The organism is Streptomyces sp. NPDC058683, assembly GCF_042716195.1.
Taxonomy (GTDB): Bacteria; Actinomycetota; Actinomycetes; order Streptomycetales; family Streptomycetaceae; genus Streptomyces.
In genome coordinates, this window is sequence record NZ_JBHXSK010000032.1 from 57,672 (window position 1) to 112,511 (window position 54,840).

Genomic DNA, 54,840 nt, shown 5'->3' on the forward strand with positions numbered 1-54,840 from the left:
CCCCAGTCCTTGTAGAAGATGATCGTGCCGTCGGATGTGGTGACCGTGCTCATTGCTCATCCTTACGTGAGGCCGGCCGGCCTCACCGGCCGGATCGGACGGTCCCGGGCAGGCGCGGACTCCGCGGCCGAGAGGCGTTCGCCGGATTCGAGATGCGTCGGTCGCCCGCCGCCTCAGTGCAAGGACGAGGCCGCCGACTGGATCACTTTCGTCACGGCTGCCGGGTCCGACACGAGCGTGAGGTGCGAACCGCCGTTGTAGACGGTCACGTTGGACTTCGCGCGGCGCGCCATCATCTTCTCCGAGCTGGGCGTGATGATCTGGTCGCCGGTGCTGATGAAGTACCAGGAGGGGATCTTTTTCCACGCCTCGTACTTGGAGGGGGTGTTGAAGGCCACCGTGGTCGCGGCACGCTGTGTGGCCCACAGGTTGACCGCCTGGTTGTGAGGCACACTGCTCGCGAACTTCGTGACGAACACGTTCTCCTTGAGGTACAGCGCGGACGCCTTGGCCGGTGCGTTCGCGTACGGCACGGCGTCGTACAGATCGGCCGGCGCCCCCTTGGTCAGGACGGACGTCGGGCCGCTGAGCTGCGCCGTGGTCTCCCCGACCGCCGGTACGGCGGCGTCGACGTAGACGAGTGCCTTGACGTTGGCGACTCCCTGGGCGGCGTTGGTGATCACCGAGCCGCCGTAGGAGTGCCCCACCAGGACGATGGGGCCCTTGATGCTCTTGAGGAAGTACTGGACCGTCTGCGCGTCGGTCGTCAGGTTCTCCAGCGGGTTGCCGATGGCGCGCACCGTGTAGCCCGCGCGGCGCAGGAGAGTGACCTCGCCGTTCCAGCTCGACGTGTCCGCCCACGCGCCGTGCACGAGGACGATCGTGGGTTTCGTCTGCTTGCCGGCTGTGTGCCCGGTGTTCGCCGCACCGCCAGGCGGGGCCGCGGCGGCCATGCTGGTGACGGCGATCGTGACCGCCGTCAGAGTCATCGAGAGATTCCGCCGCCGTGCGGTGGACGCCATCGGAAGCCTCCTTGTTCCAGCTTCTCCGGAGGGAACGCGTCCTGACAGGAAGGAAAGGCCGGCCCGCGGGCAGAGAAGAAGCCCGCTGGACCGGTGAACACGTCCCTGGCTCTCCACACGACGGTAGCGCCATGCCGCCGCATCAGCACCTGGGCCCGGAACGGCCAGGCCGGAGCGCCGGAGAGGTCTCCTCGGACCAGCTGTCCGGAGGATGACCCCTGCGGGTCGGGCCGGCCCGGGAACGCCGTGTCACGCCGGTCCGGACGATGGCGCGTAGACCGTGCCGTCGGCCGCTCCCCGGTCAATGGCGTCGAGGATCGCCTCGGCGGTGAAGCGGGGGCCGCTGGTGTCGGCTTCCGGGATCGTGCGCGCCGGCGGCCAGGGGCGGTCGGACTCGGTGACGGCGGCGGCGACGCGGACGAGCGCGTCCGAGGGGTCGCCGGGCGGTTCCGCTGCGCCCCCGCGGCCGAACGGCTTCTCCCTCTCGCGTGGCTCGCTCAGGCGGCCCGGTCGCAGTGCCGTGCGCTCTCGCCGGCTGCCAGGCCCGCCACGAACTCCTTCAGCCATGCCGTGAACTCGGGCCCCAGATCCGGGCGTTCGCAGGCGAGCCGGACCACCGTGCGCAGATAGTCGGCCTTGTCGCCGGTGTCGTAGCGCAGTCCGTCGAAGACGACCCCGTGCACCGTGCCGCCCGCGGCCAGCTCCTGGAGTGCGTCGGTCAGCTGGATCTCGCCGCCCCGGCCGGGCGCGGTCCGCTCCAGGACGCCGAACACCTCGGGGTCGAGGACATAGCGGCCGATGACCGCGTAGTTGCTGGGCGCGTTCTCCGGGGACGGCTTCTCCACCAGACCGGTCACCCGCACCACGTCGTCCTCGCCGGTGTGCTCGACGGCGGCGCAGCCGTAGAGGTGGACCTGTGACGGATCGACCTCCATCAGCGCCACCACGCTGCCCTCGAAGCGGTCGCGGACGTCCAGCATCCGGCTGAGCAGGGTCTCGCGCGCGTCGATCAGGTCGTCACCGAGGAGCACCGCGAACGGCTGGTCGCCCACATGGTGCTTGGCGCACAGCACCGCGTGGCCGAGGCCGAGCGGGTCGCCCTGGCGGATGTGGTGGATGTCGGCGAGCCGCGCGGGATCGCGTACGGCGTCCAGGCGCACGGTGTCGCCCTTGGCGGTCAGCGCCTGCTCCAGCTCGAAGGCGTTGTCGAAGTGGTCCTCGATGGCCCGCTTGTGCCGGCCGGTGACCATGAGGATGTCGTCGAGCCCGGCCTTGGCGGCCTCCTCGACGACGTACTGGATCGCCGGCTTGTCGACGACCGGCAGCATCTCCTTCGGGGTCGCCTTGGTGGCGGGCAGGAACCGGGTGCCAAGGCCGGCGGCCGGGACGACGGCCTTGCGCACCGACCGGGGGGACGTGGGGGCGGGGGAGGTGTGGGGGGCGGTCATGCGGCACATGCTGGCCCACCGGGATGAGAGCGGGCCGAGAGAAACGTGGGAGACGGCTGTGGAAGGCCGGGTTCCGCCGCGGGGACCGTGGCCGCCCGGGAGTTGAAGGTTTCGTGTGCCACCGGGCCCGTGGCGCGCACAAGTTGAACCTGTGAACCCGCTGAATCCAATCCGGTCGGGGATACCGACGGTAACTTATCTGCATTTCCAGAACTTTGAACTTAGGTCACCCCAACTTCTTGTTTCCTGTGAGGCCCGTGTGCGAAGGTGAGCCTCCCCGCGGGAGGGCCCAGAGACCGGCATGGCCGTTAGTCCGGTCCTTATGGGCTCCAAAAGGTACGCACCAATCAGGCACTGCATTCCGTCAGGACGCCATTTCGCGTGCAGTCCTGCGGCTCGGAAGGAAATGGTTCAGTGCAATCCCCCTACCCCCCACGCCCGCCCTACCCGCCTCGTCCCGGTTCGAGCCCGGGGGAGTCCGACCGCGATCTCATCGCCCAGCTCACCGGAACCCCCGCGGCCAGGCATCATGCCGTCGCCCTGCTGCTCACCCGGCACTGGCGCGCCACCTGCGACTACGCGGTCGTCTGTCTCGCCTCCGCCACCCCCGTCGCGCAGCTGGTCGCCAGCGCCGCCTTCGAACGGGTGCTGGGCCGGCTGGCCGGCGGCGCGGTCGGCGGCGCCCTGCGTCCGCAGCTCCTCGTGGCCGTACGGGAGACGGTCCGCGCCTGGGCGGCCGACGAAGCCATTTCCGTGGTCGTACCGGAACTGCGCAAAACCACCGGCGGCCGCGGACTCAGCGCCGCGAGACCGGGCACCCCGGAAAGACGGCAACTCGCAGAACGCGCTTTCCAGGCTCTTCCCGGCGCCTCGCAATGCCTCCTCTGGCACACCGAGGCCGAAGCCGAACCCATAAACATACCCGCCGGTCTGTTGGGTGTCGACACCCCTACCGCGGCGGCCGCCCTCGACCAGGCCCGTGAACAATTCCGGGTCGGCCTGGTACGCGCCCACCGGGAACTCGCGCCTTCGAAGGAATGCCGTTTCTACAACCGTCTCCTCGACGTCCCCATTCGCCGGGGCGGTTCTCTGCTCCCCGATGTGCAACAGCACCTGACGGTGTGCCGGTTCTGTCGGCACGCCGCCGAGCAGCTCAGCCATTTCGACGGCGGCCTGGAGGTGCTGCTCGCGGAGACCGTGCTCGGCTGGGGCGCCCGCCGCTATCTCGACTCACGGCCCGGCCACGGCGCCGTCGAGGCCTGGCCGGCCACCACCGAACCCGAGCCCGCGGCGGTGCCCGGCGGCCGGCACCGCACGGTGTCCGAGTCCGGCCGGCGCAAGGCCCTGCTGGCCGGGGCCGGCCTGGTCTCCCTCGCGCTGCTCGCCACCGTGCTCGTGGCCAGGGGCTGGTCCGACGACAACGGTGTCCCGCACCCCGGCACCACCACCTGGGGCGCTCCCAGCACCAGCACCACCCAGCCGGGCCCGGACCGGAAGGCGTCCGCCGGGACCTCCCCGTCCCCGGCCTCCGCGGGCGAGCCCGTCGAGATCGCCCACGGCAGGCTGCGCAGCCTCGATGCCGGGCTCTGCCTGGACGTGCGCGGCGGCCGGCCGCGCCTGGGCGCCGAACTGCGGCTCGGCAAGTGTGCGGACGCCGGGTCCCAGCAGTGGTCGTACCAGGACGACGGCCTGCTGCGCAGCGCGCTCGACCCCAGCCTCTGCCTCGCCGCCGACCCGGGCGCGCGCAGGGTCGTGGTCTCCGGCTGCCTGGTGCACGCGGGCGAGGTGTCGTACGACCTGACGGTCCGCGGTGAGCTCCTGCTGCGCTGGGACAAGGACCTCGCATTGGCCGTGGACGGCACGAAGGTGGTCGTGGCCCGGCGTGACGGATCGTTTCGGCAGCGCTGGGAGCTGGCGTCGGGCGGCGGGGGCGAGCCGGTGACGCCGGGCGCCACGCACTCCGCGCCATCCGGACCGAAGAAGGACGAGAGGTCGGAACTCCCCGCGCCCCCGCCGGATCCGGAGGCCCCGCCGCAGGCGCCCGGGAGCCCGCAGGAGCCGTACAGCACACGGGTCGCGCAGGTCGGCACCCATGACGGTCCCGCGCCGGTCGTGCCGCCCGGGCCGCAGGGGCAGCCCGAGCCCGTCGCAACCCTCGCCGGGACGGTCGGCGACGTCCTGGAGGCCGTGCCGGCCACGGTGACGGATGTCGTGAGCGGGGTGGGAAGCCTGCTCGGCTAAGCGCTCCGCTGGAAGTGCCGCGATATGCCGTCAGTCGACTGCGGCGCCGTCGTGGCTGGTCGCTCAGTTCCTCCCCCAGCCTTCGGCCGGGGGCGCCCCCAGCGCCCCTTCAGGGCGTCGCCCAACCGGAGCGGGCTTCGCCGGACCCGCTTAGCCGGCCGGTGGAGGGCCGCACGCTGAGGCGGTGGAGGTCCGGCGTGCGGATCGGTGGAGGGCCACGGTGTGAAGTGGCCCTCCGTTTTCGGTTCTTGTCGGCTCCGGGCCGTTTTCTGTTCAGATCGTTGACACGAGTCACCACCGGATCTACGTTTCCGACGCGCCGGTGGTGCGGTTGACGGTTCGTCAAGGTCGTGTGGCGGATGGTGCGTTCACATGCCGAACGCGGTCCGGGTGCCCGGGCGCGCCTTCGCGGTCCACATCGTCGTGCCCGCACACCGAAGGAGTGACGGCTCATGTCCGAATCCGTCTCCCGACGATCCGCCCTGCGCCTGACGGCCGGTGCCGTCGCGGTCGCCGCCGCGGCCACCGGCGGACTCGTCCCGCTCACCGCCGCCGCGGCGGCCGGGGGGCCCGAGGCCGGAGCCGGCCCCCGGGTCGAGCGGCTGATCGCCAGACTCACGCTGGACGAGAAGATCTCCCTGCTGCACGGGGCCACCGACCCCGACTCGCTCGGCCAGGCCGGCTACGTGCCCGGCGTCCCCCGGCTGGACATCCCGCCCCTCAGACTCGCCGACGGCCCGGCCGGCGTCCGTATCACCGAACACGCCACCGCCCTGCCGGCCCCCGTCCTGCTCGCCTCCGCCTTCGACCCCGGGCTGGCCCGCCGCTACGGCCAGGTGATCGGCCGCGAGGGCCGCGCCCTCGGCCAGGACGTCCTGCTCTCCCCGATGGTCAACCTCATCCGCACCCCCTACGCGGGCCGCAACTTCGAGACCTTCGGCGAGGACCCGCTGCTCGCCTCCGACCTGGTCGCCGCCGAGATCGGCGGTATCCAGGGCGAGGGCCTGATCGCGACCGTCAAGCACTTCGCGCTCAACAACCAGGAGAAGGACCGCAACTCGATCGACGTGCACGCCGGCGAACAGACCGTGCACGAGATCGAGCTGCGCGGCTTCGAGGCGGCGGTGGCGGCCGGCACCGGCGCGGTCATGGGCGCCTACAACAAGGTGAACGGCACCTTCGCCTGCGAGAACAAGACCCTTCTCACCGACATCCTGCGCGACCAGTGGGGCTTCCGGGGCTGGGTGATGACCGACTGGTTCGCCGCGCACAGCACGGTCGCCGCGATCACCGCCGGCCTCGACATGGAGATGCCCGACGGGACGTACTTCGGTACGGCGCTCAAGTCCGCGGTACAGAACGGCAGCGTGGCCGAGAAGTACCTCGACCGGGCGGTACGGCGGATCCTCTCGGTGATGGACCGCTTCGGCCTCCTCGACGGCAGCGCCCCGCCGCGCCCCGGCCGCGACGCCGAGGCGGGCGCGGCCGTGGCCCTGGAGGTGGCCAAGGCGGGCGCGACCCTGCTGCGCAACGAGCGCCGCACCCTGCCCCTGGACGGCGGCGGCATCGCGGTGATCGGGCCGACCGGCAGTCTGCCCTTCGTCAGCGGCGGCGGCAGCGCCCATGTCGTCCCCGACCACGCCGGCAGCCCCCTCGACGCCATCAGGGCCCGGGCGCACGGCACGGTCACCTACACACTCGGCGAGGACCTCTTCGGCAAGGCGGTGCCCGCGACCGCCCTCAGCCCCGCCCTCGACAGCGAGGGGCAGCAGGTCGCCGCCGGGAAGACCTGGGAGTACGACGGCACGCTCACCGTGGGCGAGACCGACGAGTGGAATCTCATCCTCCATTTCTCCTCCGCGGCCACCGCCCGGCCCACGGTCCTGCTGGACGGCGCGGACCTGTTCCCCCTCGCGCCCGGATACGGCGAGTACTTCTCCGGCGGGCTCGTCGCCGTCGCCCCCGACGGCCTCGGCGTCCGCCGCGCCACCCTCCGGCTCGCCAAGGGCGTACACAAGTTGAAGATCACGGCGGCGGGCGGCGACTCCGGTCTGCTGTTCCGGCTGCGCCGGATCACCGGAGCCACCCGGGCCCAGGACGTCGCCGAGGCCGTCAGTGCGGCCCGCGCCGCACGCCATGCCGTGCTGTTCGCCTACGAGGACGCCACCGAGGGCCTCGACCGCACGACCCTCGCCCTCCCCGGCCACCAGGAGCAGCTGATCCGGGCGGTGACCGCGGCCAACCCGCGCACCACCGTCGTCCTCAACACCTCGTCGTCCACCTCGATGCCGTGGCTCGCGGACACCGGGGCCGTGCTCCAGATGTACTACCCCGGCCAGGAGGGCGCGGCCGCCACCACCGCCGTGCTCTTCGGTGACAGCGACCCCGGCGGGCGCCTCACCCAGTCCTTCCCGGTCGACGACGACCACCACCCGGTCGCCGGCGACCCGCGCCGCTACCCCGGCGTCGACGGCACCGAGGAGTACTCGGAGGGCATCCACGTCGGCTACCGCTGGTACGACGCGCAGGGCGTGCGGCCCCTCTTCCCCTTCGGGCACGGACTGTCGTACACCTCCTTCTCCTACTCCGACGCCCAGGCGCGCTGGACGCGCGGCGGTCTGGAGGTGACGTTCGGCGTGCGCAACACCGGGCGCAGGACGGGGGTCGAGGTGCCGCAGGTGTACGTCGGACCCTCGCCCGACCTCCGGCTCGACCAGGCGGTACGGGTGCTGGGCGGGTTCCGGCGGCTGGAGCTGCGGGCGGGGGAGCGGCGCCGGGTCACCGTGCGGGTCGCCGCGCGCACCCTGTCGTCGTGGGACGCCCGGCGCCATCGCTGGACGCTCGGCACCGGACGGCGCACCGTCTGGGTGGGCGCCTCGTCGGGCGACCTGCGGCTGCGCACCGGCGCACGGGTGAGCGACTGAGATCACTGAATCCGTGTCAATGGGCGGTCGGCGGGCGAAGGCTCTCCGACCGCTTTACTTCAAGGGTTTACAAGGATTTTCCCCATCGCACGTTTCATGTGAAGTAATACACTTGGCGACACGTTTTTGTCAGGCTTGGGTCAGGGTTGGTGCAGGCTTCGTGCAGGGACGAGCGCCACGCGTTTCCGGTGTGCCACGATCGAGCCAGCGGACCGAAGTCATCCGGAATTTACAGAGCTCGGCGCGGCCGCACGGGGTGTTGCGCCGGGGTGAGTGCCGGGTGAATGACCGGGGCGCTTTGACGGTCTTGTGATGGTGTGACGCCTGTGCTCCACCGGTTCGACGGCCGTTCCGGTGCAGTGGATTGCTCGGATTTTCGGCTCTTGCGGTGAATTCCCCCGACTGGCCGAATCAATACCCCCGGGCGCCATAGGGCCGTTCCGTTATTGACCCGCGAGTAATGAACTCGCTAGTTTCCGGGGGCCTCACCCCGAGCTCTCCGCCGCACACATCCCCCACCGTGCTGTCCTCCCGATTATTCGGAGCATCATGACGTCCCCTGTGCGTGCCGTCGACCTGATCATGTGCATCACCCCTTTCGGAGAACCCGACGCCCGGCTCGCCACCGCGGTCTGTGCCGCCGGCGGACTCGGTGTCCTGGACCTGGGGCGCGGTGACCGAAGAACCCGGGAGGCGCTGGCCCGGCTGAAACGGGCCGCGCCGGCACCGTACGGCGTGCGGGTAGCCCCCGGCTGCGCGCTCACCCCGCAGGACCTCGGCCCGGCACCCGACACGGTGGTCCTGGCCGCAGGCGCACCCTGGACCGTCGGCCAACTCGACCCGCACAGCCGTGTGGTGGCCGAGGTGACCGATCTGGCCGGGGCCCGCGAGGCGGTCGCGGCCGGAGCGCACGGGCTGATCGCCCGCGGTGCCGAGAGCGGCGGCCGGGTCGGCGGCCTGAGCACCTTCGTCCTGCTCCAACAGCTGCTCGACGCGCCCGAGTTGGACGTACCGGTATGGGCCTGCGGAGGCATCGGGCCGCGTACCGCGGCGGCCGCGGTGGCCGGCGGAGCGGCCGGAGTCGTCCTGGACAGCCAGCTGGCCCTGCTCGCCGAGTCCCGGCTGCCCGAGGCGACGGCCGCCGTGCTGCGCTCCCTGGACGGCTCCGAGACGGCCGTCGTGGCCGGTCACCGGGTACTGCACCGGCGCGGCCCGGACGCCGTGCGCCCGCCCGCCGACGACCCGGCCGCGGTCGCCGCGCTGCTCGGCGCCGAGGACCTGCGCACCCAGCTGCTGCCGGTGGGACAGGACGGCTTCCTCGCCGCCCGGTTCGCCGAGCGGTGGGGCGATGTACGGCGGACCGTACGGGAGTTGACGGCGGCGATCCGGGAGAGCGGCGCCGTCGCCCCGGACGCGGTGCGGCCCGCCACCTCCGCCATGAGCCGCGCCCTCGGCACCCGGCTGCCCGTCGCCCAGGGCCCGATGACCCGGGTCAGCGACCGGGCCGCCTTCGCCGCGGCCGTCGCCGACGACGGAGCACTGCCCTTCCTGGCGCTGGCCCTCGCCGACGGCGCCCGCACCCGGGAGATGCTCACCGAGGCCAAGGCCGCACTGGACGGCCGCCCCTGGGGCGTCGGCGTGCTCGGCTTCGCCCCCGAGGAACTCAGGAACGCCCAACTCGACGCCGTACGGGAACTGCGGCCCAGCCACGCGATCATCGCGGGCGGCCGCCCCGCCCAGGCGGAGGCGCTGGAGCGGGCCGGGATCAGCACCTTCCTGCATGTGCCCTCACCGGGACTGCTGCGGCAGTTCCTGGAGGCCGGGGCCCGCAGGTTCGTGTTCGAGGGCTCCGAGTGCGGCGGTCACGTCGGACCGCGCGCGAGTTTCCCGCTCTGGGAGGCCCAACTCGCCGTACTGGAGGACTTCCCGGAGGCCGAAGGCCTGGAGGTGTTCTTCGCGGGCGGCATCCACGACGAACGCTCCGCCGCGATGGTCGCCGCGCTCGCCGCGCCGCTGACCGCCCGGGGCGCGGCCGTCGGCCTGCTCATGGGCACCGCCTACCTGTTCACCGAGGAGGCCGTGGACCGCGGCGCGATCCAGCCCCTCTTCCAGCGCCAGGTCAGGGCCGCCGCCTCGACCGCCCTCCTGGAGACCGCACCCGGCCACGCCACCCGCTGCGTGCCCAGCCCCTTCACTCTCGACTACCACAAGCGCGAGGCGGAACTGCGGGCGAACGGCGTACCGGACCGGCAGCTGTGGGAGGAACTGGAGCGGCTCAACGTCGGCCGGCTGCGCATCGCCAGCAAGGGCGTCGACCGCGCGGACGGCGGCGAGCTGACGCCCGTGGACGAGCAACGGCAGCTCAACGAGGGGATGTTCATGGCCGGCGAGGTCGCCGTGCTGCGCTCGGCGACGACCACCGTGGCCGCCCTGCACCACGCCGTGACCGACGGTGCCGCCGACTTCCTGGCCCGGCGGCGGCCGGCCCCCGAACCGCACGAGGAACCGCCCGCCCCCGCCCCGCTCGACATCGCGATCGTCGGTATGGCCGGCATGTTCCCGCACGCCCCCGACCTCGCCACCTTCTGGGCGAACGTGGTCGCCGGACACGACGCCGTCACCGAGGTCCCGCCCGAACGCTGGGACCCGGCCGTCCACCACGCCGACGGCAACACCACCTCCAAATGGGGCGGCTTCCTGCCCCCCATCCCCTTCGACCCGCTGAGCTACGGCATCCCGCCCGCCTCCCTCGGCCACATCGAACCGGTCCAGCTGCTCGCCCTGGAGGCCGCCCGGCGTGCCCTGGACGACGCCGGATACGGCACCCGGGGACGGGAGTTCGACCGCTCGCGCACCTCGGTCGTCTTCGGCGCCGAGGCCGGCAGCGACCTCTCCAACGCGGCCACCCTGCGCGCCGTACTGCCCTCCTACTACGGCAAGGTCCCCGACGGACTCGAAGAGCAGCTGCCCCGGCTCACCGAGGACTCCTTCCCGGGCATGCTCGCCAACGTCATCTCCGGGCGGATCGCCAACCGCCTCGACCTGGGCGGCGCCAACTACACCGTGGACGCCGCCTGCGCCTCCTCGCTGGCCGCCGTCGACGTCGCCTGCAAGGAACTCACCGCCGGCACCAGCGACGTCGTGCTGTGCGGCGGCGCCGACCTGCACAACGGCATCAACGACTACGTCCTCTTCTCCTCGGTGCACGCCCTGTCGCCCACCGGCCGCTCCCGCGCCTTCGACGGCTCCGCCGACGGCATCGCGCTCGGCGAGGGCGTGGCCTGCGTCGTCCTCAAGCGGCTGGCCGACGCCGAACGCGACGGGGACCGCATCTACGGCGTGATCAAGGGGCTCGGCTCGTCGAGCGACGGCCGCTCCCTGGGCCTGACCGCACCGCGCCCCGAGGGGCAACGGGCCGCGCTGCTCCGCGCGTACCGCAACGCCGGTGTCTCGCCGGCGCAGGTCGGCCTGGTGGAGGCGCACGGAACCGGCACCGTCGTCGGCGACCGCACCGAACTCACCATCCTCAGCGAGGTGTTCGCGGAAGCGGGCACCGAGAACGGCGGCTGTGCGCTCGGCTCGGTCAAGTCCCAGATCGGGCACACCAAGTGCGCTGCCGGACTCGCCGGACTGATCAAGACCACCCTCGCCCTGCACACCGGCGTCAAGCCGCCCACCCTGCACCTCGACCGGCCCAATGCGGCCTGGAACGAGGAGGACAGCCCGTTCGTCTTCCACACCGAGGCCCGGCCGTGGGCCGCTCCGGCCGCCGAACGGGTCGCCGGGGTCAGCGCGTTCGGCTTCGGCGGCACCAACTTCCATGTGGTGCTGGGCGCCTACGACAGCGTCGTACCGCCGGAGCAGGGGCTGGACCTCTGGCCCGCCGAGCTGTTCCTCTTCCGCGGACGGGACGAGAAGGCCGCCCACCGGGGCGTCGAGGAGATCCTGCGGGCCGCCGAGACCGGGTCGTGGCGGCTGCGTGACCTGGCGCTCGCCGCCGCTCGCCGCTCGGACTCCTCGCACGAGCCGGTGCGGGCCGCGGTGGTGGCGCGTGACCCGGACGAGCTGACCGGGCAGCTGCGGCGGCTCCTCGCGGGGGAGCATGACGCGGCCGCCGGCCTCCATCTGGCCGATCCGCAGGCGGACACCGACGCGAAGGTCGCGTTCCTCTTCCCCGGCCAGGGCAGCCAGCGCCCCGGCATGCTCGCCGACCTCCTCGTGGCCTTCCCCGAACTGCAGCACTACCTCCAGCTCGGCCGGGCCCACGCCGGCTCCCTCTACCCGCCGACCGCCTTCGACGACGCCACCCGGGAGCGCCACCGGGCCGCCCTCACCGACACCCGGGCCGCGCAGCCCGCCCTCGGCATCACCGGCCTCGCGGCACACGCCCTGCTGACGGCGGCCGGGGTCCGCCCCGACATGGCCGCCGGACACAGCTACGGCGAACTCGTCGCCCTCACCGCGGCCGGCGCCCTCACCCCCGAGACCCTCCTGGAGCTGAGCGCCGAACGGGCCGCCGCGATCCTGGCCGCCGCGGGCGACGAACCGGGCACCATGGCCGCCGTGTCCGGCGCGGCCGAGGACGTCGAGCGCGCGCTGCGCACCGCCTCGGTCCCGGACTCGGTCGTGGTCGCCAACCACAACTCGCCCAAGCAGAGCGTGATCTCGGGTCCCACAGAAGAAGTGACCGAAGCCGTACGGCTGTTGCGCGAGGGCGGGCTCGGCGCCAAGCGGATCCCGGTGGCCTGCGCCTTCCACAGCCCGGTGGTCGCCGGCGCCGGGGACCGGTTCGCGGAGGTCCTCGCGGAGACGGCCGTACGACCGCCCGAGTTCCCGGTGTGGTCCAACCGCACGGCGGCCCCCTACCCGCCGGATCCCGGTGCCGTACGCGCCGAACTCGCCGCCCAGATCGGCTCGCCCGTCGCCTTCGCCGCCCAGATCGAGGCGATGTACGAGGCCGGAGCGCGGGTCTTCGTCGAGGCCGGGCCCGGCACCGTCCTCACCCGGCTCGTCGGGCAGATCCTCGGCGACCGCCCGCACACCACGGTGGCCTGCGAACCCCGCGCCGACAGCGGGCTGCGCGGCTGGCTCGACGCACTCGCCCGGCTGGCCGTGGCCGGGGCACCGGTACGCACCGCCTGGCTGCTGCGCGGCCGTGACGCCGTGGACGCGGTCCGCACCCCCGTGCCCAAACGGCCCGGCTGGACGGTCGACGGACAGCTCGTGCGCACCGCCGCCGGAGACCTCCTGCCCGGTGCCCTCGCACCGGCCCGACGAGTCGTGGAGACGACTGTGACGACGAACCAGCCGCACGGCGCCCCCGCCGACCGGGACGCGCTGATCTCCGAATTCCTGCGCACCAGCCGGGAGATGATCGCCGCGCAGCGCGATGTGCTGCTCACCTACTTCGGGGCCGCACCGGGGGCGGTACCCGCCGCGCCGGTGTCGCCGCAGCAGCTCGCGCCCGCCCCCGTTCTCGCACTCGCGCCCGCCGAAATCGCCGTACCCCAGCCGGAACCGGTGGCCGGGCCGGCCGCGCCCGCCGTGGCGGCGGCTGCGGAGACCGACGTCGAGCGGGTGGTCCTGGAGATCATCAGCGAGCGCACCGGCTACCCCGTCGACATGATCGAGCCCGACCTCGATCTGGAGGCGGACCTGAGCATCGACTCGATCAAACGGGCCGAGATCGCCGGGGAGCTGGCGAAGCGGCTCGGCATCGCGGGCGGGGCGGAGACCCTGGACGACGCCGAGCTGGAGGAACTGGCCAAGGCGCGGACGGCCGCGGCCGTCACCGGATGGCTGAAGGCGCGGGTCGACAGCGGCGGGCAGCAGGAGGAATCGGCCACGGCCACCACCGGCACCACCACCGACCGGACGGACGCCGCGGCCGAGCCCGCGGCAGCGGCCGCGACGGCCGAGGAGGTCCCCCCGGGCGAGGCGCCGAAGCGGTTCGAGATGCGTCCCGTCGCGCTGGCGGAGCCGGCCGCCGCGGCCGACCCGGCCGCCCTGCTGTCCGGCAGGCGGTTCGTGATCCTCGGGGACGGCGCCCAGCTGGCGGAGCGGCTCTCCGCGTACGGCGCCGAGTGCCTGACCGTCGGCCCGGACCACCGGCTCGGCGAGGCGGACGGAACCGTGGACGGGGTGCTGTACCTGGGCGCGCTGCCCGGCGGTGACACGCCCGTGCTGCCGGACGCGTTCCCCGTGCTGCGGGCGGCCCTGGCGCGCGGCCCGCGCTGGCTGCTGGCCGCCCGGCCCGCCGCGGGCGAGGACGCGGCCCGCTCGGCCGGGCTGCACGGGCTGTTCCGTACCGTCGCCCGCGAGTACCCGGAGACGGTCGCCCGCGTCGTGACCCTCGCGGACACCGCACCGGCCGCCGTCGCCGAAGCACTGCTCGCCGAACTGCTCGCACCCGAGCCGGCCCCCGTCGTCCTGCGCACCGCCGCCGGCCGGCAGGGGCTGGAGCTGACCGAGGTGCCGCTGGGCCCGCTCGGCAGCACTGGCGCCGGACCGGCCGGGGAGGGGGCCGCCGAGGCCGCCGCGCTCGGCCTCGACCGGGACTCCGTGGTGCTGCTGGTCGGCGGGGCCCGGGGCATCACCGCGAAGTTCGCGGCCGGCCTCGCCGCCGCCTGCCGGTGCCGTGTCGAACTGCTCGGCCGGACCCCCGCGCCCACCGGCCCCGAGGCCCTGGACACCGCCGCCGCGGGTACCCCCGCCGAACTCCGCGCGGCCCTCGCGGCCAGGGGCGGACTCAAGCCCGCCGAGGTCAACCGGGAGACCGAACTGGTCCTCGCCCAGCGGGAGATCACCGCCACCCTGGACGAACTCGCCGCGCTCGGCAGCGAGGCGCGCTACCGTGCCGTGGACTTCCGCGACCGGGACGCCGCGCTCCAGGCCGTCAAGGAGATCCACGCCGACCACGGCCGCCTGGACGGGGTCGTCTTCGCGGCCGGCGTGATCGAGGACCGGCTGATCGCCGAGAAGACCCCGGAGTCCTTCCAGCGGGTCTACGGCACGAAGACGGCCGGCGCGGCCACCCTGCTCGCCGCCCTCGAGGAGCTGCCCAACGGGCCCGGTTTCGCGGTGCTGTTCGGCAGCATCTCCGCCGTCCTCGGCAACCGCGGCCAGGCCGACTACGCCGCCGCCAACGACGCCCTGGAGAGCCTCGGCGCCGACTGGGCGGACCGCACCGGCAACCGGGCGCTGACCGTGCACTGGGGTCCATGGGCGCCCACCGGCGGCCACACCGGCATGGTCAGCCCGGAGCTGGGGCGCGAGTACGCCCGGCGCGGGATCAAGCTGATCGACCCCGACGAGGGCGCCGCCGCGTTGCTGCGCGAGCTGGCCTGGGGCGCGGAGTCCGTCCGGGCCGTCGTCTACACCGCGTCGGGCTGGTGACATGACCGACGACCGCCAGACACCGGTCGCGATCGTGGGCATGGCGGTGCTGCTGCCCGGCGCCGCAGGCCTCGACGCGTACTGGAGAAACCTGCGCGACGGCGTGGACGCGATCGGCGAGGTGCCCGAAGGTCGCTGGGACGCGGACTACTACCGGCCCGGCTCGGCGGCCGGGCCCGCCGTCCCCGACCAGGTGTACTGCCGGCGCGGCGGCTTCGTGGACGGCCTCGCCGAGGTGGAGGTCACCCGGTACGGCATCATGCCGAACTCCGTCGACGGCACCGAGCCCGACCAGCTGATCGCCCTCGACGTGGCCGCCGCCGCGATCGCCGACGCCGGCGGCGAGGACCGGCTGCCCGACCGGCACCGGATCGGCGTGGTCCTGGGCCGGGGCGGCTATCTCACGCCCGGTCTGGTCCGGCTCGACCAGCGGGTCCGGACGGCGGGGCAACTCGTGCGCACCCTCGGCGAGTTGGTGCCCGATCTCACCCCCGGCCAACTGGCCCGGGTGCGGGAGGCGTTCACCGAGCGGCTCGGGCCCGCCAGCCCCGAGTCGGCGATCGGCCTGGTGCCCAACCTCGCCGCATCCCGGATCGCCAACCGCCTCGACCTGCGCGGCCCCGCCTACACCGTGGACGCGGCCTGCGCCTCCTCGCTGGTCGCCGTCGACCAGGCGGTCACCGAACTCACCGCCGGGCGCTGCGACCTGATGCTCGCCGGGGGAGTGCACCACTGCCACGACATCACCCTGTGGAGCGTCTTCTCCCAGCTGCGCGCGCTCTCCCCGAGCCAGCGCATCCGCCCCTTCCACCGCGACGCCGACGGCATCCTCATCGGCGAGGGCACCGGCGTCGTCGTCCTCAAGCGGCTCGCCGACGCCGAACGCGACGGCGACCGCGTCTACGCCGTCATCCGCGGCACCGGCGTGGCCAGCGACGGCCGTACCGCCGGACTCGTCAACCCCGACCCCGGCGGCCAGGCCCACGCCGTACGCCAGGCCTGGCGGGCCGCCGGTCTCGACCCCGCCGCCCCGCGCTCCGTCGGGCTCCTGGAGGCGCACGGCACCGCGACCCCGGCCGGCGACGGGGCCGAACTCACCACCCTCGCCGAGGTGTTCGGGCCGAGCGGTGGCGACGAGCGGGCCGTGCTGGGCTCCGTGAAGTCGATGATCGGCCACACCATGCCGGCCGCCGGAATCGCCGGCCTGGTCAAGGCCGCCCTCGCCCTGCACCACACCACCCTGCTGCCCACCCTGCACTGCGACGACCCGCACCCGGCCCTCGCGGACACCCGCTTCCGCACCCTGGACCGGGCCGAGCCCTGGGAGACCAGCCCCGACCAGCCGGTGCGCCGGGCCGGGGTGAACGCCTTCGGGTTCGGCGGGATCAACGCACACGTGGTGCTGGAGGAGGCACCCGGCGAGCGTGCCGCCACCGTCGCACACGTCACGCACGTCACGTCCGTCACCGAGCCCGAGCGCATCCTCCTCCTCGCCGCCCGCACCCCCGAACAGCTCGCCGCCGCCCTCGCCGCCGACGACTCCGCCGTCCTCGTCGCCGGTCTCGCCCCCGACCGCACCCACCCGGAGGCCGGTCCGGCCCGCCTGGGCATCGTCGACCCCACCGCCAAACGGCTCGCCCTGGCCCGCCGCGCGGTCGGCAAGGGCCGGGCCTGGCAGGGCCGCAACGACGTGTGGTTCCGGCCCGCCCCGCTCCTCGACACCGGCAAGCTGGCCTTCGTCTTCCCCGGTCTGGAAGGCGAGTTCACTCCCCGCGTCGACGACATCGCCGCGCATTTCGGCCTCCCCACCGTCATCGGCCCCGCCGCTCAGGACGTCAAGGTCGGTGACGTAGGCCGTCATGGGTTCGGTGTCGTCGGCGTGGGGCGGCTCCTGGACACCGCGCTGCGCCGGATGGGCGTGGTCCCGGACGCCGTCGCCGGGCACAGCGTCGGCGAGTGGACGGCGATGGTGGCCGCCGGTCTCTACTCCGGCGACCAGGTGGACGCGTTCATGGCCGAGTTCGACCCCGACGCGGTCACCGTCCCGGGCCTCGCCTTCGCCGCCGTCGGCGCACCCGCCGAACGGGTCCTGGCCGCCCTGGACGACGACTGGGCGGACGCCGGGATCGTCCTCTCCCACGACAATGCGCCCGGCCAGTCGATGGTCTGCGGTCCGGACCGGGCCGTGGCCGACTTCGTCCGCGCCTTCCGCGCCGACGGTGTGCTGTGCCAGGTGCTGCCGTTCCGGTCCGGTTTCCACACGCCGATGCTGGAGCCGTACCTGACCCCCATCAAGGCGGCCGCCGAGCGCTTCCGGCTGCACGGGCCGACCGTCCCGGTCTGGTCCGGCACCACCGCGGCCCCCTTCCCGCAGGCCGAGGCGGAGGTACGCGAGCTGTTCGTCCGGCACCTGCTGGAGCCGGTCCGGTTCCGGCAGCTGGTCGAGGCCCTGTACGCCGCCGGGCACCGCACCTTCGTCCAGACCGGCCCGGGCCAGCTGGCCTCCCTCATCGCCGACACCCTCGGCGACCGCGACCACCTGGCCGTCGCCGCCAACTCCCCGCACCGCTCGGGCCTCGCCCAGCTCCGGCGCGTGGCGACGGCGCTGTGGACGGCGGGCGCGTCCGTGGCACCGGCCGTCGTGGCGGTCGTCCCCGGAACGGGCGGCGCGCGTACGCCGGTACGGCACCGCCCGCCCGTCCGTCTCGACCTGGACGGCGCCCTGGTGTCCCTGGACGGCCCGGTCCTGCACCGGCTCCGCGCGGAGCTGGGGCGGACGCAGGCCCCCACCGGCCCGTCCCCGCTCGACGACCTGGCCGTCCGCGTCCCGGTCGCCGCCGAACTCAGCGCGCTGCTGCGCGACACCGCGGACACGGCGGTCGCCGTCCTCACCGCACGCCGGACAACGGCCCCGTCGGCTCCCACGCCCCCGTCGGCTCCCGCGGCCCCGCCGGCTCCCGTGGCCTCACCCCTTCCGCCGGCCCCGCCCCTTCCACCGGTTCCGTCGGCCCCGCCTGCCCCACCGGCCCCCGAGGCCCGCACCACCATCGTCCGGGTCTCCCCGGACACCATGCCCCACCTGCTCGACCACTGCTTCTACCCGCAACGCCCCGGCTGGCCGGACATCGAGGACCGTTGGCCGGTCGTCCCGGCCACCACCATCGTCCGGCACCTGATGGACGCGGCCGAGGAGGCCACCGGACTGCGGGCGGTGGCCGTGCACGGCGCCCGTTTCGACCGCTGGCTCACCGCCACGCCTCCCGTCGACGTCCCGGTCACCGTCACCCCCGAGGGCCCCGGCCGTGTCTCGGTCGCCTTCGGACCCACCGCCCGCGCGGTCGTCGAACTCGCCCCCGGCCACGCACCCCCGGCCGCCGCCCCCACCCCACCGCCGGCCCCCGAACGCACCCCCGACCACACCGCCGCCCAGCTCTACTCCGAGCGCTGGATGTTCCACGGCCCGGCGTTCCAGGGCGTCACCGAACTCACCGCGATCGGCGACCGGCACGTCCGCGGCGTGATCACCACGCCCGCCGCCCCCGGCGCCCTCCTCGACAACGTCGGCCAGATCCTCGGCTACTGGATCATGGCCACCCGCACCGAACGGACCGTCGTCTTCCCGGTGGGGATGCGGGAGACCCGCTTCCACGGCCCGCACCCCGCGCCCGGCACCGAGGTCGGCTGCCTGGTGCGGATCACCTCGCTCACCGACACCGTCCTGGAGGCGGACGTGGAGCTGACCGTCGAGGACCGGGTGTGGGCCCGGATCGAGGGCTGGCAGGACCGGCGCTTCGACAACGACCCGCAGACCCGCCCCGTCGAGCGCTTCCCCGACCGCAACACCCTCTCCGAGGCGCAACCGGGCGGCTACGCACTGGTCCACGAACGCTGGCCGGACCTCGCCTCCCGTGATCTGATCATGCGCAACTCCCTGGGCGGAGTGGAGCGTTCGCAGTACGCCGAGCACGCGCCGCGCGGCCGCAGACAGTGGCTGCTCGGCCGGATCGCCGCCAAGGACGCGGTCCGGCAGTGGCTCTGGCAGCACGGCGAGGGCCCCGTCTTCCCGGCCGAGATCCGGGTCCACAACGACGAGTTGGGCCGCCCCTACGTGACCGGCGTGCACGGCCGCGCGCTGCCCGCGCTGGACGTCTCGCTCGCCCACCGGGCCGAGGCGGCCGTGGCGATCGTACGACCGCACCGGCCCGGACCCGGTCCGGGCATCGACATCGAAGAGGTCACCGAACGCGACCCGGCCGCCCTGGCGGCCGCCCTCGGCGCGGACGAACTGCACCTGCTGCACGGACTTTCCGGAACCGGCTCCACAGCGCTGTGGTTCACCCGGTTCTGGGCCGCCAAGGAGGCCGTCGCCAAGGCGGAGGGCACCGGATTCGACGGCCGCCCGAGGGACTTCGCCGTCCTGGAGGCGGCCCCGGACGGCAGCCGGCTGCTGGTCTCCGGCCGCCTGGAACGCGCCTACCCGGTGCACTGCGCGCCGGTCCGCAATCCCCCCGCACTGCCGGACCGCGACTACGTCGTGGCCTGGACCACCGGACCGGCAGCCGCAGACCCAGAGGAGGACCCGCGATGAATCCGACCCAGCCCGAAGTCCGCGCCGAGGAGGAGGCGGTGCTCGCCGACCTCACCCGGATGCTCCGCACCCTCCTGGAGGAGTACGGCGACGACGACGCCGAGATCGGCATGAGCACCACCTTCAACCGCGACCTGGAGCTGGAGAGCATCGACCTGGTCACCCTCGCCGGACTTCTGGAGGAGCGGTACGGGAAGCGGGTCAACTTCGCCGAGTTCCTGGCCGGGATGGAGTTCGACGAGATCATCGGGCTGACCGTCGGCCGGCTGGTGGAGTACGTCGTGTGGAGCCTGAAGGCCACGGAGGCGGGCTGAGTCATGGCGATCGTCGACACCGGAGACATCCGGCTGCACGTGCAGAGAATGGGCCCGGGGCAGGGCCGTACCCCGGTCGCCACCGTGGTCCTGGTCCACGGGCTGCTCACCGACAGCCTCGCCAGCTACTACTTCACCGTGGCGCCCGCCTTCGCCGTCTCCGGCCTGGACGTGGTCATGTACGACCTGCGCGGCCACGGCCGCAGCGGCCGTCCGTCCGGCGGCTACACCCTCGACCACAACATCGACGACCTGGAGGCCCTGCTCGACCAGCTGTCGATCACCGGCCCGGTCCACCTCGTCGGCAACTCCTACGGCGGCACCATCGCCTTCGGCTACGCGGCCCGCCACCCCGAACGCGCCGCCAGCCTCACCCTGATCGAGTCCGAGCCCGCCACCGCCGCCTGGGCGGACAAGCTCGGCGGAATCCTGACCCGGGTCGTCACCGAACTCGCCCACAACGAGTCGGACGCGATCGCCTGGATCACCTCGAACCGCGGCCACAACACCGCCCGCCTGGCCAAGGGCGCGGCCCGGCTCGCCCGCGAGACCTCCCTCGGCCGGGACATCCCGGCCAGCCGGGTCCTGACCGAGGACCAGATCAGCGCCGTACGCTGCCCGGTCCTCGGGGTGTACGGCGGTGACTCGGACCTGGTGGAGGTGGTCCCGCTGAAGGAGGCACTGCTGGCGGACTTCCGGTCGGTGGTGCTGCCAGGACACGAGCACTCCGTGCTGGTCGAGGCGGCCGGCACGGTCGGCGGGCACATCATGGAGCTGATCCACTCGGTCAGCGGGGCGCGGGCGGCCGGCGTCCGGTGAGCGGCTTCCTCTTCGTCGTCCCGCCCCTGGTCGGGCACATCAACCCGGCCGTCGGCGTGGCCGCCGAACTCACCGCGCGCGGGCACCGGGTGGCCTGGGTCTGCCCGGACCCCGATCTGCTGCGCAGGCTGGCGGGACCCCGGGCGCGGGTGTACCCGTGCGCGGGGACGGTCGAGGGCGAACGGCCCGCGGACCTGCGCGGCGCGGAGGCGCTGAAGTTCCTGTGGGAGTGGTTCCTGGTCCCGCTGGCGGAGGCCATGGCGCCCGGCGTCCGGGCGGCCGTCGACGACTTCCGCCCCGATGCCGTGGTCGCCGACCAGCAGGCCTTCGCCGGCGCCCTGGTGGCCGAGCGGCTCGGCCTGCCCTGGGCGACCTCCGCGACCACCTCCGCCGAGTTCGGCGGCGCCTACGACGGCATCCCCAAGGTCGCCGAGTGGCTCCGGGCCCGGCTCGCGGAACTCCGGGACCGCATCGGCGACCCGGCCGGCACGGCCGACCCGCGCTTCTCGCCGTATCTGACGCTCGCCTTCACCACCCCCGAACTGGCCGGACCCACCGACCAGATGACGGTCCGTCACGTCGGTCCCTCGATCTCGGAGCGGCCGGTGGCCGACGGCTTCCCCTGGGAGTGGCTGGACCCGAGCCGGGAGCGGGTCCTCGTCTCGCTCGGCACCGCCAACGCGGACGTCGGCGCACGGTTCCTGGCCGAGTGCGTGGCCGCCCTGCGCGAACGCGCGCACCGGGTGCAGGCGCTGGTGGCCGACCCCGGAGGCACCCTGCCTCCCGCGACCGACGACAAGGACATCCTGATCCTGCCCTCGCTGCCCCAGCTGCCGCTCCTGGAACGGGTCGACGCGGTCGTCTGCCACGCCGGGCACAACACCGTGTGCGAGGCCCTGTGGCACGGCGTCCCGCTGGTCGTCGCCCCCATCCGGGACGACCAGCCGGTGATCGCCGGGCAGGTCGTCGACGCCGGCGCGGGCGTCCGGGTCAGATTCGGCCGGGTCACCGCCCAGCGGCTGGGCGAGGCCCTCGACACCGTCCTGTACGAGCCCGGCCCGCGCACCGCGGCGGCCCGGATCCGCACCGCGTTCCGCGCGGCGGGCGGTGCACCGGTCGCCGCAACCCACCTGGAAGACCTGGCAGTCGACTCGCGATTCAGGAGACCCGATGAGCAAGCAGAGTGACATCGAGGCGCTGCGCTCCGCCTACCAGCGGGACCTGGCCGACGGCGTCGACCGCTTCTTCGAACCCCGCCGCACCACCTGCCCCTGGTGCGGCTCCGACCGGCTGACCACCCGGCTGCGCACCACCGACCTGCTCCAGCACAAGCCCGGCCGCTTCCTCCTGGACCGCTGCCAGGAGTGCGGGCACACCTTCCAGAACCCGCGCCTGAACGAGACGGGCCTGGAGTTCTACTACCGCGACTTCTACGACGGCCTCGGCGAACAGAAGATGAGCGGCACCTTCGGCGGCCGCACCAAGATGTACCAGGGCCGCGCCGAGTCCATGCTCCCGCACGACGCCACCCCCAAGAACTGGCTCGACGTCGGCACCGGCCACGGCCACTTCTGCGAGGCCGCCCGCGAGGTGCTGCCCGGCACCGCCTTCGACGGCCTCGACTTCACCGACGGCGTCGAACTGGCCGCCCGCGAGGGCCGCGTGGAGCGTGCCTACCGGGGCGCCTTCCCGGAGCTGGCCCCCGACCTCGCCGCCGGCTACGACGTGGTCAGCATGTTCCACTACCTGGAGCACAGCACCGACCCCGACAGCGAACTCCGCGCCGCCCACCAGACGGTACGCCCCGGCGGCCACCTGCTCATCGAGGTCCCCGACCCGGAGAGCCGCTACGCCCGTCTCCTCGGCCGCTGGTGGCTGCCCTGGCTCCAGCCGCAGCACCTGCACTTCGTCCCCGTCGCCAACCTCCGCGCCCGCCTCACCGAGCTGGGCTTCACGGTGGTCTCGGAGCAGCACGCCGAGGCGCACGACCCCGTCGACCTGCTGGCCGCCGTCTGGCTCGCCCTGGACCACACCGCGCCGCGCGAGGACGCCCCCTGGCTGCCCCGCCCGCCGGGCGCCCTGCAGAAGACGGCACGCGCCGCCCTGCTCCTCGCCGGGATCCCGGCCCTGATCGCCGGCACCCTCGCGGACCGCTTCGCCGTACGGCCGCTCTCGCACCGGCTGCGCGTCTCCAACGCCTACCGGATCGTGGCCCGCCGCGACTGAGCCCTCAGAGCACCTTGGCGCGGATCATCGCCGACAGCACCAGTGCGCCCGGCAGCAGCGGCACCCAGTCGGTCAGGACGCGGTAACCGATCACGGTCGCGGTGGCCACCGCGACCGGGGAGCCGAACGCGGCCAGCGTGATCACCAGCGCCGCGTCCACCGCGACCCCGCCGGGTACCGGTACGGCACCCCCCGCGGTGCCCGCCGCCAGGTACGCGAAGATCACGGTGCCCCACGACAGCCCGAGCCCGAGCGCCTCCCCGGTGCAGGCCAGCACGCTCGCCTGCACCAGCGGCATCGCCGTCGCCCCGCCCCACAGGGCCAGCACCCGGGAGGGCCGGGCGTGCACCGTCCGGGCATCGGTGAGCGCGGAGCGCACCATCCCGGTGATCGGCCGCCGCAGCGGTCGTACGACCGCCGTCGCCACGCCCACCAGGGTGAGCACGGCGGCGACGGGGATCAGCACCACGCCGTCCGGGACCAGCTCGCCCAGCCGTCGCCAGGCGGACGAGGACAGCAGGAACACGATCAGCACGACCGTCTTCGCCCCCGACTTGGCCACCGAGTACAGCGCGATCGAGGAGGTGGCCCGCTCCAGGGGAACGCCCCGGGTGCGCAGGAAGCGCACGGTGACGGCGTGTGCGCCCAGTCCGGCGGGCAGCGCGTGGTTGGCGGCGCCGGCGGCGAACTGCGAGGCCAGCAGCAGCCCCGGCGGCAGCGGGTCGGGCACGGCACCCTGCCGCATACAGGCGGCCACCACCCAGGTCAGGCAGGTGAGACCGCCCGCGGCCAGCAGCCAGGCGGGATCGGCGCGGGCGAGCCGGCCGATCCCCTCGTACAGCAGGGACTGATTGGTCAGCCCCCAGACCGCCGCGATGAGTAGCGGGGACAGGCACAGGGCGAGCCGGAGCGGTCGGCCCGCCATCGAGGGCGTCGACAGGGCGCGCACGGGCGCGTCGGGGCAGGGCGAGGACAGTGAGGACGGTGAGGACACGGGGACGTTGTCCTTCCACGGCGGGCCGCGGTGGGGAGCCGCAGGCGAGCGGGACCGCAGGCGTGCGGGACCGCTGGGGAGCCTTCCCGTCCCGTGTGACACCCGGATGTCGGAAAACCGAAGGCCGGGGGGCGGGTCGGTGCCGCGGGCACGGCCGTACCCGGCCGACCGGGTAGCCTTCCTGGGGTACGCAGCACGCGACAGGGGAGGATCCGGCGGTGCACGTCCAGGAATGGCTCGACTCGGTACCGGCGGTCGCCGTCTACGCAGTGGTGGCGCTGGTCATCGGGCTGGAGAGCCTGGGCATCCCGCTGCCCGGCGAGATCGTGCTGGTGTCCGCCGCGCTGCTCTCCTCCCAGCACTCGGGCGTCAACCCGTTCGTGCTCGGCGCCTGTGCCACGGCGGGCGCGGTGATCGGCGACTCCATCGGCTACGCGATCGGCCGCAAGGGCGGCCGCCCGCTGCTGGCCTGGCTGGGCCGGAAGTTCCCGAGACACTTCAGCGAGGGCCATGTCGCCACCGCCGAGCGCTCCTTCGAGAAGTGGGGCATGTGGGCGGTCTTCTTCGGCCGCTTCATCGCCCTCCTGCGCATCTTCGCGGGCCCCCTGGCGGGCGTCCTCCACATGCCGTACTGGAAGTTCCTGACGGCGAACCTGCTCGGCGGCATCTGCTGGGCGGGCGGCACGACGGCGGTGGTCTACTACGTCGGCATCGTCGCGGAGGACTGGCTGAAGAGGTTCTCGTACGTGGGCCTGGCGCTGGCGGTCCTCTTCGGCCTCGCCTCCATGCTGATCGTGCGGCGGAAGGCCAAGAAGGCTCAGATCACGGTGAAGGAAGCAGAACCGGTAAGCGCCGGGGAGTGAATGTTCTCAGGGGCGCGGGGCTGTATCCATGTGCGGCTCCGCCGCGTGGGCGCGACAAGCCCCCACGCACCCGCACCCGCCGTACCACCTATTCGTGCACCCCGCGATGCGCCTTCGCCAACTCCGCATACAGGGTCCCGTTGAGGGTCACCCCCTGAAGCTCCTCCTCCGAGAGACTCCGCTTGACCTTCGCCGGCACCCCGGCGACCAGCGACCCCGCCGGCACCACCATCCCCTGCGGCACCAACGCCTGCGCGGCGACCAGCGACCCCGCCCCGATCACCGCCCCGTTCAGCACCGTCGCCCCCATCCCGATGAGGCAGTCGTCCTCGACCGTCGCCCCGTGCACCACCGCGTTGTGCCCGATGGACACCCGCTCACCGACACTCACCGGAAACCCCGGATCGGCGTGCAGCGTCACGTTGTCCTGCACGTTCGCCTGCGCCCCCACGGTGATCTTCTCGGTGTCCCCCCGCACCACCGCGCCGTACCAGACGCTCGCCCCGGCCTTCAGCGTCACGTCCCCGATCACCGAGGCGGTCGGCGCCACGAACACGTCGTCCTCGATCTTCGGCTCGCGCCCGCCTATCCCCACGATCAGCGCCCTCTGCGTCATCACGCTCTCCCATCGTCATCGACGTCCACGGCAACCTAGCTCACCCCCTGGGGCGAAGATCACAGCAGCCCGCCCTCTTGCCGGCGGCCCCCTCCGCGTACCGTGACCCCGTGCCGAAGCCCAAGAACACGTTCTCATCCTGGTGCCACCGCCTCGCCCAGCGCGCGGTGCACGCGGGCTGGGCCTGGGTGCAGCGCACGGGCTCCGTCTCCGCCGACCACCCCGGCCGCTTCCGGTTCGGCGCGATCGGCGAGGCCACCCGCCTCGCCTTCCCGCTGGGCACGGTCTTCGGCGAACCGTGGATCCACCTCGGCTCCCACTGCATCGTCGGCGAACAGGTCACCCTCACCGCGGGCCTGATGCCCGACCTCGACCTCGGCCCGGACCCGATCCTGCGCATCGGCGACGGCGTGGTCCTGGGCCGCGGCAGCCATGTCATCGCCGACACCACCGTCACCATCGGCAGCGACTGCTACTTCGGCCCGTACGTCTACGTCACCTCCACCAACCACTCCTACGACGACCCGCACGAGCCGATCGGCAGGCAGTGGCCCCGCATGGAGCCCGTGGAGATCGGCCCGGGCTGCTGGATCGGCACCGGCGCGGTGATCCTGCCGGGCGCGCGGATCGGCCGGAACGTGGTGGTGGCCGCCGGCGCGGTGGTCCGGGGCGCGGTCCCCGACCACGCCGTGGTGGCCGGCGCGCCCGCCCGGGTGGTACGCCGCTGGACCGCCGAGACCGGCTGGCAGCCGCCGCTGCGCACACCCGCGCCGGTGCCGATACCGGAGGGCATGACCCCGGAACAGCTGCGCGCCCTGGCGGAGCTGGACGAGGAGGGCGTGGCGCGGCTCGCCGCCCTGGAGAGCGAGAACTGACTCAGCCGGTGGCCGGCAGCAGTGTCCCCACCAGCGCCGGCCCCGCCCCGCCGCCTGGACGGCCCGAAGGCGCTCGCTGAGGAAGCCGCGGGCGGCGAGCGCGGTGACCACCGGGTAGAGCGAGGCGAGCACCGCGGCGACGGTGACCGGGCCGTGCTGGGCGGCGACCGAGTACGTGCCGTTGGCGGCGACGTCGGCGAGACCGACGAAGCCCAGCGCGGGGATCGTGGACCAGTCGAAGCCGCCGTCCGGGAGCGCGGGCGCGCCCCGCCGCACGGACAGCCACAGGGCCGCGCCGCCCGTCGCGACGTTGGTCAGCCGCTGGACGAAGAGGGCCAGGAAGAGGCCGGTGACCGTGGTGGACGCCTCCGTGATCAGCGCGAACGCCGTGCCGAAGCCGCCCGCCGAGACCAGGGTGAGCAGGATCGTCCGGCGCTGGACCGGCGCGCCGCGCAGCTGCGGGCCGCCCGCCAGGACGACCCCGGTGACGGCGACCGCGATCCCCGCGAACTGGAGCAGCCCCGGACGCTCGCCGAGTATCAGCCCGACACCGACCGGCACGGCGACGCCGTCGAACGCCCGGTAAGCAATCCGTTGCTCGCCAGGCCCTTCCCGTCTGGCCACCCGTGGGTGCGGCTTCTTGCGTGCCGGTTTCGCAGATTTCATACCTTATGTTGCATATGCCCAGCAGTGGTCGTTCGCTCTGCAGAGCGGGGCGGACCGGGTGGGCGCTTCGCTTTGGCCGTTGTCGGTGGACGGGCTGCTCCTGTTGTCCACGCTGGGTCTGCTGAAGCAGGAGAACGGCGTCGGCCGTTGTGCCCGGTGGGCGGTCTGGGCATCGCGGCCGACTCGCGCCGAGGAGAAGCCGAACCGGAAGCAGCGGCGAGCCTTCTCGACCGAAGCGGCGATGTCGGCCTTGCTCGATGACCTCTTGATCGATCCATCGGGAGGGTACGTCTCCATCCGCCGGCCGGCAGCGATCCACAGGTACTGAGCATTGCGTACGGGCTCGCCGTGGAGGTGGCTCAGGGCCGGTAGACCATCCCGGGCTGGGGCTTGGCGGGGGCGAGCAGCTGCGACACGGTGACGATGGTGTAGCCGCGCTGCTTGAGTGCCTTGAGGATCCCCGGGACGGCGGGCACGGTCCCCTTGTGCAGGTCGTGCAGCAGGATGATGCCGTCTCGGTGGGTCTGGTCGAGCACCCGCTTGGTGATCAGGGCCGAGTCGGTCGTCTCGTAGTCCTTGGCGGTGACGCTCCACAGCACCTGCGCCAGCCCCAGTTCCCGGCACACCTTGGCCACTTTGCGGCTGGTGCGGCCCTCCGGCGGACGCATCAGGACGGGCTTGGTGCCGGTGATCCTCTCGATGGCGTTCTGGGTCTGGGCCAGCTCCTGCCGGACGCCGTTCTCGTCGAGGTCGGTCAGCCTCTTGTGATTCCAGGTGTGGTTGCCGATCTCCTGCCCCTCGTCCGCGATGCGGCGCAGAATGTCGGGGTACTTCGAGATGTGCCCCTTGCCCTGCACGAAGAACGTGGCGTGCAGACCCTGCTGCTTGAGGATGTCCAGCAGCTTGGGAGTCGTCGGGCTGGGGCCGCCGTCGAAGCTGAGGGCCACGCACTTCGCCTTGCGGCAGTCGACGTTTCCGGTGACCGATCCCGATGCCTTGGCCCGGGCGGCGCGTGGCGAGGTGTGATCGTAGGTCGTGACCGTCAGCGCCACGGTCACGGCGACGGCCACGGCGACGGCTGCCGCTGTCGCGACGGCGATGAGTATGCGTGACCGTCTTATGCGCGCGTTGAAGAGCATGCGAGACCTTTCTTCGGTGGGGTTCGGGGATTCCGGGGTTACTGAGTGCGGGTGAGGGTGGGCTGCGCCGCGAGGTCCCGCGGCCGCATGTCGAGCGTCAGGCGATGCCTCAGACGGCGTCCGAGCCGACGCTCCACCAGGGTGTGGACCAGCAGGGACAGCCCCACCATGCAGATGACGGACAGCGCCATCGAGGGCAGTGGCCCCAGCCTCGGAAATACCTGGATCAAGCCTTTGGCCAGGGGGATTCCGAGGCTCTGGTGAACGAGGTAGAAGGGGTAGGTGAGTGCCCCGGCGGTGACCGCCCAGCGCCATCGCAGCCCGGCGAGCGGGCCGATTCCGGCGAGGACCAGCAGCCCGAGGCAGAGGGTGAGTACGACCGCGCAGACGGCCCAGGAGGGCCGGCCCTCGCCAGGGGGTACGGCGGCATGGTCGGCCACCCGCAGTTCGAGCACGGTGAGCTGGTAGCACCAGGCGAGACCGAGCAGCAGCCAGAGCAGCAGGCTCTGTCCGAACCTGTGCATGAGGTAGAGCACGATCCCGGCGACGAAGAGGCCGGTGTACCGAGTCAGTGCGATTTCGTCGAGCAGTGGTGAGCGGAGTTCAAGGGCGAGGACACCGGCCAGGAGCCAGGCTCCGCAGAAGGCCACCACCCGCCGGTAGGACAGGCCGAAGACGAGCAGCGCGGCCATCAGCAGGTAGAAACGTGCCTCCACCCACAGGGTCCAGCTGACTCCGTCGACCGGATCGAGCCCCAGCGGTCCCGGGGCCATCGTCAGGTTCCCCAGGACGGTACGGGGGTCGATGCGCGTGGCCGCGGGCTGGTGGCCCAGCCGCGAGACCAGGACGAGCAGGACGACCAGGAGTACCGCGCACCAGTAGGCCGGGAAGAGCCGTGAGATGCGGGAGACGGCGAACTGTGCGGGAGTCCGTCCCCAGCAGCTCATGCAGATGACGAATCCGCTGATGAGGAAGAAGAACTCGACGCCGAGCCAGCCGTAGCGGCTGATCTCGTGCAGGAGCGGGACGGAATCGCGGAGCTCGGCCCTGCCCCAGAAGTGCGGGGTGGGCGTGCCGAGGAAGTGGTACGCGGCCACCATCACGGCTGCCACCGCACGAAGCCCGTCTATCGCGGTCAGGCGCGACCGGTCGTGGTGAGGTTCGGGGGACGGCACGTCGGAACCGGGGCCGGATCAGCGGACGGTGGGGAGGGGCGAGCGGCTGACGCGTATTTTGGACTGGCCGTGCGGGCGCTTCTCCCAGTCCTCCATGAACCGTGCGTGCAGGCCGTGCCGCTGTGCCAGGGCCACGAGGGTCTCGGTGCGGTAGTAGAAGTCCTCGCGCAGCACCTGGTGTTCGGTGCCCTCGGTGCGGTCGAAGGTGAAGTCGAAGAACCCGGTTTCGGTCAGCACGCGGCCGACGTGGGCGAGGCACTCGTCGATGACCTCCAGCGGCGAGTGGGAGAAGACGCTGTGCGCGTGGACGACGTCGAAGTGGTCGCCGGGCAGGAAGTCCAGGGTGAGGTCGCCGGAGATGGTCAGATGCGGAAGTCTGTCCTGGAGGCGGCGTTCGACGAGGGTCTTCTTGCCGGCCATCAGGATGTCGGGCGAGATGTCGATGCCGTAGTAGTTGCCGGTGTCGAGGTGGTCGATGAAGCGCCAGCCGCCGCGCAAGTTGCCGCAGCCGATGTCCAGCATGCGGTGTTCGGGTCGCAGCCCGTGCTCGAGGAGGTAGTCGAACTGCATCTGCCCGAGCGCCAGCCAGCGGTCGTGGGTCTGGCTGCCGACCGCGGCTTCCGGGTTGCGCTGGGTGTCCGAGGCCATCACGGCCCGGTAGTAGCCGACGTGGTCGGGGTGCTTGAGACGCAGCCACGCGTCCCGGCCGGCCCGGCGGAGGTAGGGGACGACCCGGCCGGGGTGGCGCAGGGCGTAACCGGTCTTGTGGGTGAGGGCGGCGCGGTTGTGGCGCAGTTTCTTCGGCGACTTGGCGTCGGCGGGCATGGCGAAGCGACCTCCGTACAGAGAAAGAAAAAGGGGGGAAGAGTGTGGGGGAGGCGGTACGGCGACGACGTCAGAAGCGGCGGCGCAGCATCAGTGCGGTGACCACCGTGAGCAGGACGGCCAGGCCGCCGAGGACCGCGGTGTCGGTCCACTGGAAGGCCCAGTAGTCACCGGCCGGGTTGGCCTCGTAGAAGCGGGCCACGTACCCGTGTGCCGTCATGCACTCCTTGAGCTGGGCACCTGACGGGTAGGGGCAGTTGAACACGGAGTCGTGGCGGCCGGAGGCCGTGATCAGGCCGTAGTTGCCGGTCGACCACTTCTCGCCCATCGGCGCTTTGGGGATGATGCCGGCGCTGACATAGGTGCGCGGCGGGACCAGTAGCCGGGTCCAGTGCGTCCACTCCAGCAGGAGTGTCGTCATCGCCGTCACCAGCAGGGTCAGGCCCATCGCTGCCAGGAGCCGGCGGGCCAGCAGGCCCAGCAGTGTGCCGGCTGCCAGGCCGAACAGGGCGGCCGCGACGACGCGGGGGCCCGAGCCGCTCAGGGCTGTGTTGTCGTACCAGAACAGGCCGTAGCTGCGGTCGGCGGCCGGTCGCCACCACCATGCGAACACTCCCGCGAGCAGGCCGGAGAGGACGGTCGTGGTCGACGCGGCCAGGGCGAACCGGGAGGCGAACCACTGACCGCGGCTCAGCCCCTGGGCGAGGACCAGGCGGTGTGTGCCCAGTTCCCGGTCGCGGCCCAGCAACGGGGCGCCCCAGAAGACGCCGATGACGACGGGCAGGGCGATGTTCAGCGCCCCGAGGTACTTCAGCGGCTCGACGTCCAGCAGGAGCGGCAGTCCGCTGCCGGACCGTGCGCAGTACAGCGGCCCGGTGGCGCAGTGGTCGAACAGCCCGCTGCGCAGGGCGTCCAGCATGCCCGAGCGGTAGTACGCGGCGATCGCCGCGGTGAGGACCAGGGTGGCCGCGCCGATGGCGGCCGCCATGCGCTGCTGGCGCCAGGCGAGCCAGAGGGAGCCTTTCACGCCGCCGCCTCCGTCCGCTCGCCCGCGGCGGGCTGCTCCGGCTCCTGCCCGGCCTGGAGATAGCCGATCAGGATGTCCTCCAGCCTGGGCCGTGCCACATGCCAGTCACCGCGCAGGGGTCCGCGTTGGCGTATCAGGGCGGTCAGCTGTCTGCCGGCGGTACGGCGCTGTACGACGGTGTGCTGTCCTGCCAGGGCGTCGGCCCGGTCGGCGGGTCCGGTCAGTACGGCGTGGCTCTCGCGCAGTGCCTCGGCGTCCTCGCTCAGCTCGGCGCGGCCGTCGCGCAGCATCAGCACCCAGTCGCAGGTCTGCTCCAGTTCGGGCAGGACGTGCGAGGACAGCACGATGCTCGTGCCGCGCTCGGCGGCCTCGGCCATGAGCTCCGCCATGATCTCGCCTCGTGCCAAGGGGTCGAGGTCGGCCAACGGCTCGTCGAGCAGCAGGAGTTGGGGTCGCTTGCCCAGAGCCAGGGCGAGCGCGACGCGGGTGCGCCGTCCGGGGGACAGTTCGCCGACGCGGGCGTGGAGTGGGATGCCGCCCTCGTGGACGATCCGCTCGGCGGCCGTCCGGTCCCACGAGGAGTTCAGCTTCTCGCCCATCAGCAGGGTGTCCGCCACGGTGAAGCGGGGGTAGAGCGGCTTGTCCTGGGTGAGCAGGGCGACCCGGGTGCGGGCCTCGGCCGTGCCGGGCGCGGCGCCCAGCACCCGCAGTTGCCCGGAGCCGGCTCGCAGGAGTCCGCCGGCCAGGTGCAGCAGAGTGCTCTTGCCGGCGCCGTTGCGTCCGACGAGGGCGGCGATACGACCACCGGGTACGGTGAACTCGCAGTCCCGCAGGGCCCAGCCGCCCCGCCTCCGGTACCGGAATCCGAGTCCCGTGGCGCGCAGCGCGGCCGGCGCGTCAGGCCCGGTCATACGTCCTCCTTCTTCCGTTCCCGGTCGCCCGGGATGTGGCTGTCGTGATCGTTGTCGTAGGCGTCCAGAACGGCTGTGACCATGGCGAGGACATCGGCCCGTTCCAGGCCTTCGGCCCGGGCGCGTGCCACCCAGTCGGTGACCTCCCGGCGCAGCGGCGAGTCGTCCTCCGCGCCGGGCCGGGCGAGTGATCGCGTCACGAAGGTTCCGAGACCGCGGCGCAGTTCGACCAGGCCGGCCTGCTCCATGTCGCGGTAGGCGCGGAGCACGGTGTTGGGGTTGATGGCGGTCGCCGCCACCACCTCCTTGGCCGTGGGCAGCTTGTCCCCGACCTTGAGGAAGCCCATCCGGAGCGCTCGTTCGGTCTGCTCGACGATCTGCACATAGGCCGGTACGCCGCTGCCGCGGTCGATCCGGTAGTCGATCACGTCGCCTTCCTCGGTTCCAGCATGCTTGTACTAATGAATTAATGGAAGCATGGTGGATGTCCGATGGTGCTGTCAAACGTCTATGAGCGCGCGAGCTTGAATGGGGCACCGCTGCTGGGCCATGCCTCACATGTGAGACGCGAGGTCTGGCACCCAGGCGTCACGTGTCTCAAACAACTCGCCGCCGGGCTATGGAAGCCGAAGCGCCGGACGGCGCCGGGGAGCGGCGACCGATGTCAGCAACCTGTAGAAGTCTGAGCCGCTCATCGCCTCAGGGGCGTATTCCATGCGCAGGGACCGAGTGTCGGACCGGCCTACCTGCGCGTTCTGCACCCTGGTGGGGTGTGTCGGGCCGAAGTCGGCCACCGCTCGCGCACCGAGTGCCTCGCGGTCTTCCCCGAACGGTCCCGCGCGATCCAGCATGTCGTGCCAGATTTCAGCCGGTTACATTCCGTCGAGCGGCTGGTGACCGACAGTTCCGAGCGCCCGCGGGCCGAGGGTGCCGAGCATGCGCTGGAGGCAGGCGCGCACCTGTTCCTGTTCCTGACGGACATCTCGACGATCTTCCCGTAGGCGGTGACGCCGCAGCGGTGGGCCGGTTCGGCACTGGACACAAGATCGCGGCACGGCCATTGCCTGTGCCGTCCCCCGAGTGCGGGATCCCACTGTCGGAAGCTGTGTCACACCGTCTGGCCCTGCCTTGTCTAAGAGGTGTCGAACAACAAACAGAGGGTCTGATGCGTGAAATTCTGATTGTCGGTGGCGGCTACGCAGGCTTCTACGCTGCATGGGGCCTTGAGAAGAGGCTCAGTACAGCGGAGGCGAGGATCACGGTTGTCGACCCTCGCCCTTACATGACATACCAACCGTTTCTGCCGGAGGTGACGGCCGGATCGGTCGAGGCTCGTCACGCCGCCGTGTCGCTGCGGCGGCACCTGCGCCATGCCCGGCTGATCGCGGGGACCGTGACCGCCATCCGCCATGCAGACCGGACGATCACGGTACGGCCTGCCAAGGGAGCCGACTACGAACTGCGTTACGACACCCTCGTCGTCACCGCCGGCGCCGTGACCCGCACCTTCCCCATCCCGGGGCTGGCCCAGCACGCGATCGGTCTGAAGCACGTCGAAGAGGCGGTGGCCATCCGTGACCGGCTGATGACCGCGTTCGACCAGGCGGCGTCCTTGCCTCCCGGCGCCGAGCGGCGAAGGCTGCTGACCGTGACGTTCGTGGGCGGCGGATTCTCCGGAGTCGAGGGCTTCGGGGAACTGCTGTCGCTCGCGACGGCGATGCTGAAGTCGTATCCGGAGCTGAGCAGTGACGAGCTGTCCTTCCACCTGGTCGAGGCCCGGGGCCGCATTCTGCCCGAGGTGGGGGACAAGCCGGGCGCCTGGGTGGTGCGCTCTTTGGAACGCCGTGGCGCGCACGTTCACCTCGACACACAGATCCGCTCCCTCGCCGACGGCCATGTAGTGCTTTCCGACGGGGAGGAGTTCGATTCCGCGTTGGTCGTATGGACCGCCGGCAATGCCTCCAATCCGGTCGTGCACAACCATTCGGATCTCCCGATCGACCAACGAGGTCTGCTCGTGGTCCGTCCCGATCTGCGCGTGGGCACCGACAGCGAACTCGTTTCGGATGCCTGGGCGGCCGGGGACGACGCGGCCGTTCCCGACCTGGCTTCGACGGTGCCCGGGGCTCACACGGTGCCGAACGCCCAGCACGCCGTACGGCAGGGCAGACGCCTCGCGAAGAACATCGTGGCCGACCTGCGCGGGCGACGAATCAAGAACTACCGCCACAGCAGTTTGGGGGTGGTGGCCACGCTCGGGCTGGGACGGGGCATCTTCCAGTACAAGAGGATCGTCATCAAGGGGCTGCCGGCCTGGCTGATGCACCGGGGCTATCACGTCCTGGCCGTGCCCTCTTGGGAACGCAAGATCCGCGTCCTCACGGTCTGGCTCACGGCTGCGGTCTTCGGCCGAGACCTCGTCTCCCTCGCCTCCGTGCAGCATCCACGGGACGCGTTCGTCACGAGCGGCGATCCGCAGCGCCCTGGCGACAGCCCGACGAGTGGCCGCCCGGCCGCATGAACACGCGGGAAAGGCGTAGAGGCTGCCGACCCCCGTCGGGATAAGCGAAGAACCGGCCATTCGACAGGTCCACGGCGCTCGGCGGCAGCAGCCCGCCGGAGGGGGGAGCGGGGGCAAGCCGCTCGGCAGGATTCTCCGCCCCCAAACACGGGGCCGCCTGGGCCGCACCCGTCGACATCCAGCCGGTCGCGGGCCCCTGCCTTCGTCCACCTACCAAGCGCTGAGGGTGTTTCTGCCTTCCCGCACCCGGGCTTACCGCCTTTCCTGGAGCACAGCATGAACACGAGTAAGGAGGCCGCGCGCGGCCTGACCGACATCGAGACCTTCCTGTATCGGCACGCTCATCTCGAAGCAGCACGGCAGCGCGTGGCGGTATTCACCACGCGGGTGCCGGGGATGACCCAGGAGCAGAAGGCGGATATCGAGAGCTGGTACCTCAAGGAACAGAAGTACGTCGCACGCATGGTGACGGAACACATCGCCGCGAGCATCAGCGAGGTGCAGCAGCAGCACCGTGTCCGCTTCACACGATGGCTACGAGGAACGCTCACCGCGATGATCCTTGTCACTGTGGCCATGGCCTCGTGCTTCGCTGTGCTCCTGGGATCGCTGAGCTGAACTGCCGGGCGCCGCTTGAGTGGCCTTGACTCTAGGAACGACGGGCGCGGTAGAGACCTCGCCCGGTCCGCTGGATACGAGAGGCGCCGACGAGGCGATCAAGTGTGCTGCGAACCCCGTTGATGCTTCCGCTGTCGGAGTCACGGCCCAGAGCGGCGGCCACATCACGGGCCCGTACATCGACGTCGTCGGCTGCGGCGAAGTACTCCATGATCTGCTCGGTCAGCCGGCCGTATTTGTTCTGCCCGTCCGTGTCGTCCCCAGCTGGAGCAGGACGGTCCGCGTCCTCGCTCTCGCTCGGCGACTTCTGCGCCCGAGGTGCAGGTGTCGTCGCGATACCGGCGGACTTGGTGGACTCGGTGGAGACAATCTCGGCCTGCGGGACGACGGGCTTCGGAACCTGGACCTGCTCCGTGGCAGCCGGGGCACGCATCAAGGACTCGAAGGCGCTGAGAGCCCGCCGCACCGAGCTGAGATGTGCCACGACCGCCGCCAGTTCCCTCTCCAGCGCCTGCTTCTGGATCTGCAGGCGGGCCAAATCCTCTTGGAGGCCTTCGGCGGTGACCTCGATGTCGTGCGTCGAGTGGGTTACGGAGACCATGCGTTCCTCTCATCCTGTACCCCTCCGACCACGTCCCGACTCAGCTGCGTGCCGCTCGGCCCGGACGCGGAAACGGGTACCCCGCCGACATGATATGCGCCGTTCTGCAAAGGCACCGTGACGTCTGACCAGGCTGCATCGTGCTCTGCGGAGGATCCGCCACGATTGCAGGCCTCACTGCCCCAGCGATCACGTGACTTTGGCGGTCGAGTCGAATCACTAGATCATGCGATGCGCCTCAGGAGCACCCTCGGCCACGCTGGCTGTGAGGAGCGTTCCGGTGCGACTGCCGCTCATGGTGTGTTGGGCTCCGTGTCACATCTTTCGATCCCCGCCGGTCAATGGTGCGACAGATCGAGCGGATGAGGGAGGCGGGCGGTGTTGGACGTCTGTGAGGCGCCGTCCGGATCGAACCGCCTGCCGTGGCACGCCTACGTGTCGGCCGGCTGGTCGTTGGCCGAGAGCGGGAAGCGAGTCGGCGAGCAGTGCTATGGCGCACTCGGTGTCCCGCGCGAGGACATGGAGGCGAGACAGGGGGCCGTTGCCGCGAACCGGGGCTGCTTTGACGCCCTTGCCGCTCGGCCGAATCACTCGATCATGCGATGCGGCCAGGCGTCGTTATGGCCCAGTCTGGTCTGGTTGGCGAAGAGTGCACTCATTACCCGAAGAGAAGTGCAGCTGTTGCTCAGAGTCCTGATGTGAACCAAGGGGCGGATCGCGAGACCGGGGTGTCTCTGCCTGACCGCCGCTGTTCCGGCAACAGCCTGCGACGTTCCCATGTGCCGATGGCCACATTTCCCGCACCACCCGAACAAGCCACGCGAAGCCTCATGCCCGGCGCGACGCCGGCCGTGAGGAACACGTCGCAGGACGGCTTGTCGAAGCCAGCTGCTTGCGCGCGGTAGCGAAGTGATCCCGCCACGCGACAGCCGTATCCGGAGGAACGAGGACCAAAGGATCATGTATCTCAAGTCGTCCCCTACGACGAGTGACCTTGACGAGGCTGTTTCCACCTTTGTGCAGTACCGCGCGCGCCTCTTCGGGATCGCCTACCGCGTGCTCGGCAGTGTGGTCGAGGCTGAGGACGTGGTCCAGGAGGTGTGGCTGCGTTGGCAGAAGACCGACCGGTCCGTGGTGGTGAGCCCGGTGGCCTTCCTGTCGAGCGCGACGACTCGCTTGGCCATCAACGTGGCGCAGTCGGCGAGGGTGCGCCGGGAGACCTATATCGGGCCGTGGTTGCCTGAGCCCGTCGACACCAGTGCGGATCCGGAGGTGGGCGCGCAGCGGGCGGAGGCTCTGGAGTTGGCCCTGTTGCTGGTACTCGAGAAGCTGAGTCCCACTGAGCGGGCCGCGTACGTCCTGCGCGAGGCGTTCGACTACTCCTATCCGGAGATTGCCGAGATCCTGCAGCTCAGCGTCGTCAACATCCGCCAGATCGTGAGCCGTTCGCGCAAGCGCCTGTCGGGCGAGCCGCGGGTGAGCGTGGACGCGGTGGAGCATCGACGCCTGCTGGATGCCTTCGTCTCAGCGGCTCGCACCGGGGATGTGGCCTCGTTGGAAGCCGTCCTCGCCCCCGACATCGTCAGCCTGTCCGACGGCAACGGTCTCCGAGGCGCCGCGCGTGTACCTGTGGTGGGCCGTGCGCGTGTGGCCAACCTGGCGACCGCCACTCCACGGTTCTGGCGGGACACGGACCTGCGACCGGTCCAGGTCAATGGCCGTACGAGTGTGATGCTGTACCGCGACGGTTCCCCCACCACGATCCTGACGATCGCTGCTTCGAGGGAAGGCATACACAAGGTGATGTGGGTGTTCAACCCGAGCAAGATCGCCGCGTTTCTGGGCTCCCGCGCCCGCTGCGCACCTGTTCCTGGTCTTGCGTCGGCTGATGGGTGAGGCACGCTCCCCGGACTCCTCGACCGGGCTCTGTCCGCTCGGAATTCACCGCCCTTGCCATGACCGGGCCCTAGGTGGAGCGGACTGTGGTCGAACAGGGACCGATCCAGCGGCTGCGCGTCTGCCCACCGGGGACGGCGCGCACAGGCCGCCAGGCGTTGCCGGTCCTGGCAGTGGATCGCGGGGCAGGCCGGCTCCCGGATCGCCTCACCGGTCTTGATCACGCATCCCGGGTGACCGCACGCTCACTCGATCAGGACGGTCAATCCCGACACCGGGTCGCAGGGTGTGGCCGTCGCCGCTCCAACGCGGCCGGGCGGGCCGCCGCGGTACGGATCGGCTGCCGCACACGGCTGTAGCACTCTGCCCTATCCGGTGGCGGCGAGCCCGATGAGCAGCAGGGCGATGTCGTCCGTCATGGGAGCGGTTCGCCGTGCGTGGTCGATCAGGGCTGTGGCGAGCCGGTCCATCGGCTGGAACCGGGCCTGGGCGAGCCGGGCGGCGAGCCCGGACATGGCATCGTCCAGGTCGACTCCGGGAGTTTCGACGAGTCCGTCGGTGTACAGGGCGAGGACGGTGCCGGGCGTCAGCGGGATCTCGGTGGAGGGATAGTCCGTGTCGGGGTCGATGCCGAGCAGCAGCCCGGGCGGCAGGGAAAGGACCTCGGCGTGTCCGTCGGGGTGGCGCAGGATCGGCGGGGGATGCCCGGCGGTGGCCAGGACGGCCCGGCGGCGTGCGAGGTCGAGGTGTACGTACAGACAGCTGACGAAGCGGCCCGGGTCCAGGTCGACCAGTTGGCGGTTCGCCTGCGTGAGGGCCTGCACCGGCGCGGTTCCGGTGACGGCGTGGGAGCGGAGGGCGGGGCGGATCCGGCCCATGAGCGCGGCGGCGGTGACGTTGTGGCCCTGAACGTCGCCGATGAACGCGACCGCGGTGGTGTCGTCCACCCTGACCAGGTCGTAGAAGTCGCCACCGATGTCCATGCCACGGGCGGCGGGCAGGTAACGGGCCGCCGCATCCAGACCCGGGACGTCTGGCAGCGAGTCGGGGAGCAGGGCCGCTTGCAGCGTCTGCGCGAGCTCCTTGCTGGCGTCGTACAAGCGGGCCCGTTCCAGTGCCTGCGCGACGAGTCCCGCGAGTGCGGTGAAGACGACCCGTTCTTGCTCGGAGAAGGGGTGGGGGCGATCGAAGGCGAACACGCACGAGCCCACCGGGCGCCCGGAGGTGATCAGCGGCAGAAAGGCCCAGGCATGCAGCCCTTCCTGACGAACGACGGGCGGGTAGGCGTGGGACAGTTCCTCGAACGTGGCGAAGAAACAGGGCCGCCCGGTGGCGAGGACCCGGACCGGGGGCGCCGGGCAGGTCAGCGGAGCTCCGTCGAAGTGTTCCAGGAGCCCGGGGTTGTATCCGCGACGGCCGATGACACGCATTCTGCCGTCCTCGGCCGCGAGCAGGGCCACGGTCCGGGCCCCGAAGGTCGCCAGTATCTCTTCGGTGATCAGATCGACCACGTCACGCACGCCCACGGCTTCGGAGAGGGCCGCGGCCAGGTGGAGCACCTGGTAGACCTCGCCCAGGGGGATCCGCTCGCCCAGGAACGTCCCCGTCCTGGCGGGCCCGGCCCGTGAGGCCGGGCCCGGACCGGTCGGCGACATACGGACGCTCACCCCGGATGCGTCGGGGTAGAGCTCGAACGCGAGCCACTGGTCCGGCGGACGCAGGGCGGTGAAGTAGACGGGTCTGTGACTGACCAGGGCGCCGCGGAAGCACTCCTCGAAGGGCGAGTCGGTGCACCAGGGCAGGGACTGCCAGGGACGTGTGCCGGTCAGCTCGGGGACGCTGCCGCCGAGCAAGGTGGCGGCGGTGGCGCTGACGTAGGTGAACTCGCCCTTGAGGCCGAGCGAGCAGATGCCCTCCGGAAACCGCTCGACGAGGTCCGTCGCGGCCAGCGCCTCGGCCGGATCCCGGCTATGGGCCGGCGCCTGCGGCAGGGTGCGCGGTGTCGGTCCCGGACGGACGGCGTGGCCGGTATCGGCGGCGGCGCGCAGGAACCGTCCCAGGCGGCGACAGACGGCAGCAACCTGATCGGGCTCCGGACCGGCGGCCCCGGGGGTGTCGGAGCCGGGCCACAGGAGCAGCAGCGTGCCCCAGTCTCTGGTGCCGGTGACGATCGGTGCCGCGGCCGCCGCGCAGTGGTACGGAAGTGCGATCGCCGTACGCGGATAGCGCCGGGCGAGCTCCTCGGGGTCGCTCAGCCAGACCAGTCGTCGTTGGCGCAGCGCCTCCGCCACCGGAACAGGACTGGACAGCGCCACCCGGGACCAGGGCGTCAGAGATTCCGCGGGCAGCCCTTTGGCCACCTCCAACTGCAGTGCCTGGCCGTGGGAAGCCAGCAAGAAGACCGCACCCGCGAACACCCCCGTGTCGTGCACGGCCAACTCCAGCAGCCGGTCCAGCTCCGCCCGGCGAATCGGCCCGGAGGCGGGCGGGGACGGACGGGGCCCGTAGGGCGGTACCGCGCCGTCTTCCCGTATGGCGCACATACCAGCACCGTACGTCCGCAGCCGCCGATCCCGCGCGGGAGAGCCGCCTGAGCCCACCATCGCGGCAGCACCCCTTGTCACAGATCAGAACGGCGGCCGGTCAATGGCCTGAAAAGGGAAAAGCAGGGGCGCAATTCAGCTCATGTCCGAATCCGGAATTGAGAACGGTGACGAAGCACGGCGTGCCGCAGGCGTCTGCCCCGCCGCTACCTATCCGAGGACAACGAATTCGATGATCAGCACTGACGAAGCGATGCCCGGTAAGCAGTCGAACATCCGCGAGCCCTCGGAGTCGGCGATCGCGATGCTCGACGAGCAGGGGACGGTGGTCGGATGGACGCGGGCCGCCGAGCGGCTGGTCGGGTACTCCGCCGGCGACGTCGTGGGCCGGTCGGCCTCAGCCGTACTGCCGTACTCCGAAGAAGCGCCGACGACGGCGGAGTTCGTTCAGCAGTGCCGCGCCCAGCGCGGCTGGTCGGGCACGACGACGGTGCGGCACAGAGATGGTCATGGGCTCGACGTGAGCCTGCGGGTCTCGATGCTGTGGGGGCAGGGCGAAACGGTCCGGTGGCTCGTGTCCGTGACCGACATCGGCGAGGTCTCCGGGGAAGCGACGAACGGACTGGTGCGGGAGTCGCTGCTCGCCCGTGTCCCGATGGGCATCGTCGTGGGGGACCCGCAACTGCGCTGCGCCTGGGTGAACGACACGATGGAGAGCCACGACGGCATTTCCCGCGACCGACGGCTCGGACGTCGATTCACCGATGTGCAGCCCGGCGCCGAGACCGAAGCACTCGAATCAGCGATGCGACAGGCTGTCCGGAGCGGGCCCACCAAGGTTCACGACTACCGGACGCGGCTGCCGTCGAACCCCTATCGGGAGCACACGTTCGCAGCTTCGATCTTCAGCCTCCAGGACGCCGACGGCCTGGTCCTGGGGGTGTGCGTCATCAGCGTCGACGTCACCGAGAGCCGGCGGGCGCGCGACCGCCTGGCCATACTCAGCGAGGGCAGCACCCGCCTTGGCAGCAGTCTGGACGTGATGCAGACCAGCCAGGACCTGGCCGACCTGGCCGTACCTCTGCTCGCCGACTACGTCGCCGTCGACCTTGAGCAGTCAGTTCCCAGTGGCGAAGGGCCCCCGGTCCACGTCGGCTTCACGGGCGAGCGCCTCCCTGTTTTCAGGCGCGCCGGTCTGGCCTCGATCCGTCATGGGGTCCCGGAGTCCCCGTGGGTGCAGGGTCAGGTGGTCCCCTGGCCGTCTGCCTCACCGTTCACCGACGTCCTGAGCTCCGGCAGGCCCCATCTGGAGCCGGTCCTGGACACCGCTCCGGGCACCTGGATCGACCAGGACCCGGTACGGGCGCAGAAGATCCACGAGAACGGCATGCACTCCCTGATGATCATCCCCATCCGGGCGCGGCGCGTCCTGCTGGGAATGGTGCTGTTCATCCGAACCGTGGACCAGGGGCCGTTCCAGGAGGTCGATGTGCTCCTCGCCGAGGAACTCGTCACCCGTGCCGCGCTGGCGTTGGACAACGCGCGCCAGTACGCCCGCGAGCACACCGCTGCCCTCGCCCTCCAACGGAACCTGCTCCCGCACCGTTTGAAGGGCGGCGCGGCAGTCGAGACGGCGTCTCGTTACCTCCCCGCTGACATGGATCACGGTGTCGGGGGTGACTGGTTCGATGTGATCCCGCTGTCCGGCGCGCGGGTGGCGCTCGTCGTCGGCGATGTGGTCGGACACGGGATCAACGCCGCCGCGACCATGGGCCGGCTCCGCACCGCCGTGCGCACGCTCGCCGACATGGAGCTGCCCCCAGACGAACTGCTGACCCACCTCGACGACACCGTCCAGCGGCTGGCCGAGGAGGATGCCGACGACTTGGAGCAGTACCCCCCCCGGCTGTGGGTGCCACCTGTCTGTATGCGGTCTACGACCCGGTCACCCGCCGGTGCACCATGGCGCGGGCCGGGCACCCCCCGCCCGCGATCATCGACCCGCAGGGGCGGGTCGCCTTCCCCGACCTGCCCACCGGAACCCCGCTGGGCATCGGGCTGGGAGTCCCCTTCGAGGCCGTGGAGCTGGAACTGCCCGAGGGAAGTCTCCTCGCCCTGTACACCGACGGCCTCATCGAGACCCGCGACCGCGACATCGACGTGGGAATGCACCGCCTCGGCACAGCTCTGGCACAACCGAGCCGCTCCCTGGAAGAACTCTGCGGCCGCGCGATGAAGGCCTTCCCGGGGCAGGCACCCTCCGACGACGCCACGCTGCTCCTCGTCCGGACCCGCACGCTCAGCCCCGCCCAGGTGGCCTCCTGGATGCTGCCCAGCGACCAGACCGCTGCCCGCAGTGCCCGGCACCTGGCCGCCCGCCAGCTGGCCGAATGGGGCCTGCGAGGTCTTGAGGACGCCACGAAGCTGATCGTCAGTGAACTGGTCACCAACGCCGTCCGCCACGGCGGCGGCCAGATCGGCCTGCGGCTGATCCGGCACCAGGTCCTGACCTGCGAGGTGTTCGACACGAGCGCCTGCTCCCCACGCGTGCTCTGCCCACGCACTCACGACGAGAACGGCCGAGGCCTCTTCCTGGTCGCCCAGTTGTCCCGCAGATGGGGTTTCCGCTCCGTGTCGGGTGGCAAGGTGGTCTGGGCCGAAGCAGATCTGGCCCCCGCATCAGCACTCGCACGGGCCCTTGGGGTACCACCCACGCCGGAGGAGCGACCCGTCCTCGCCTCAGGGTCGCCCGCAGACTCCGGTGTCGCCCCGGGACGCGGTCCCGTGCCCTGGTAATGCGCTCGCCGGTGCCCACCCGTGTCCAGGAGCGACGAGGCGGCGGATCGCCTTCCGCGTGATGTGTGTTCTCCATGGCGAGGTGTGTTCTCCATGCCGCGGGGGCTCCTGGTTTGTGAGGGCGCCCGACAGGAGGCAGGGTGGTCCTGGAGCTCCGCGCGTGCGGCAGCTGGCGTTGTGGGCAGGCCTACGGAGGTGCAGCAGTGTCGGCACAGGACTCAGCGAACGACACCGCCGAACAGGACAACGAGTCGACGTTCGGCCCCAGGATGCTGGCGGACGTCAAGCCGCCCTTCGTTCCCGAGGGTGCCTCGGGGATGACCATCCTCGTCGAGTGGCCGCCCGGCGACCCCGGGACTCCTCCGCACCGTCACTCGGGACCGTGTTTCGGCTACGTCCTGGAAGGAGCGGTCCGGTGGGAGCTCGAAGGTGAGCCGGAACGCGTCATCAATGCCGGTGAGACGTTCTGGGAGCCGGGCGGTGAGGTGATCCACTACCAGAACGGCAACGCCTCGTCGGACGTGCCGGCCAAGTACATCGTGTTCATGATGTGCGCGCCGGGTCAGCCGATGCTCACCCTGGTCGAGGAGCAGGAGCTGAGGGAGCGGGCCCATCTACGCGCCCCGCGCCCCACCGACTGACCTGCCGGCTCATACAGGCCGGTTCCGGACGGAGCCCGTCGACTCCGTAGGAGCGCGCGATGAGGCAGGAACGCCGCTGATGTGTGTACGGCCGCTCGACGCCGCGGCCAGGGGGAAGCCGCGGGTCGACCTGCCGAACACGGGATTCCCCTGCTGGTCTCCCTTGGCGGTGCGCACCAGCGCGAAGTCCGTGCGGAGATCCCCAGCTCAAGGGGACCGGCGTTGAGGGCACATATGGCCTGCGGCATGCTTGCCCCATGCGCAGCACAGACCCCACGGGCGACCTGGACCCCGGGCGCGGTAACCAGGCTGGGTCCGGGCTGAGCCTCAGGGGACGGGACCGTGAGATCGCGGCCGTCCGCGAAGCTCTGGTGACAGTGCGTGGCGGACGGGGCGCCTGCGTCGTCGTGGAAGGCGTGCCCGGCGTCGGCAAGAGCCGGCTGCTCGCGGAGCTGGACGGTCGGGCGCGGCGGTGCGGGTTCGATGTGGTCTCCGTACGGGCCGACGAGTTTGATCAATACGCGGCGGGGGCCGCCCTGCAGTCCGTCCTGCAGGCCTCCGACGGTTCCGCCCGAGCCGCCGCAGCCGTGAACGACCAGCGGCTCTGGCTGCTGGACAGCATCGCGGACGCTCTGGAGGACCGGGCTCAGCGCGCGCCGGTGCTCGTGCTCGTGGACGACACGCAATGGGCCGATCCGGCCACGCTCTTCGCCCTGCGCACGCTGCCCGGACGACTGGCGGCCTCGCGGATCCTGTGGGTGCTGGCGGTACGGTCGGAGACCGAGCGGCCGACCGTGGCCAGGGTGCGGGAGGACCTCGAACGCTTCGGAGCCCGCTGGCTGACCCTCGGCCCCCTGCCACAGCAGGAACTGGAGAACATCGCGGCCGACGTACTCGGGGCGAAGCCTTCACCCGGTCTGGCCAGGCTGCTGCGAGGCGTCGCGGGCAATCCGTTCCTGGCGATCGAACTGGTGCGCTCTTTTCCTGACGCGGATGCCGTCAAAGCGGAGGCGGGCGCGACCGGCCGCCTCTACCGCGACATTCCCGTCGGCTTCCGTCAGAGTGTCGCCGCGCGTCTGGAGCAGCTCCCGGAGGACGCCGTGCGCGTGCTCCAGATCGGCTCGGTCCTCGGCCGCGAATTCGACCTCGGCACGGCCGCCCGCATGCTCGGCAGGCAGGTTGGCAGCCTGCTGTCAGGAGTGGAGGCCGCCCTGAACGGCGGTCTGCTCTCGGCGGAGGGCCCGCGACTCGCCTTCCGTCACGACCTCCTGAGGCAGACCGTCCACGAGAACCTGCCGCCGGCCGTACGGACCGCTCTGCACCGGGAGGCCGCCGAGAGTCTGCGCGCCACCGGGGCACGATCGGCGGAGGTGGCCTGGCATGTCGTCATGGCGGGCGGCCCGGTCGACGACGCCGCCGTGAGCACGCTGCACACCGCCGTACGGGAACTGTCGTCGACGGCACCCGACGCGGCCGCGGACTTCGCTCAGCGGATCGCCGGCCTGCTGCCCCTGCGCGACCGGCGTCGCGTCAGTCTGCTGACCGACGCCGCCGAGTACCTCGGCCGGACTCGCCGGGTTCACGAGGCGCTCGATCTGGTCGACGCCGCCCTGTCGGACGGTCTGGAGCCGCTGCAGGAGGCGAACCTGCGCCTGGTGGCCGCCGAAATACACCAGGCCGCGGGCGATGACGCCGCCGCCATGACACACCTGCGGCAGGCCCTGGATCTCCCCGCGCTGCCGTCCGACCTGCGTGTCCTGCTGCTGAAGACGCAGGGGACGGGCCATGTGTACCTCGGAGACATCACCGCTGCCGAGCAGACGGACACCGGCCTGGTCGCGGCCTCCTACCGGAGCCACGATCCGGCCATCGTCGTCAGTGGCATGGTGTTCCAGTCGCAGACGTCCTTCTACCGTGGGCGCCTGGCCCGAGCTCTGGAGCTTGCCGAGGCAGCCACCGTACGCGCCTGCACCGAGCCCACCGTGCCCTACCTGCGGCCCCCGAGAATTCCGGCGCTGTGGCTGGCCACCGTACTGACCACCACTGACCGGCTCGCGGACACCCAGCGGGTGCTGCGTGAGGGACAGCACGAAGCGGAGGTGCTGGGCCTCGGCTGGTCGCTTCCCCACTGGCACGCCCGCCGTGCCTGCGCCCTGCTCGAACAGGGCGCGCTGGACGACGCGGCGGTGGAGGCCGAGGCCGGTCTGGCGGTGGCGGACGAACTCGAGATCACCCAGCCGAATCCGCAGGCCCGCTCCGTGCTGGCACTGGTGGAGATCAGGCGCGGTGACCTTGCCAAGGCGAGGGACCATCTCCGCGCCGCCGAAGCCGGCTCCGGCACGAACGCGCAGCGGTACGGCCTGTGGGTGTCTCTTGCGCGCGCCTGCTTGGCGGACGCGGAGGGCCGCAGCGAGGCAGCGGCCATGGCACTCACGGGCAACTTCGAGGACAGCGAGCCGACACGGCTGCTCACCCTTCCGCCGTCCCACTGGCCCGGAATCGTGCGTATCGCGCTGCGCGGCGCGGAGCCATCGGTCGCGCAGGCAGTGTCCGGCGCACTGCGCACCCTGGCCGCCCGGGACGACAGCCAGGAGATCGTCGCGGCCGCCCGTGCCCATGTGGACGGCCTGCTCCACAGCGACGCCCGTGCACTCACGTCCGCCATCACCGGCTACCGGAGCACCGGCAGGCGACTGGCTCTGGCTGCGGCATGCGAGGACCTCGGCGAGCTCATGGCCACATCAGCCGATACGGCGCAGGCGATCCCCTACTTCGAAGAAGCGGGTCAGCTGGCGTCGGCCTCGGGAGCCCTACGCGATCTCGAACGGATCCGGCGGCGACTTCGGCAGCTCGGCGTGCGCGCGGGCGCCCCGCGCCACGACACGATCAGCTCCCAGGGGTGGGGGAGTCTGACCGAATCCGAGCGGAAACTGATCCCGCTCGTCGTGGACGGCCTCACCAACCGGGCGATCGCCGACCGGCTCTACGTGTCCGTGCACACCGTCAACACCCACATGAGGCACATCTTCACCAAGCTCGGCATCAACACCCGCGTCGAACTGACCCGGCTGGCCGTTGAACGGCGTGATACCACCGACGGGGCCGAATGAGCGGTGCCCCGGCGAGCACCGCCAGGTTCGGTGCCACGCACGAAACCGGACCGTCGAGCCCGGCGAGGGTCCGTGCGGGACGGTCGGCATCGCGCCTTGCCGTGAGGACACGTTCCCACAGCCCGCCTCTGCGGCCGCAACAGGCTGAACTCCCCCATCCGGGGCCGTCGCGCTTCTGCTCCGCGTCTGCGAACCGGATCCGCGACCTGCGCATCCCGGCGAACACCGGCTCCTTGTGGCGCACGCGGCAGCCGAGGCGATGACTTCTTTCCCTCTGCTTACTCGGAGCGTGCAGCCCGGCTCACACGAAGGCGCTGTGCCCGGTGATGGACTTGCCGACGATGAGGGTCTGCATCTGGCGGGTGCCCTCGTAGGAGTAGAGGGCCTCGGCGTCGGCGAAGAACCGTGCGACGTCGTGGTCGAGGACGATGCCGTTGCCACCGAAGATCTCGCGGCTGAACGCGACGACCTCCCGCATCCGGGACGTGGTGAACCCCTTGGCCAGCGCCGAGTGGTCATCGCGGAAGATGCCCTGGTCCTGCAGCCGGGCCAGCTGTACCAGCATGCCCCAGGAGGCGGTGATGTCGCCCAGGCTCTTCACCAGCAGGTCCTGCACCATCTGGAACCCGGCGATCGGACGTCCGAACTGCTGACGCCCCTTGGCGTAGGCGAGCGCGAGCTCGTAGGCACCGATCATGACACCCAGAGCCTGCCAGGCGACACCGCTGCGCGTGAAGCGCAGGATCTCCGCGACGTCTCTGAAGGAGTTGATGTTCTGGAGGCGGTTCGCCTCCGGCACCCGTACGTCGGTCAGGGCGATCTCGGCGTTCTCCACGATCCGCAGCGCAATCTTGCCCTCGATCTTCACCGGCACGAAGCCGGGGGTGCCCTTCTCGACGACGAAGCCCTTGACCTGGTTGTCGTCCACGTCCCGCGCCCACACCACGACGTGGTCGGCGAAGGTGGCGTTGCCGATCCACCTCTTCGCGCCGTTGAGGACCCAGGTGTCACCCTTGAGCTCGGCGGTGGTGCGCATGCCACCGGAGACGTCGGAGCCACCCAGCGGCTCGGTCATGGCGAAAGCGCCGATCTTCTCCATCGAGGCCATGGCGGGCAGCCACCTCTCCCGCTGCTCCTGGTCGCCGCCGGTGTAGATGGAGTAGAAGCTGAGCCCGTTGTGGACGCCGAAGAAGGTGGCGACCGAGGCGTCGACGCGACTCATCTCCATCGCGAGCATGCCGGTGAGCAGATGGCCGGCGGCGGGCAGGTGCTCACCGTAGCCCTCGTAGGACAGGGCGGTCAGCCCGCTCCCGCGGAACTTCTCGATCAGCTCCATGGGGAACTCGCCCTTGTCCCAGTACCCGTTGACCATCGGCTTTACCTCGTCACGCAGGAAGGCGCGGGCCTTGCGCAGTATCTTGCGTTCGTCGTCGGCGAGAAGCGCCTCGTACAGGTAGAAGTCGGCGCCCAGCAGGTCCTCCGGCGGTGCCGGGGGAGTGGTGGTCATGTCATTCTCCTTCTGGTGTCGGACATGGCAGGGGCGGTCCATGGCGAACGGGCCGGCGAGGTGTCCGCGGCCGCGGGCCTTGATGTACTGCAAGGGGCTGTCCCAAGAGGGCAGCGTGATACGTGTCGGCGTTCCCTGACAGGCGGGGCCTGTTCCCGCCGCCGTCTCACCGTGACAAACGCTGTCAGACGCCCGGTTTCTGACGGAGCCCGTCCAACAAGCCGCGTCAAACCTCATATTCCGACCGACAGGCCACCCCGGTTGTGATGTGCGCCGGCGAGGAGTCAATGGGGCATCAGGAGCATGACCGCCGTTCCCATGGCTGTCGCTCCGTCCCAGAAGCGGTGGTAAACACTCTTGAGGCTGGTCGAGTTGTCGGCCGTTTCGGTGATTGCGCGCAGTGCGGGCATGTCACGGGTCAGTGAGCGAAGAGAACATGTGAGGAGGTACAGCGCCAACACTCCTGTGACGACGTTGTCGGCCTTCGACGCACCCATGAAGGGGCTGAGATGCATGGTCTGGTGTGCTGTCGGAACGCCCTCGGCCATGGTCTGGTGGTCATGGCCCGCCGCGCGGTACGACATCCAGGTCATCGCCACCATGCCGACCGCGTAGGGCAGACTCCTCAGGGTTGCCGACAGCTGTCGCTCCTGGCCGGACCTGACGGCGGTCAGCGGGAACCACAGTGCGGCGGCGGCGAAGAAGACCGACAGGGGCAGCTCCGGCAGGGCGCTGCCCCAACTCCACGGCATCACTGCCATGGCCAGGGCCATGGCGGCGTGCAGCAGGTGGTCGACGTGGCTGCGGCAAGCACGGGTCCGTGTCGGGACACCCTGCCGGAGCGCGTGGACAGCGGCCGCCGCGAACAGGGCGGTCAGCATGTAGTGGACGACTTCAGTGGCACTCATGCCGAATCGCACCCTCCCACGGAACGGTCAGGATCCGTGCCGGAACTGCATGGTGTGAGTGGGTGGTTGGTCAGTCGGTGGGGCGCGGGACACGCAGCCGGGCCCGTTCGGCCAGTTCCTTCTCACTGACCAGTTCGAGCATGGGCTTGCCCGGTGCGCACATCATGGTGACGACGAACCGGGTCCGCGCATCCGCCAGCGCGTTGCCGTCCTGGTAGTGGATCACATCACCACCCGGCTCCCAGAACGTCCCGCCGGCTTCGATCACGCGCTCGGGCTCGCCCTCGAGTTCGAAACGGACGGCACCCTCGACGACGTATCCGAACGCAGGTCCCGAGTGGCGGTGTGGCGGCGTTCCCGGGTCTCCGGGCTCCCACTCGACATGAATAGTCATCGCCGACGCACCCTCGGGAACGGTGATCGGTGCGGCGTCCTGGAGCATCGTCGCCGCCGTCTTCCACCCTTCCGAGAGGGACTGCTCACCGTGACCGTGCGCTGCATCCTTGTCCGACATTGTGTTGCACCTCCGTAGATCCACTGTGTCCTGAGCCAGACGTACCTCGCGACCGGAATGTCTCCGGACGGACGCCCCCTTGGTCGTCCGCGTGTTCCCATGTCCTGGTCCCGTGCACGTTCCGCAGTGATGACCGGGCGCACAGTGGATCTGTGACACAGGGGGCTGCGTCCATTCTTCGTAGATGCCGTTCGGAGCGAGCACGGGTCTTGGCGCGGTGTCACAACATCGGGGTGAACACTGTCCTACGTGTGGTGCGTGGCTGACGTCATCGTCAGGCGTGCGGAGGCATCAGCGGGGTCACACCCCCCGACGGGAAGAAACCCAGATGAGAGTCGTTGTTGTAGGAGCCACCGGTCTGATCGGTTCCAAGACGGTCGCCAGGCTTCGGGACCACGGAGTGGAGGTTGCTCTCGTATCACGCAGGGAAGGCGTCGATGTCATGACCGGGGAGGGCCTTCCCAAGGCCCTACGCGGCGCGGACGTGGTGGTGGACGTCGCCGATGCGCCCTCCCGTGCGGAGACCGCGAGCGTGGAGTTCTTCAGTACCGCCACGGGCAATCTGCTGGAGGCCGCCGGGTCGGCCGGCGCCGAACACTATGTGATTCTGTCCGTCGTAGGGGCAGACCGGCTGCGAGCCGGGTACTTCCGCGCGAAGGCAGATCAGGAGGAGCTGGTACGGCGCTCGCCGATTCCCCACTCCATTGTGCGTGCCACACCGTTCTTCGAGTCTGTGGAGGACATGTCGTGTTCGGTGTCGTACACGGACAGCGTCCATGTCGCACCCGTCCTGACACGCCCCGTGGCGACGGACGATGTCGCTGCCGCGGTCGCTCACGTCGCAGTCGGCGTGCCGCTGTTCGGAGTGCTTGAGGTCGCCGGTCCGGACGAGGGCCGTCTCGACGAGCTCACCCAGAAGCTGCTGGCCGCGCAGGGTGACAGGCGTGCGGTGATCGCCGACGCGCACGCTCCTGTCTTCGGCGTGGAGCTCCAGGAGCGGACTCTGCTGCCCGAGGCGGAGGCCTGCAGCTTCGGGCACCGGACTTTCAACGAGTGGCTCGCGCGACCCTGACCGTCGGCCTGTGATGTCCATGGCGACAGCCTCCCCGTCCGACCGGCTGGGACTTGGCGGCCACATCTCCACCTACGCCTCGGCGGATTGACTCCACGAGATCGAGTTCATCAGGTGAGAAGGAGACAGGGCGGCGCGGGGTACCGGTCGTCCCGGACGAGGCCCGCACGTTCGGCATGAGTCTCCGTTCGCGACGGCCGGCATCTACTCCCCGGACGGCCGGACCTTACCTGCTCCTGTGTCCGTGACAGCGATTCGGCACTGTCCCCTGCGGTGAGGCGGCTCGCGACGTCGCCGCTTCCCCCTTCAAGCAGTCTCCGGGCTCACGGATTCGGCCCGAGAGCGACGCCCAGCAGTTCTCCGAGCCGCGTCGTGGAGTGCTCCACGCTGCGATGCAGGACAGTGGCCATTCCCAGTGCCTCGGCGGGCGGCAGGTTCACCGCGTTGTCATCGACGAAGACGCATTTCTCGCCGGGCACTTCGAGCATCTTGAGGATGAGCTCATACACAGCCGGCTCCGGTTTGCGCAGTCCGTACTGCCCGGAGATGAGCGCCGCGTCGAAGGCCGCGTCGATGTCGAAGCCTCGATACATGTTCCACGGGGCCAAGCCCATGCTGTTGGACAACAGACCGATCTTCAGTCCGGAGGCGCGGGCCCTGGCCAGCACCGACACCATGGATTCGTCGAGACGGGAATCCGCGAAGACCCTGCCCAGAAGGTCGGTGCTGTCGATGCCCAGGGCCTGGCCCATGCGATGGTTCCAGTCGAACTGAGTGGCCCTGCCCCGTTCGAGGTCGTGAGTGAGCGCGACCATCTCCGGGTTTCGATACCAGGTGCGCTCCACCGCTCCTTCGGAAAGGCCTTCACGGTCTTCGAAGCCACGCACCGCATCATCGAGTGATGTCGTGAGCACACCGCCGTAGTCGACTATGAGACATGTTCTCGGCACAGTCTTCCGAACCTCTCTCCCACACCGACTGGTTGACTCATGTTGTTGGATAGACCGTGGAGAGGCGGAGGACGTGACGCGCTCAACCGCGTCTTGCCGGGTGTGCACTCTTCGCTGTCGGCGCCGGGCCGTGTCACGCTGATGCGCCTCACCGACTCGCAGATACCCACACGTGCTGTTGAGCCGAGGGACGCGGGTCACTGAGCGTTTTCAGCGTTGCCGCTCCAGGGTGAGGACGGTGGCGGCGCTTGACGTAGTCGGGACCGGCCGCGCGTCCGGTCTGCTGCGCGCCATCCGCGACGCGTGGTCGAGGAATCGAGGCAGTGCGGTTCCCTACCGTCGGCTTATGGCTGCTCTGTCAGCGCAGGTGCTCATGGGCGATCTCCTGGTACTCCTGCGTGGTCGGCTTGGGGATCTGCGAGCCTTCGCCGTAGAGGGCACGGCTGAACCTGACACGCAGACGGCGGGCAAGGCGGGTGCCGGCAGCGGGGCTCTCCGCGTTGCCGTTCGCACCGGGTGCGATCGGCGTGTATTGCTCATGCTGTGTCAGAAGGTGGAGTTCCTCCCGGCTGAGAGGCTGGTGCACCTCGACGAACTCGCCGTGCGGCAAGCGCTTGATGACACCGGTCTCGCGGCCGTGCAGTACCTTGTCGCGATCGCTGCGTTGCAGACCGAGGGCGAACCGCTTCGCCACGGCGTAAGCCGCGAGAGGCGCGACGAAGAGGCCGATACGGACCGCCCACGTCACTGATTCGACCGAGACATGGAACCGGGTGGCGATGATGTCGTTCGCGGCACCGATGAGCGATACCAGATAGAAACTGATCCAGGCGACACCGAGCGCCGTTCGCACGGGGCGGTTGCGCGGTCTGTCGAGAAGGTGCTGGTCACGATCGTCCCCGGTCGCCCAAGACTCGATGAACGGATATGCGCCCATGGCCAGGAAGAGGCCGACGCCTGCCATCAGCGGAATCAGGTTGTCCAGTGCCAGAGTGTGGCCCCAGAAGTCGATTTCCCAGCCGGGCATGACTCGCAGCAGTCCGTCCGCCACGCCCATGTACCAGTCGGGCTGCGATCCGGCCGAGACCTGGTCGACGCGGTAGGGGCCGTACAGCCAGATGGGATTGATCTGCACAAGTGCTGCGATGGTGAAGATGACACCGGCGACCAGGAAGAAGAAGCCCGCGGACTTCACCGCCCGTACCTTGAGCGGCAGGCCCACCACATTCTTGTTGCTCCGGCCCGGACCTGGATACTGCGTGTGCTTGTGGTGGAGCAGCAGGATCAGATGGGCCACGAGCAGTCCCACCATGATGGCAGGGATGATCAGAACATGGATGGTGTTGAAGCGCGCCACCAGTTCACCGCCCGGGAACTCGCCTCCGAAGAGAAACACCGAAAGGTAGGTTCCGGCGATCGGTATGGAAAGGATCGTCCCGTTCACGACGGCGAGCCCGGTTCCGGAGAGAAGGTCATCCGGAAGGTCGTATCCGGTCAACCCCCCGAACATTCCGAGTACCAGCAGCAGGAACCCGAACAGCCACTGGAATTCGCGGGGCTTGCGGAACGCGCCGGTGAAGAATACGCGCAGCATATGGACGAGCATGGCCCCGATGAACACCAGGGCTGCCCAGTGATGGGCCTGTCGGATCAACAGGCCGCCCCGGACGTCGAAGGAGAGGTGCATGGTCGAGTTGAACGCCTCCGACACCGTCTGCCCCCGCAACGGCGTGTAGCTGCCGTTGTACTGCACCTCTTTCATTGACGGATGGAAGTACAGGGTCAGATAGACCCCTGTCACGATGATAACGATGAAACTGTAGAGACAGATCTCGCCCAACAAGAAGGACCAGTGGTCCGGAAAAACCCTACGTGCTTTAGCACGGATCAGGCTGTACGGGCCCAGGCGTCCGTCCGCCCAACGGGCAATCCGCTCCCCACCGCCTCCTTCGCCCGCTTCTTCCTTCTGGCTCTGATCATCCATGTCCCTGAAACCATTTCTCATCCGGCCCGAAAGGGACGCTCTTTATGTCATGAGACCGAGACGGCGGAGCGCCGAATCTGCACTCCTTGGGCGAGCAGGCTCATGACTGCTTCCACCCCTATGACCGGGCATGAGGCATTGATGTGACACGCATGGCCCCGAGGTGCTGCTCAGCGCCGTCCCGCCGCCTCATCAGACGGCGTTCGCCCTCCGTCTTTCCGCCCCAGATGCCTTCCACCTGCTCGACGTTCATGGCCCAGGCGAGACACTGATCCATGACCGGGCAACGACGGCAGACGGCCTTGGCCTCGGCGATCTGAATGTGCGTCAAGCCGCCGTTGCCTATGGGGAAGAACAAATCGGGGTCGTTGCGTACGCAAGCTCCCTGTTCGCGCCAATGCGTTGTGTGGTCGCCTTGTTCTGCAGCCATGACAGAGAAAACCTCCAGGATTCGACGCTCGATGGGAGGGCCTGGAATGCGGTCATGGTCTTTCTCGTCTCCGTGAAGGATTCCAAGGGTCGTCAGGTGAGACCGGGGACCGGGCAGTTCTGTGACACGTCAGCGGGCAAGGGGTGTGTGAATTCAGCCGCTGATCTTGACTGTTGTGAGGGGTCCAGGTTCCTCAGCGCCGTGGAGACGTACTTGAGGGCGGTGGCCTCGTTTGCGCGTCTCGACGTCGAGGGAGAGGAAGGAGGCGCTGCCCGAACTGCCGGCGCCGGAGAACGTGGCTCTTCCGTTGAAGCTCGGCGGTATGGCCTGCCGCGAGGCGGAGCGGCACGCACAGCAGTGCTCCGGGCCGTTGGGCCTGAAGGGCAAGGAGGACAACTCCGCCGACGAGCCGACGGCCGCCCTCGGCCAGGCGGCAGGCGACGAGGCAGGCCGCACGCACGGCCGCCGTTTGCCGTGGCCGGGTCGGCCGGTGTCCGGCACCCACCACACAGCCGGTACGGATCACACGCGGCCGTACGTGATCCGCCCGGTTCGCGGCGTGGGCGTGCCGATGCCCGCGTACCGGGACCGCGGGGGCGGGGGGCCGCCGCCGGGGCGGCCGAGCGGATCTGGCGGGTGGGTGTGGGCGGCGGGGGGGGGGGTGTGTCCAGGGCCCCCAAA

The 54,840-nt window shown here is 70.9% G+C and carries 39 protein-coding genes and 3 pseudogenes (1 of these 42 cut by a window edge); 21 read left to right on the forward strand and 21 right to left on the reverse strand.

Features of this window, described 5'->3' with window-relative positions; genetic code table 11:
• The 4 genes from ACFWXC_RS31470 to galU all read right to left on the reverse strand — a co-directional run.
• Nucleotides 1–53: the 5' end (the start) of an alpha/beta fold hydrolase gene (locus ACFWXC_RS31470; protein ID WP_384483755.1), read on the reverse strand. It extends 778 nt beyond the left edge of the window; only the first 53 of its 831 coding nucleotides appear in the window; its start codon is at nt 51–53; its stop codon lies beyond the left edge, outside the window.
• 120 nt (nt 54–173) lie between these two features.
• A complete protein-coding gene (locus tag ACFWXC_RS31475) occupies nt 174–1,022 on the reverse strand; it encodes an alpha/beta hydrolase (RefSeq protein ID WP_384483757.1) in 849 nt (282 codons plus the stop codon).
• A gap of 249 nt (nt 1,023–1,271) precedes the next feature.
• Nucleotides 1,272–1,589: a hypothetical protein gene (locus ACFWXC_RS31480; protein ID WP_384483758.1), complete on the reverse strand. Its 318-nt coding sequence runs from the start codon at nt 1,587–1,589 to the stop codon at nt 1,272–1,274.
• The gene (galU, locus tag ACFWXC_RS31485) at nt 1,520–2,470 is read right to left on the reverse strand and encodes a UTP--glucose-1-phosphate uridylyltransferase GalU (RefSeq protein WP_384483760.1); all 951 of its coding nucleotides are present in this window, start codon (nt 2,468–2,470) and stop codon (nt 1,520–1,522) included. The genes ACFWXC_RS31480 and galU overlap by 70 nt, the downstream gene beginning before the upstream one ends.
• 414 nt (nt 2,471–2,884) lie before the next feature.
• Here galU and ACFWXC_RS31490 point away from each other — a divergent pair, with 414 nt between their 5' ends.
• The 8 genes from ACFWXC_RS31490 to ACFWXC_RS31525 all read left to right on the forward strand — a co-directional run bounded on the left by ACFWXC_RS31490 (nt 2,885) and on the right by ACFWXC_RS31525 (nt 22,977).
• On the forward strand, nt 2,885–4,711 hold the full coding sequence (locus ACFWXC_RS31490) for a ricin-type beta-trefoil lectin domain protein (protein WP_384483762.1): 1,827 nt from the start codon (nt 2,885–2,887) through the stop codon (nt 4,709–4,711).
• A gap of 452 nt (nt 4,712–5,163) precedes the next feature.
• Nucleotides 5,164–7,635, forward strand: a complete 2,472-nt coding sequence (locus ACFWXC_RS31495; protein ID WP_384483764.1) for a beta-glucosidase — start codon at nt 5,164–5,166, stop codon at nt 7,633–7,635.
• Nucleotides 7,636–8,184: 549 nt separating this feature from the next.
• A complete protein-coding gene (locus ACFWXC_RS31500) occupies nt 8,185–15,030 on the forward strand; it encodes an SDR family NAD(P)-dependent oxidoreductase (protein WP_384483766.1) in 6,846 nt (2,281 codons plus the stop codon).
• Between the two features lies 1 nt (nt 15,031).
• Entirely contained in the window at nt 15,032–19,618 is a 4,587-nt protein-coding gene (locus ACFWXC_RS31505) for a beta-ketoacyl synthase N-terminal-like domain-containing protein (protein ID WP_384483767.1), read from the forward strand.
• Nucleotides 19,615–19,932, forward strand: coding sequence for an acyl carrier protein (locus ACFWXC_RS31510; protein ID WP_384483768.1), 318 nt, complete (start codon nt 19,615–19,617; stop codon nt 19,930–19,932). The genes ACFWXC_RS31505 and ACFWXC_RS31510 overlap by 4 nt, the downstream gene beginning before the upstream one ends.
• A 3-nt stretch (nt 19,933–19,935) precedes the next feature.
• Nucleotides 19,936–20,751 (forward strand): alpha/beta fold hydrolase, encoded by an 816-nt coding sequence (locus tag ACFWXC_RS31515; RefSeq protein WP_384483769.1) that lies wholly within the window; start codon nt 19,936–19,938, stop codon nt 20,749–20,751.
• Nucleotides 20,748–21,938: a glycosyltransferase gene (locus ACFWXC_RS31520; protein WP_384483771.1), complete on the forward strand. Its 1,191-nt coding sequence runs from the start codon at nt 20,748–20,750 to the stop codon at nt 21,936–21,938. Before ACFWXC_RS31515 ends, ACFWXC_RS31520 begins: the two co-directional genes overlap by 4 nt.
• The gene (locus ACFWXC_RS31525; RefSeq protein WP_384483773.1) at nt 21,922–22,977 is read left to right on the forward strand and encodes a class I SAM-dependent methyltransferase; all 1,056 of its coding nucleotides are present in this window, start codon (nt 21,922–21,924) and stop codon (nt 22,975–22,977) included. Before ACFWXC_RS31520 ends, ACFWXC_RS31525 begins: the two co-directional genes overlap by 17 nt.
• A gap of 4 nt (nt 22,978–22,981) precedes the next feature.
• Here the strand turns inward: ACFWXC_RS31525 and ACFWXC_RS31530 are convergent, their stop codons facing one another.
• Entirely contained in the window at nt 22,982–23,971 is a 990-nt protein-coding gene (locus tag ACFWXC_RS31530; RefSeq protein WP_384483775.1) for a YbhN family protein, read from the reverse strand.
• A 218-nt stretch (nt 23,972–24,189) separates the two neighbouring features.
• Between ACFWXC_RS31530 and ACFWXC_RS31535 the strand changes: the two genes are divergently transcribed.
• Complete coding sequence (locus tag ACFWXC_RS31535; RefSeq protein WP_384483777.1) at nt 24,190–24,834, forward strand: DedA family protein; 645 nt, start codon at nt 24,190–24,192, stop codon at nt 24,832–24,834.
• Between the two features lie 88 nt (nt 24,835–24,922).
• Here the strand turns inward: ACFWXC_RS31535 and ACFWXC_RS31540 are convergent, their stop codons facing one another.
• Nucleotides 24,923–25,450, reverse strand: a complete 528-nt coding sequence (locus tag ACFWXC_RS31540) for a gamma carbonic anhydrase family protein (RefSeq protein WP_384483779.1) — start codon at nt 25,448–25,450, stop codon at nt 24,923–24,925.
• Between the two features lie 110 nt (nt 25,451–25,560).
• On the opposite strand from ACFWXC_RS31540, the gene ACFWXC_RS31545 reads away from it, so the two are divergent.
• The gene (locus ACFWXC_RS31545; RefSeq protein WP_384483781.1) at nt 25,561–26,325 is read left to right on the forward strand and encodes an acyltransferase; all 765 of its coding nucleotides are present in this window, start codon (nt 25,561–25,563) and stop codon (nt 26,323–26,325) included.
• A 1-nt stretch (nt 26,326) separates the two neighbouring features.
• Here the strand turns inward: ACFWXC_RS31545 and ACFWXC_RS31550 are convergent.
• A pseudogene (locus ACFWXC_RS31550) lies at nt 26,327–26,892 on the reverse strand (EamA family transporter); the annotation flags it as partial.
• Between the two features lie 184 nt (nt 26,893–27,076).
• Between ACFWXC_RS31550 and ACFWXC_RS31555 the strand changes: the two are divergent.
• Nucleotides 27,077–27,319, forward strand: coding sequence for a hypothetical protein (locus ACFWXC_RS31555; protein WP_384483783.1), 243 nt, complete (start codon nt 27,077–27,079; stop codon nt 27,317–27,319).
• Between the two features lie 31 nt (nt 27,320–27,350).
• On the opposite strand, the gene ACFWXC_RS31560 is transcribed toward ACFWXC_RS31555, so the two are convergent.
• From ACFWXC_RS31560 to ACFWXC_RS31585, 6 genes are all read right to left on the reverse strand, one after another.
• Nucleotides 27,351–28,130: a polysaccharide deacetylase family protein gene (locus tag ACFWXC_RS31560; RefSeq protein ID WP_384483785.1), complete on the reverse strand. Its 780-nt coding sequence runs from the start codon at nt 28,128–28,130 to the stop codon at nt 27,351–27,353.
• Nucleotides 28,131–28,168: 38 nt separating this feature from the next.
• Nucleotides 28,169–29,242: an acyltransferase family protein gene (locus tag ACFWXC_RS31565; RefSeq protein ID WP_384483787.1), complete on the reverse strand. Its 1,074-nt coding sequence runs from the start codon at nt 29,240–29,242 to the stop codon at nt 28,169–28,171.
• Between the two features lie 81 nt (nt 29,243–29,323).
• Nucleotides 29,324–30,130, reverse strand: coding sequence for a class I SAM-dependent methyltransferase (locus ACFWXC_RS31570; protein WP_384483789.1), 807 nt, complete (start codon nt 30,128–30,130; stop codon nt 29,324–29,326).
• Between the two features lie 70 nt (nt 30,131–30,200).
• Nucleotides 30,201–31,157, reverse strand: a complete 957-nt coding sequence (locus ACFWXC_RS31575) for a transporter (RefSeq protein ID WP_384483791.1) — start codon at nt 31,155–31,157, stop codon at nt 30,201–30,203.
• Nucleotides 31,154–32,068: an ABC transporter ATP-binding protein gene (locus ACFWXC_RS31580; protein WP_384483793.1), complete on the reverse strand. Its 915-nt coding sequence runs from the start codon at nt 32,066–32,068 to the stop codon at nt 31,154–31,156. Before ACFWXC_RS31580 ends, ACFWXC_RS31575 begins: the two co-directional genes overlap by 4 nt.
• On the reverse strand, nt 32,065–32,496 hold the full coding sequence (locus ACFWXC_RS31585) for a GntR family transcriptional regulator (protein ID WP_384483795.1): 432 nt from the start codon (nt 32,494–32,496) through the stop codon (nt 32,065–32,067). Before ACFWXC_RS31585 ends, ACFWXC_RS31580 begins: the two co-directional genes overlap by 4 nt.
• A gap of 342 nt (nt 32,497–32,838) precedes the next feature.
• Between ACFWXC_RS31585 and ACFWXC_RS31590 the strand changes: the two genes are divergently transcribed.
• The 3 genes from ACFWXC_RS31590 to ACFWXC_RS31600 all read left to right on the forward strand — a co-directional run bounded on the left by ACFWXC_RS31590 (nt 32,839) and on the right by ACFWXC_RS31600 (nt 35,207).
• The gene (locus ACFWXC_RS31590) at nt 32,839–33,069 is read left to right on the forward strand and encodes a hypothetical protein (RefSeq protein ID WP_384483797.1); all 231 of its coding nucleotides are present in this window, start codon (nt 32,839–32,841) and stop codon (nt 33,067–33,069) included.
• 164 nt (nt 33,070–33,233) lie between these two features.
• The gene (locus tag ACFWXC_RS31595; protein ID WP_384483876.1) at nt 33,234–34,589 is read left to right on the forward strand and encodes an NAD(P)/FAD-dependent oxidoreductase; all 1,356 of its coding nucleotides are present in this window, start codon (nt 33,234–33,236) and stop codon (nt 34,587–34,589) included.
• A gap of 276 nt (nt 34,590–34,865) precedes the next feature.
• On the forward strand, nt 34,866–35,207 hold the full coding sequence (locus ACFWXC_RS31600; protein WP_384483799.1) for a hypothetical protein: 342 nt from the start codon (nt 34,866–34,868) through the stop codon (nt 35,205–35,207).
• 31 nt (nt 35,208–35,238) lie between these two features.
• On the opposite strand, the gene ACFWXC_RS31605 is transcribed toward ACFWXC_RS31600, so the two are convergent.
• Entirely contained in the window at nt 35,239–35,808 is a 570-nt protein-coding gene (locus ACFWXC_RS31605) for a hypothetical protein (RefSeq protein ID WP_384483801.1), read from the reverse strand.
• A gap of 960 nt (nt 35,809–36,768) precedes the next feature.
• On the opposite strand from ACFWXC_RS31605, the gene ACFWXC_RS31610 reads away from it, so the two are divergent.
• The gene (locus ACFWXC_RS31610) at nt 36,769–37,704 is read left to right on the forward strand and encodes an RNA polymerase sigma-70 factor (protein WP_384483803.1); all 936 of its coding nucleotides are present in this window, start codon (nt 36,769–36,771) and stop codon (nt 37,702–37,704) included.
• 368 nt (nt 37,705–38,072) lie between these two features.
• On the opposite strand, the gene ACFWXC_RS31615 is transcribed toward ACFWXC_RS31610, so the two are convergent.
• Nucleotides 38,073–40,247 carry a SpoIIE family protein phosphatase gene (locus ACFWXC_RS31615; RefSeq protein ID WP_384483805.1) on the reverse strand — a complete coding sequence of 725 codons (2,175 nt, stop codon included), beginning with the start codon at nt 40,245–40,247 and terminating at the stop codon, nt 38,073–38,075.
• Nucleotides 40,248–40,551: 304 nt separating this feature from the next.
• Here ACFWXC_RS31615 and ACFWXC_RS31620 point away from each other — a divergent pair.
• From ACFWXC_RS31620 to ACFWXC_RS31640, 5 genes and pseudogenes are all read left to right on the forward strand, one after another.
• Nucleotides 40,552–42,060: pseudogene (locus ACFWXC_RS31620) on the forward strand (PAS domain-containing protein); the annotation flags it as partial.
• A gap of 149 nt (nt 42,061–42,209) precedes the next feature.
• Nucleotides 42,210–42,479 (forward strand): annotated as a pseudogene (locus tag ACFWXC_RS31625) (PP2C family protein-serine/threonine phosphatase); the annotation flags it as partial.
• A complete protein-coding gene (locus tag ACFWXC_RS31630; protein WP_384483878.1) occupies nt 42,480–43,043 on the forward strand; it encodes an ATP-binding protein in 564 nt (187 codons plus the stop codon).
• A gap of 269 nt (nt 43,044–43,312) precedes the next feature.
• Nucleotides 43,313–43,684, forward strand: coding sequence for a cupin domain-containing protein (locus ACFWXC_RS31635; RefSeq protein WP_384483880.1), 372 nt, complete (start codon nt 43,313–43,315; stop codon nt 43,682–43,684).
• 257 nt (nt 43,685–43,941) lie between these two features.
• On the forward strand, nt 43,942–46,794 hold the full coding sequence (locus ACFWXC_RS31640) for an AAA family ATPase (protein ID WP_384483807.1): 2,853 nt from the start codon (nt 43,942–43,944) through the stop codon (nt 46,792–46,794).
• 301 nt (nt 46,795–47,095) lie between these two features.
• On the opposite strand, the gene ACFWXC_RS31645 is transcribed toward ACFWXC_RS31640, so the two are convergent.
• The 3 genes from ACFWXC_RS31645 to ACFWXC_RS31655 all read right to left on the reverse strand — a co-directional run bounded on the left by ACFWXC_RS31645 (nt 47,096) and on the right by ACFWXC_RS31655 (nt 49,723).
• Complete coding sequence (locus ACFWXC_RS31645; protein ID WP_384483809.1) at nt 47,096–48,301, reverse strand: acyl-CoA dehydrogenase family protein; 1,206 nt, start codon at nt 48,299–48,301, stop codon at nt 47,096–47,098.
• Between the two features lie 284 nt (nt 48,302–48,585).
• Nucleotides 48,586–49,209 carry a DUF5134 domain-containing protein gene (locus tag ACFWXC_RS31650; RefSeq protein ID WP_384483811.1) on the reverse strand — a complete coding sequence of 208 codons (624 nt, stop codon included), beginning with the start codon at nt 49,207–49,209 and terminating at the stop codon, nt 48,586–48,588.
• A gap of 70 nt (nt 49,210–49,279) precedes the next feature.
• Nucleotides 49,280–49,723: a cupin domain-containing protein gene (locus tag ACFWXC_RS31655; protein WP_384483813.1), complete on the reverse strand. Its 444-nt coding sequence runs from the start codon at nt 49,721–49,723 to the stop codon at nt 49,280–49,282.
• Nucleotides 49,724–50,051: 328 nt separating this feature from the next.
• On the opposite strand from ACFWXC_RS31655, the gene ACFWXC_RS31660 reads away from it, so the two are divergent.
• Nucleotides 50,052–50,795, forward strand: a complete 744-nt coding sequence (locus tag ACFWXC_RS31660) for an SDR family oxidoreductase (RefSeq protein WP_384483814.1) — start codon at nt 50,052–50,054, stop codon at nt 50,793–50,795.
• 323 nt (nt 50,796–51,118) lie between these two features.
• Here the strand turns inward: ACFWXC_RS31660 and ACFWXC_RS31665 are convergent, their stop codons facing one another.
• From ACFWXC_RS31665 to ACFWXC_RS31675, 3 genes are all read right to left on the reverse strand, one after another.
• Nucleotides 51,119–51,745, reverse strand: coding sequence for an HAD family hydrolase (locus ACFWXC_RS31665; RefSeq protein ID WP_384483816.1), 627 nt, complete (start codon nt 51,743–51,745; stop codon nt 51,119–51,121).
• A gap of 358 nt (nt 51,746–52,103) precedes the next feature.
• Nucleotides 52,104–53,729, reverse strand: a complete 1,626-nt coding sequence (locus ACFWXC_RS31670; protein ID WP_384483818.1) for a cytochrome bc complex cytochrome b subunit — start codon at nt 53,727–53,729, stop codon at nt 52,104–52,106.
• 118 nt (nt 53,730–53,847) lie between these two features.
• Nucleotides 53,848–54,159, reverse strand: coding sequence for a WhiB family transcriptional regulator (locus ACFWXC_RS31675; RefSeq protein ID WP_384483820.1), 312 nt, complete (start codon nt 54,157–54,159; stop codon nt 53,848–53,850).
• Between the last annotated feature and the right edge of the window lie 681 nt (nt 54,160–54,840).

Bases quoted from the DNA above. Each gene is read 5' to 3' on its own strand.
- ACFWXC_RS31675 (WP_384483820.1), bottom strand. From the start codon at position 54,159: ATGGCTGCAGAACAAGGCGACCACACAACGCATTGGCGCGAACAGGGA.
- ACFWXC_RS31630 (WP_384483878.1), top strand. From the start codon at position 42,480: ATGAAGGCCTTCCCGGGGCAGGCACCCTCCGACGACGCCACGCTGCTC.
- ACFWXC_RS31480 (WP_384483758.1), bottom strand. From the start codon at position 1,589: ATGGCTGAAGGAGTTCGTGGCGGGCCTGGCAGCCGGCGAGAGCGCACG.
- ACFWXC_RS31475 (WP_384483757.1), bottom strand. From the start codon at position 1,022: ATGGCGTCCACCGCACGGCGGCGGAATCTCTCGATGACTCTGACGGCG.
- ACFWXC_RS31650 (WP_384483811.1), bottom strand. From the start codon at position 49,209: ATGAGTGCCACTGAAGTCGTCCACTACATGCTGACCGCCCTGTTCGCG.
- ACFWXC_RS31515 (WP_384483769.1), top strand. From the start codon at position 19,936: ATGGCGATCGTCGACACCGGAGACATCCGGCTGCACGTGCAGAGAATG.
- galU (WP_384483760.1), bottom strand. From the start codon at position 2,470: ATGACCGCCCCCCACACCTCCCCCGCCCCCACGTCCCCCCGGTCGGTG.
- ACFWXC_RS31580 (WP_384483793.1), bottom strand. From the start codon at position 32,068: ATGACCGGGCCTGACGCGCCGGCCGCGCTGCGCGCCACGGGACTCGGA.
- ACFWXC_RS31525 (WP_384483773.1), top strand. From the start codon at position 21,922: ATGAGCAAGCAGAGTGACATCGAGGCGCTGCGCTCCGCCTACCAGCGG.
- ACFWXC_RS31495 (WP_384483764.1), top strand. From the start codon at position 5,164: ATGTCCGAATCCGTCTCCCGACGATCCGCCCTGCGCCTGACGGCCGGT.
- ACFWXC_RS31655 (WP_384483813.1), bottom strand. From the start codon at position 49,723: ATGTCGGACAAGGATGCAGCGCACGGTCACGGTGAGCAGTCCCTCTCG.
- ACFWXC_RS31610 (WP_384483803.1), top strand. From the start codon at position 36,769: ATGTATCTCAAGTCGTCCCCTACGACGAGTGACCTTGACGAGGCTGTT.
- ACFWXC_RS31540 (WP_384483779.1), bottom strand. From the start codon at position 25,450: ATGACGCAGAGGGCGCTGATCGTGGGGATAGGCGGGCGCGAGCCGAAG.
- ACFWXC_RS31570 (WP_384483789.1), bottom strand. From the start codon at position 30,130: ATGCCCGCCGACGCCAAGTCGCCGAAGAAACTGCGCCACAACCGCGCC.
- ACFWXC_RS31595 (WP_384483876.1), top strand. From the start codon at position 33,234: ATGCGTGAAATTCTGATTGTCGGTGGCGGCTACGCAGGCTTCTACGCT.
- ACFWXC_RS31500 (WP_384483766.1), top strand. From the start codon at position 8,185: ATGACGTCCCCTGTGCGTGCCGTCGACCTGATCATGTGCATCACCCCT.
- ACFWXC_RS31615 (WP_384483805.1), bottom strand. From the start codon at position 40,247: ATGTGCGCCATACGGGAAGACGGCGCGGTACCGCCCTACGGGCCCCGT.
- ACFWXC_RS31600 (WP_384483799.1), top strand. From the start codon at position 34,866: ATGAACACGAGTAAGGAGGCCGCGCGCGGCCTGACCGACATCGAGACC.
- ACFWXC_RS31560 (WP_384483785.1), bottom strand. From the start codon at position 28,130: ATGCTCTTCAACGCGCGCATAAGACGGTCACGCATACTCATCGCCGTC.
- ACFWXC_RS31510 (WP_384483768.1), top strand. From the start codon at position 19,615: ATGAATCCGACCCAGCCCGAAGTCCGCGCCGAGGAGGAGGCGGTGCTC.
- ACFWXC_RS31640 (WP_384483807.1), top strand. From the start codon at position 43,942: ATGCGCAGCACAGACCCCACGGGCGACCTGGACCCCGGGCGCGGTAAC.
- ACFWXC_RS31670 (WP_384483818.1), bottom strand. From the start codon at position 53,729: ATGGATGATCAGAGCCAGAAGGAAGAAGCGGGCGAAGGAGGCGGTGGG.
- ACFWXC_RS31660 (WP_384483814.1), top strand. From the start codon at position 50,052: ATGAGAGTCGTTGTTGTAGGAGCCACCGGTCTGATCGGTTCCAAGACG.
- ACFWXC_RS31645 (WP_384483809.1), bottom strand. From the start codon at position 48,301: ATGACCACCACTCCCCCGGCACCGCCGGAGGACCTGCTGGGCGCCGAC.
- ACFWXC_RS31635 (WP_384483880.1), top strand. From the start codon at position 43,313: ATGCTGGCGGACGTCAAGCCGCCCTTCGTTCCCGAGGGTGCCTCGGGG.
- ACFWXC_RS31605 (WP_384483801.1), bottom strand. From the start codon at position 35,808: ATGGTCTCCGTAACCCACTCGACGCACGACATCGAGGTCACCGCCGAA.
- ACFWXC_RS31505 (WP_384483767.1), top strand. From the start codon at position 15,032: ATGACCGACGACCGCCAGACACCGGTCGCGATCGTGGGCATGGCGGTG.